The sequence below is a fragment of the Peribacillus tepidiphilus genome (assembly GCF_009466385.1).
Lineage (GTDB): Bacteria > Bacillota > Bacilli > Bacillales > DSM-1321 > Bacillus_BN > Bacillus_BN tepidiphilus.
The window spans coordinates 1-57671 of record NZ_WIAQ01000009.1 but is presented as its reverse complement, the minus strand read 5'-3'; the positions used below and the strand labels follow the sequence as shown (position 1 = coordinate 57671).

The following is a 57671-nucleotide window of genomic DNA, read 5'->3' as shown; positions in this document are numbered from 1 at the left end:
GCTAAAGGTGCATCTCTATTCATTGAGGTATATGACTTAAACGGAAATCTTCTTCTAGACTTAAATTTGACGCCTGATATGATTGGTTCAGAAATCATTACAGAAACTGGGAAAGACATTCAAAAAGCTGCGGAAAAAATCTCTCCTGTATCTCATACTGTAAAAGGTGCAAAAATGCCGGAAACAGCAGGAAATTACGCATTACAGCTATTATTTGGTGTCATGTTAATGAGCGCATCTTTCTTATTTATTAAAAAAGCTGGAGTACTGAAGTAACATGAAAAGATTCAAGCCGAACAAAAAAAGAGTAACATATTTGATTGTGGGTGCTTTTTTACTAGGCTTCGGTTTATATTTTACAAGCTCTAATGCTTTTAAATTGCTTTTAGGATACGGAATGTTTCAGTGGAATAAAGCTGTGAAGGTAGAAGCTGTTGAGGAAACTTCTAAACAAGAGAAAAACGTTCCGGTAAAACAAAACAACACCCCTTTATATCCTGTCAAACCGGAGAAAGGGGAGCTCATCGGTGAATTATACATTCCTAAACTCGATCAAACACTCCCTATTTATCACGGTACAGATGAAGACGATCTGGAAAAAGGAGTAGGTCACTTTGCCGGATCCGTCTTACCTGGTGAAAAAGATAACTCTGTTCTATCAGGTCATCGGGACACAGTGTTTCGCCAGCTTGGAAAGGTTGGTAAAGGAGATTTACTCGTTGCCAAAACCAGTGCGGGAGAATTCACCTATAAAGTGAAAAAGGTGCGAATCGTGGACAAGGATGACAGAACCGTAATCGTCCCTAAGCCAAAAGCTACATTGACACTTACGACTTGCTATCCTTTTGATTATATAGGTAGCGCACCTGAGCGTTATGTACTGGTAGCTGAGCTGGCTAGTACGAAATACGCTGCTGACAAGCCTTAAAATTGGAAGAGGGTCATCCAACAGTATGAACAGGGGCTCTCCAATAAGTCGAATTTTCGGCTTTTGGAAGCCCCTTTTTATGTTCAAGAATATTGATATATCAACATTCTTGATTTTCAATTTTTAATGAAGTTTCCCTTTTCGGACACCCCCGTTCAGTGATGGGCACCCTCTTATTTTATTTCTCGAAAGATCGTGTCAGTATTTGAGGATTGAACGATATTTCTGGCTGACGGTTGATATTTTACTCCTGACGACCGATATATCTGAACGATGACCGATATATTGCTTCTGACGACCGATATATCTGAACGACGACCGATATTTTGTTCCTGACGACCGATATATCTCAACGACGACCGATATTTTACTCCTGACGACCGATATATCTGAACGACGACCGATATTTTGTTCCTGACGACCGATATATCTCAACGACGACCGATATTTTACTCCTGACGACCGATATATCTGAACGATGACCGATATTTTATTTTTGACGACCGATATATCTGAACGACGACCGATATTTTGCTCCTGATGAGAGGACAGGACACTGTTTGCGCTTCGTAATTAATCATGATTTAAGCGAAAAGTTAATTGATTTAAGCGAAATTCCACCTGATTTAAGCGAAACCTCTTTTGATTTAAGCGAAAGTCCAAAAGCGACCGATTTTTTAGAAAAGCCGACCAATATATCGGCCAAACTGACCGATATATTGGATTAGCGATCTGGTCTCCAGCTCCTAATTACAATGAAATTTCGGATTATCGACCCGATCTCGAGCTCCTATTGACCGATACATTCGACTGACAAGTATTGGATGAGTACGATATATTCATCGACTTTGAGAATCAGCTTTTTCTTTTTTATACATATCCTGATAAATCGGATCGTCCTTCCAACGCTCCGCTAGTTGTTCTTCTGTGTAAATAATACGCATTGGATTTCCTCCAACAAATGCTCCAGGCGGTACATCCTTATGTACAAGTGTGCCCGCAGAAACAATGGCTCGATCCCCGATTTTCACTCCAGGCAAAATTGTCGTGTTAGCGCCTATCATCACCTCATCACCAATCTCAACATTCCCTAATCGATATTCACGGATGAGGTATTCATGAGCTAAAATCGTTGTGTTATAGCCAATAACTGAATTCCGTCCGACCGAAATCTTCTCTGGAAACATGATATCTAGCATGACCATCAAGGCAAAAGAGGTTTGATCTCCAACCTTCATTCCTAAAAGTCGGCGATACATCCAATTTTTCATTCCCAAAAAAGGGGTGTAGCGGGCCAATTGAATAACAATGAAATTTTTGACCACCTTCCAAAATGGTACTGTTTTATATACATGCCACAATGAGTTTGCCCCTTTAACAGGGTACCTGTTTGTCCTTCTCATGGTTCCCTCCGCTACTCTCATCCTCTTCAGACGACCTATACAATTTTATTGTGCTTTTACTTGCAAAATCTTAAGCAAATCCTTCATATTTTCCAACATATAATCCGGTTTATACTCTTCCAAATACTCTCTTCCCTTAATAGTCCATGCTACACCCGCTGTTTTCGTCCCGGCATTTTTTCCTGCCAGCACATCATGGTGGTTATCTCCAACCATAATCGTTTCTTCTGGGGAGGAATCTAGCTGCTCCAACGCCTTTAAAATAGGCTCCGGGTCGGGTTTTGCTTTTTTCACATCATCTAATGCTACAATTACATCAAAGAAACGCTCCAAACGTCCTACCTTTAAGCCTCTCAGTACGACATCTCTAATTTTTGTCGTAACAATCCCTAATTTATATCCCGCTTTATGTAAAGCTTCTACCGTTTCGTATACTCCCTCGTATTCCTTTACAAGGAGATCATGATGCTTCAAATTATGCTCACGGTAACGAACAATCATCTCGTCTACCCGTTCTTTGTCGATTGAATAAAAAGAGTCATATAAAGGAGGACCGATAAACTGTAAAATATCCTCCCTTTTATATCGTTCAGGATAATAATGATTAAGTGTCTCAGTGAACGACGCAATGATCAAATCGTTCGTATTGATAAGAGTCCCATCCAAATCAAAAAGAACAGTTGTAATGTTAGTGCTCATAAGTTGCATCATTTCCTTTCGTTAGCTCAACACGGTTCCAGAAAAATGCGACGGTCACTGTTAATAATATGGCCACAATCAATCGAATGAAAAATAAAGGCAGCACAGGAATGCCCAATGGTATAAAGATCAACGTATCTTCCACAACAGCGTGGCAGGCAACCAGAAAAATGAAGGCCAATGTAGCGTCCTTTTTGCTCACACCATCTTCTTTAACGGCTTGTATCATAACTCCAGCTCCATAAGCCAATCCTACTACCAATCCCGTCACCAAAGTAGGCGACGTATTTTCTTTCATGCCTAACAATTTTGTTACTGGAGCCATCTTTTTTGAAAAAAGCTCCATCCATTTTAAGTCCTTTAAAATTTGAATAATGATCATCAATGGAATCACAATAATGGCAAGCTGAAGCACCCCAAGTGCGGCTTTTTCCATCCCCTTCCATACAATTGGACCCAAACCATTTACAGTTTCATCCCCATTGCCAACCAGGCCATATTTTGCAATTTTGTCTCCTCCTTGCCAAACAAGGTTGATCACGATTGCCGATAACATCGCAAGACCAAACCTCACAACCAAAATCACCCAGAGCTTTACTCCAACCCTCAGGGCAACTCCTGTTTCGACCAAAATATTGTGTGAAAATGACAGCATAACAGCGATTATAAAAACTTCCTTTACAGTCATTTCAAGAGAAAGGATTCCCCCAATAGCAGCATATAAATTTAAAAAATTCCCTAAAACGAGTGGAATAGCCGCTTCACCAGGAAGACCGAATATACTCATCACAGGCGCAATCATTTTCACTACCCAATCCAAAATGGGGGTATATCTTAATATGGAAACAATAAATGTTACAGGAAAAATAACTTTTCCAAGTGTCCATGTTGTTTTAAGACCTGATTTCAACCCTTTTTTCCACGTATCTTTGTTCATCCTCTTCCCCCTACTCACGCACGCCAAAACTTTTTTTGAATCGTGCAATCCATCTGATGCCATGGGACATCCTCTTCTTACCCCTCTATTTAAGACTCTAAATATCGCTTATTGGCATAGCCCTTTGCTCTTCTAAATACTATGAGTCCAATTGCTAGAAGGATTAACACGATGGAAATCACTTGGGCAATTCGAAGCGTATCCGTTAACATTAAGCTGTCCGTACGGAGCCCTTCAACAAAAAAGCGTCCGATTGAATACCAAATGACATAGGATAAGAACAGCTCTCCTCTTCGCAGATTCACTTTACGCAGGAACAGAAGTACCATTACCCCTATAAAATTCCAAAGGGACTCATATAAAAAAGTAGGGTGATAGTATGTACCGTTGATATACATTTGATTGATCACCCAATCCGGTAAATACAGTCCCTCCAAGAAGGAACGGCTAACCTCGCCGCCATGTGCTTCTTGGTTCATAAAGTTTCCCCAACGACCGATTGCCTGACCTAGCAAAATACTAGGAGCTGCTATATCAGCAAGCTTCCAAAACGATATGCCTCGTTTTTTTGCAAACACAACGGCTGTTATGACAGAACCGATTAAAGCACCGTGAATAGCGATGCCTCCATTCCATATTTTGATGATATCTCCAGGGTATTGAGAATAATAATCCCATTGAAAAATAACATAATAGATTCTGGCAGACAGAATGGCAATCGGAACAGCATATAAAATTAAATCCAAAAACGTTTCCTTCTCCAGGCCTCTTCTCTCCGATTCACGCATGGCAAGCAACAATCCTAATAATATCCCTACTCCAATGATGATCCCGTACCAATGCACTTGCAATGGACCAAGATCAATCGCAATTGGATTAAGCGGTTTAATCTCACTCTCCATATTCTCTTATACCTCTCCCTTTTTACATAATAGGTAGTTGGCGGATGTATTTGCCTGTATTCATAAATGATGATCGTATTGCGGTGTTATGATAAACCACTAGAACATGATCATCACCATTATAGTTCGGTGATTCAGGATTACTTCGCTTTAAACCCGCCAAGACTTTTAACTATACATTCCCTTTCTTAAAGATCCTCGTGATCTCCTTCTTCAATGACCTCGGAAAGCTTATTTGAGAATTGCTGAGCTGCGTTCATTCCCATTCTCTTTAAGCGGAAGTTCATGGCTGCTACTTCGATAATGACGGCTAAGTTACGGCCTGGACGCACTGGTATCGTTAGCTTTGGAATCTCCGTATCAATGATTTTCTGCGTTTCGTCATCAAGCCCTAACCGATCGTAATGTTTATTCTTTTCCCAAAGCTCCAAATGAATGATTAATGAAATTTTCTTAAAGCTTAACACAGCTCCCGCTCCAAAAAGAGTCATAACATTAATAATGCCTAGACCACGGATTTCGAGAAGATGCTCGATTAATTCTGGAGCGCTTCCAATCAATGTATCCTGGTCTTCCTGCCTGATTTCTACACAATCATCCGCTACAAGACGGTGACCTCGTTTGACTAATTCCAAGGCTGTCTCACTTTTTCCTACACCGCTTTTTCCAGTAATAAGAACGCCAATCCCATAAATATCAACTAATACACCGTGAACGGCAGTCGTCGGTGCAAGCTTACTCTCCAAATAGTTTGTAAGATGACTGAACAAGCGTGTTGTTTTCATCTTAGAACGAAGCACCGGAACGGATTCCCTTTCTGACGCCTCAATCAATTCTTCGGGAACTTCCTGATTTCTTGTAATAATAATACCCGGAGTAATATCCGTGCAAAGCATTTCCATGCGGTTTTTTTGCTCTTGGTTACTTAATTTTTCGAAAAAGGTAAGCTCCGATTTTCCAAGAAGTTGGAGACGTTCTGCTGGATAATATTCAAAAAAACCGGCGATTTCTAATCCTGGTCGAGAAAGGTCACTCGTCACAATGGGACGGTTGATCCCTTCTTCACCGCTGATCAGCTCAAGATCAAATTTTTCCATCAAGTCTTTTGTTCTTACTTTTGGCAATGTAAGCTCCTCCTTTAGGAGATGTATGTATATCTCATCAGTTCTTTTCATTTTAGCATGTATTTTTTGGGAACCAAACCTCTTTTCCTCTTTAGTATAAACAAAAACGTGGCAATAGCAGAGCAAAAAATAATCTATAGTAGATGATAAATTCTATTATTACTCGTATAGGTAGTATGTTTAATTTTATAATTTAGTAGATTTTTCATTCATATGTACAACCCCCTGCTTGTACATCTTCATATAATGTGAGTAGACAAGCTGTAAATGGGGTGAATCATTTGAAAATTGTGTTGGATGCTGGACATGGGTATGACACTCCTGGAAAAAGAAGTCCGGATGGAATGAAAGAATATGAATTTAATCGGATGGTTGCCAACTATGCGAAAAAACTATTATCTCAATACATAAATGTAGAGGTCTATTTTACGCACTCAGACGTGAAAGATATACCTTTGCAAACTCGGACAAAACAAGCAAACGCTTTAAAGGCAAATCTACTAATTTCGATTCATGCTAACGCCTCTGGTAGCGGAGGTTGGAATAGTGCTGAAGGTATTGAAACCTTTATTCATACTAGGAAACCTGCAGAAGCTGTTAAACTTGCAAATAGCGTTCACAAAAACCTAATCCTTGCCACTGGGTTAAAAGACCGCGGAGTCAAAACGGCAAACTTTCATGTTTTAAGAGAAACCACTATGCCATCCATATTGATTGAATGCGGTTTTATGACAAACAAAGAAGAAATTAAGCTTCTTCGCTCAGATTCGTACAGACAAAAGTGTGCAGAGGCGATCGTAAAAGGAATTGCTGAAGCGTATGGACTTGAAAAGGTGAATGCTATTTTGTCTCCCCTCCCTCCACAAGAAAATGGCCTGTACAAAGTGCAAGTTGGAGCCTTCAACGATAAGAAAAACGCAGATTTTCTTGCTGAGCAGCTTAAAAAAGCTGGCTACAAGGCTATGGTTATATTTGAAAAAAAATAATTCTTTTCGATTCTTGCGAAACAACATACATTGTTCTGTTCTCGATTTTGAACTTCCGCTTAAATCAAAAGAGGTTTCGCTTAAATCACTAAATTTTCCGCTTAAATGAAGGTTTCCAGTCTACTTGATGTACTTTATCTTTAGACGGTACCCTTAAAAATGACCGTAAAGCTACTATTTTTCCTACATAAAGCAATAAAATAGACCATCGGAGCAAAAAATTCCAATGGTCTTACTTTTTGCACATAATTACCCGTCAATACAATATCAGCACAATTTGCCTACCTAGAAAAAGCCTGCCTATTAGAAAATAATGAAACGGCTAAACGAAAATCATAAGTAGTAACAAATCGCCAATCATGATTTACGACTCAGCATGACTTCTTTTCACAGTAATCGAACCTGTCTTCGAATCTGCAAAGATATTCAGATTCTGAAACGACGATTGAATCATTTTGAATTTCAGCTGTTTTTGAGCAAGCTCATTTTTTTCTTCTATAACTTGAATTCCCGTCAAATCCAAGTTAAAGCCACCAAGATTGGATTTCAGTTCACCCTCTGCTGGCAGATCCTCCGGAATGATCAACTCTACACTTCCCGTTACCGCTTTTGCATGCAAGCTTTCAGCAGAACGGTTCTTTAGCTCAAATTTCACACTTCCGTTAAAAGTTTGAAGGTCTCCTGAGATGATATGCCCTTCTCCCTGAATAGCGCCATTTATTGTCTCTGCTTCTAGCTTCTTAAAGCTTACACCATTAAGCGTAATGTTGCCATTTGCTGTTTCAAATTCTCCGTCCTCCGCAAGAACTCTTTGAAGATTTAATTTACCGTTAGCTGATCTTGCTTTTATACTTTCTGCTTTTACATTTTCTGCAAATAATGAACCATTAAAAAGACGAACGCGGATTTTATGATAATCATTTTGAGGAATAAATATTTTCGTATCCATTTTCATCCACTTTTGACGAACGATCAATTGCAAACGATCATTTTGAATTTCAAATCTCGTATCATTCAACAGCTGTTTTCGCGCTTCCCTTTCGTCCTTTGTTCGATAAACCTTTGCCTCGCATTCTATTCGGACATCATTATTCTCCCAAGGAATGATTTCCGTTTTTCCGTTTGCGATATCAATGTCGATATCTTTGAACGATACATCTGGCTGGTGAAAAATATGGGAAAGCTCAACAGATTGTGTCAAATCAAGCTCTTTCACCTTTTTAAGGACGCTATCCACAATATCAAATAATTTATCCTTAGCTGACTGGAATTTATTATAAACAGGCTCTTCTTTTTGATCTTGTTCCTCATAATTCACTACAGTTGAAAGCTCTGTTACAATTTCTTTTTCTTTTTCCTGCTTATTGATGTTTGCCTTTTCGAATTCCTCTAAAATGGTCAATGCTTCATCCGTCGATAGCTTTCCTTCTTTGACCCATTCCAAAATCCTTTTCTTTTCCTCGTTCATGACTACTCCTCCTCTTTCATTGTTTTACCAAAATCTTGATTCCTATCACTATATTCCAAATTCCAACAATTAATGAAATCAATCCTGTTAAAACAGCTGCACCCAAAAATAAGAATGGAATTTCAGTTTCTGAGCTTAAATCATAGAATAATGCCCCTAATACAAGCGGAACACCAATAAGAGGGATCAGATGGGATAAAAATGCTCTTTTAGCATGCTTCTTTACACCCGTGTCTACTGTAACAAAATAAATAATAATCGGTACCAAAAACGGTGCAAATAAAACACTCATATAACTTAAAGCTGACAATACTTTATTTGATTCCATTTCTATGCACTCCTTTTTCATCAACCCATCATTATTTACGCTTCATTTGAAATAAAGTTTCATAAGTCCCATTGATGAACTTCGACATTTTTTCTGACATGATTTTTATGGATTATTTTTTTATTTCCATGGAAATATTGAGCTTCGGCACTTTTTAATTAAACGTTTGATTAGATGCTACCTTGTTGAATGCTGTCAAAGAATGGGACAATAAATTTTAGACAATAAACAAAAAGAAGCTGACCCATAAGTGGCTGTCTCCCGTCTATAGTTACTGCAATATCGTAAACATTTTTCCTGTTTACAATATTCAATAACCCCTAAGGGAATTAGCTCGGTCAGCTTCTATTTATGTGTGAATTAAACACGCTCGTGTTCTTTTTCCTCTATAAGCTTTTCCATTCTTAGGCGATCACGTTGGAGAATCGGTTTTAAATAGCGGCCTGTATGGGAGGCTTCTACCTCAGCTACCTCTTCTGGCGTACCAGTTGCAATAATTGTACCGCCTTTTTCTCCGCCTTCCGGTCCTAAATCGATAATATAATCAGCCGCTTTAATGACATCGAGATTATGCTCAATCACGAGTACTGTGTCGCCATTCTCAACTAGGCGCTGCAGCACAACAAGAAGTCTAGATATATCATCCACGTGCAGTCCTGTTGTCGGCTCATCCAAAATATACAACGAACGACCTGTTGAGCGTCGATGCAGCTCTGATGCGAGCTTCACACGCTGGGCTTCCCCGCCGGATAGTGTTGTCGCAGGCTGTCCTAACGTGATATAACCCAAACCTACATCAGCAATCGTTTGGAGCTTTCTTTTGATTTTCGGGATATTTTCAAAAAACTCTAGTGCATCCTCTACTGTCATATCTAATATTTCAGAAATGTTCTTTCCTTTGTATTTCACTTCCAGTGTCTCTCGGTTATATCGTTTCCCATGACATACCTCGCAAGGGACATATACGTCAGGTAAGAAGTGCATTTCAATCTTGATGATTCCATCACCACGACAGGCTTCACAACGTCCGCCTTTTACGTTAAAGCTAAATCGGCCTTTTTTATACCCTCTAACCTTTGCTTCATTCGTGGCAGCAAAGACATCGCGAATATCGTCAAAAACTCCTGTGTAAGTAGCTGGATTCGAACGAGGAGTTCGGCCAATTGGTGACTGGTCGATATCAATGACCTTATCTAAATGCTCGATGCCTTTCATTTCTTTATGCTCTCCAGGCTTTGTTTTGGCATGGTGCAGCTTTTGTGCCAATGCTTTATGAAGAATCTCATTAATTAAGGTACTTTTACCTGAGCCTGAAACACCCGTAACCGCTATAAAGGTGCCAAGTGGGAACTTAACAGAGACATTTTTCAAGTTGTTCTCTGCAGCTCCTTTAATTTCAATGAATCGCCCATCACTTTTTCTTCTTTTGATCGGCAGCGGAATAAATTTTTTGCCAGATAAATACTGTCCTGTTAATGAATTAGGATCATTCATCACTTCTTCAGGAGTTCCAGCTGACACAATGGTTCCTCCATGAACGCCTGCTCCAGGTCCTACATCTATTAAATAATCGGCTGCAAGCATGGTATCTTCATCATGCTCAACTACAATTAGCGTATTTCCAATGTCACGCATGCTTTTGAGCGTTTCAATCAATCGGTCATTATCCCGTTGATGAAGACCGATGGATGGTTCATCAAGGATATAAAGTACACCTGTCAATCGGGAACCGATTTGAGTAGCCAGTCTGATTCGCTGGGCTTCTCCGCCCGATAAGGTTCCAGCAGCACGACTTAATGTTAAATACTCTAAGCCGACATTTGCCAGAAAGCCCAGACGTTCTTTAATTTCCCTTAATATAAGGTTGGCGATTTTCTGTTCTTTTTCGGTAAGCTCAAGCTGCTCAAAAAATGTATTCGCATCCTCTATGGAAAGTGAAGTCACCTGACCAATGTGCTGCTTTTGAATCAAAACAGAAAGACTTTCCGGCTTTAGACGATATCCTTTACAAGTTGGACAAGGATGCTGCGCCATGTATTTTTCCATTTGCTCACGTATATAATCGGAGCTTGTTTCTTTGTAGCGTCTCTCTATATTGTGAATAACACCCTCAAATTCAATATAATTTTCACGCACTTGCCCAAAGTCGTTTACGTATCGGAAATAGATTTTTTCTCCTTTTGATCCATATAGAATTTTATCAAGGAGAGCAGGCGGAAGGTCTTTAACCGGCGTATCCATATCTACTCCGTAATGGTTGGCGACAGCTTCCAACAATTGAGGGTAAAATTGAGAGCTTGTCGGTTCCCACGGGGCAATGGCATTCTGTCTTAAAGATAATTCTTTGTTTGGAATGACAAGGTCTACATCTACTTCCAGTTTAGATCCTAAGCCATCACATTCCGGACATGCCCCAAAAGGACTGTTAAACGAAAACATGCGCGGCTCTAGCTCAGGTACGGAAAATCCACAAATTGGACAGGCATGATGCTCACTAAAAAGCAGCTCCTCTTCTCCAATGATATCAATGATTACTTTCCCGTCACCGAGCTTAAGCGCACTTTCAATAGAGTCAGACAAACGCGCTTGAATGCCTTCTTTTATAACAATCCGGTCAATAATGACCTCAATCGAGTGTTTTTTATTTTTCTCAAGCTCAATCTCTTCGCTGAGATCATGTATTTCACCGTCAATCCGAACACGCACATAGCCTTGCTTTTTGATCTCCTCTAATGTCTTGGCGTGTGTTCCCTTTCTGCCAGACACAACTGGAGCAAGCACCTGCAGCTTTGTCCGTTCAGGATATTCCAAAATTCGATCAACCATTTGCTCAATCGTTTGAGAGGAAATCTCAATATTGTGGTTTGGACACGTTGGCCTTCCAATACGTGCAAACAATAAACGTAAATAATCATATATTTCCGTCACTGTTCCAACAGTTGAACGGGGATTTCTGCTTGTTGTCTTTTGATCGATCGAAATGGCCGGCGACAGACCTTCAATCGCATCTACGTCCGGCTTGTCCATTTGCCCCAAAAACTGACGGGCATAGGCAGATAGGGACTCAACATAGCGTCTCTGTCCCTCTGCATAAATGGTGTCAAAAGCAAGCGAAGATTTCCCAGAACCTGATAAACCCGTCAGCACAACAAGCTGATCTCTTGGAATCGTGACGTCAATATTTTTTAAATTATGGACTCTTGCTCCTTTTACAATGATTTTTTCCATTGCCATCGTTTAAAGTCATCCTTCCGATTTCAGCTCTAAAATTAAGTCACGAAGCTCGGCTGCTCTTTCGAAATTTAATGCCTTTGCAGCTTCCTTCATTTCCTTTTCCATTTGTTCAATCAACTTCTCGCGTTCCTTCTTCGTCATTTTATCAAGCTTGACAGAAGGCGTGTATGCTTCCTGCTCTTCTGCTGCATGCGTTGCCCTTATGACATCGCGAATATCCTTCTGTATGGTTTTTGGTACAATTCCGTGCTTTTTATTATATGCTTCCTGGATTTCTCGACGACGTTTCGTTTCATTAATCGCAATTTCCATCGATTTTGTTATATGGTCTGCATACATGATAACATGGCCATTCGCATTACGAGCCGCACGGCCTATGGTCTGGATTAGCGAACGTTCAGATCGTAAAAATCCTTCTTTGTCAGCATCCAGAATCGCCACAAGCGAAACCTCTGGGATATCTAATCCTTCTCTGAGAAGGTTAATCCCCACCAGCACATCGTATTTTCCTAGTCGCAGCTCACGGATGATTTCGATTCGTTCTAATGTCTTTATCTCGGAATGCAAGTATTGAACCTTGATTCCGACCTCTTTTAAATAATCCGTCAAGTCCTCGGCCATTTTTTTCGTAAGAGTTGTAACAAGCACTCTTTCATTTCTCTTAATACGCTCTTGAATCTCGCCGATCAAGTCATCGATTTGCCCTTCGATTGGACGAACATCGATGGTTGGATCTAACAAGCCAGTTGGACGAATGATTTGTTCAACCATTTCTGGTGAATGTTCAAGCTCGTATGGTCCCGGTGTTGCAGATACATAAATAGCGGTCTTAATTTTCTCCTCAAACTCTTCGAACCTCAAAGGACGGTTATCCAATGCAGAAGGCAATCGGAATCCATGATCCACTAACACTTGCTTTCTGGCCTGGTCACCATTGTACATTCCTCTAATTTGTGGGAGCGTTACATGGGACTCATCGACCACAAGCAGGAAGTCTTCCGGAAAATAATCCAAAAGTGTGTAAGGGGTAGAGCCTGGCGGACGCAATGTCAAATGTCTTGAATAATTCTCAATGCCTGAGCAAAAGCCCATTTCCCTCATCATTTCTAAATCGTATCGAGTTCTTTGCTCAAGGCGCTGCGCCTCTAGCAATTTATTTTCATTCCTTAATACCGCAAGCCGCTCTTCCAGTTCTTTTTCGATATTTTCAATGGCGATTTTCATTTTTTCCTCACGCGTTACGAAGTGGGAAGCCGGGAAAATTGCGACATGCTCCCGCTCCCCGAGAATTTCACCTGTCAGAGCATCTACTTCTCTAATTCGATCAATCTCATCTCCGAAAAACTCAATGCGAATACAATGTTCGTCACGGGAAGCTGGGAAAATCTCCACAACATCGCCGCGTACCCGAAACGTTCCACGCTTGAAGTCAATGTCATTCCTTTCGTATTGTACATCGACTAATTTATGTAAAAGCTGATTCCTCTCTATTTCCATACCCACTCTAAGAGAGACAACTAGCTCACGATATTCTTCAGGTGAACCTAAGCCATAAATGCATGAAACACTGGCAATGATAATGACATCTTTTCTTTCAAACAAAGCGGAAGTCGCAGAATGGCGAAGCTTATCTATTTCATCATTAATGCTGGCATCTTTTTCAATAAATGTGTCGGTTTGTGGAACATATGCCTCTGGCTGATAGTAATCATAGTAGCTGACAAAATACTCGACCGCGTTGTTTGGGAAAAATTCCTTGAATTCACTGTACAGCTGCCCGGCGAGTGTCTTGTTGTGAGCGATCACAAGAGTTGGTTTATTTACTTCTTTTATTACATTGGAAATCGTAAACGTTTTACCCGTTCCTGTAGCACCCAGCAACGTTTGATGCCGTTTACCGTTTCGGACACCCTCCACAAGCTTTCGAATCGCTTCGGGCTGATCGCCTTGTGGGGAGTATTTAGATACTAACTCGAATTGGTCCTTCACAAAAGAAGCCTCCTAACTGTTCCTTCATCATATCAATCCCATATAATCCGTACATATACGTTCATTTTTTCCATATATACACATTCTATCACAAACCATTACAAACAAACCAATAAAAAGCGAACGTTTATTCGATTTTGTTTTTGTTGGTGGAGATGGACTTTCTATCAAACTAAAAAATCGCTCCTCTCCTAGAATCTTGTCTTCTTACTTGAACCATTTGCCTCGTTTTTGGAGTTTCGCTTATATGGAGAGTGGTTTCGCTTAAATCAGATGGAGTTTTGCTTAAATCAGAGGAAGTTTAGCTTAAATGCTAAGGAATTTCGCTTAAATCAGAAAGTTTTCCGCTCAAATGAAGATGAACACTTCCTTTTATAATGCTAAAAAACGCCTAAGAGCTATGCGCTTCTAGGCGTTTTCCGTATCAATCGGATCGATAAAAATAAACCAAGTGTTAGAGAAAATGCATCGATAATGATTAGTAGCCAGCTATTTGTATAGCCTTTATAAACAGAAGCCGCAATAAGAGCGACTGTCAAAGCCAAGCCAACGAAATGATTATATGTGACTCTTGTAAAGAGTAGCACAAGCAGCGCAGGAAAAATCAGTGCAGACATAATTTGAATCATTTTTATCGCTCCTTTTCCGTTATTCGATTCAACCTATAGGGTGAACTTTCTCCATAATTATAAGCTTATTTCGTTTTTCATGTAAATTCTATAAATTTTTAGGTCGATATATGGATTTAGTCTATTAAGCTCATTAACGAATTTTTAGATAGATGTTGTAAAAGAGTGCACGTGTTATTACAGATCATAACCACTTTAGGCAGTCGATACCCATTTGGTACACTAGCATTTTTTCATTCAAGAGGTTTCCCATTTCAAAAAAAGCTGTCCCAACACAAAGAGGCTGACAATCCTATTAAAAGCAGAAGTTATAGGACAGCATCATTTAGATTGGAAATAGAATTTTAAAGGTTGTGCCCTTTCCAAGTGTGCTATCGACTTTGACTTTTCCGTTATGCTTTTCAATAATCCATTTCGCAATAGAAAGGCCGAGTCCAGCACCTTCAGACGATGTTCGGCTTTGCTCGCCCTGGAAAAAACGGTCAAAAATTTTAGGCAGATGTTCTTTGGAAATTCCTATACCATTGTCTTGGACAATCATTTCAATTTGACTACCTGTTTTTTTACAGATGAGTATGATTTCACCCTGATCATCCGTATACTTCATTGCATTATCAAGCAGGATGACGATCAGCTGATGGATTTTTTCCTTGTCGCCGATCATCATCATTCCAGGATCACAATGAACGTGAAGATTTTTTCCTTGAATCATTGCCAGTTCAGCATAATTTTCTTCGATTTCTCCAAGAAGTTCATTCAGTGAAAACAGCTTTTTTTCAATTACGATGCTGTTAGAATCGGACCGTGCCAACAATAATAAATGACTCACCAGTTTTGTCAAACGCCTGCATTCCTTAGCTATAACTGAGATATCAGAGGCTTTTTCCTGAATAGTTGCTTGGGGATTGCGCAGCAGGAGTTCCGACCGAGACTGAATGACTGCAAGAGGCGTTCTTAGCTCATGTGAGGCATCTGACACAAACTGCTGTTGCTTGCCCCAAGCCTCCTTAATTGGCACAAACGCCCTGCCTGCCAAATAAAATCCAGCCACAATAGCAACTAAACTTCCCATTACACTTCCAACCGTCATGACGATTTGAAGGCGACTAAGAAATTCCTGTTCTGAATTGACGTTTCTCAAGAGCTGAATCTTAATGGTTCCAATCTCGGTTTGGAAGGTGTCCGATATGGTCCGAAAATAATAGCCTTCAGCAGACTTCTCCTCAATACGGTTATTTTTTTTCGGAACAAAGCTTTCTTTATGAGCAGAAAATAGGGTGCCGCTTCCTGAAATATCCACAACATTGTTGTTTTCATCCCATATGAGCATGGTGATGCGCGGATCGCGAATATAGGAGGGTATCCCTAGATCTGGATCCAGCGGAATAAAACCGCTCTCAGCCATTTCATTAAACCGGATCATCAATCGCTGAAGATCTTCATCGGAATCCTGGTACAATTGTACTTTTATATAGGAAAAAATAACGGATGCCAAAGCTCCGATGATGAAAATAAAAATGATTGAATTTAGTAGCGTCAGCTTAATCCGTGTTTTTTGAAACATCCTGCTCTCCTCTTTTCTATTCTGCTAAACGATCATTTCGAACCCGGCATCCTTTTTCTTAATCACCAAGCATATAGCCAATGCCCCTAACCGTCTGAATGTCTTTATCATATCCGTACGGCTCCAGCTTTTTCCTGAGATGATGAGTAAAAACCTCTACAACTCCTACAGAAGTGTCAGAATCAATACCCCATATTCGGTCAAAAATTTGTTCCTTTGTTAAAATACTACCTTTATTCTGAATAAAAAATTCAAGCAAATCGTATTGTTTTAAGGTTAGTTTTACAGGCTGTCCATCGATGGTAATTTCTTTTTCCCGACCATGCAGTTCAATCCCCTTATAACAGAGGGTTTGTTTGGTCGTTAAGCTCCCGCTTCTTCTGAGCAGGGCGCGAAGACGAGCCTCTAGCTCAGGAGCCTGGAATGGCTTGACCAAGTAATCATCGGCCCCGTAATCCAAACCACGAACACGATCTTCCAAAGCATCTTTTGCTGTCAAAAATAAGACAGGTGTCTTAATATTTTCTTTTCGGAGCTCTTGAATGATCTGAAAGCCATCCATTCCGGGAAGCATGACATCTAGAATAATCGCATCATATATATTTTGGAGTGCAAGGAATAATCCCTCTTCCCCATCAGAAGCTACATCGACAGTAAAACTGCTTGACAATAGCTCCTTGATGGAATAAAGCAGCGTGATATTATCCTCCACAACTAGAATTCTCATGCTAGTATTTCAGCTCCCCCACAAAAATCTTTATTAATCCTATCATACTATAGAAAACATGCGCCTGGAGGAATTTTGCAGATTTTTGAATCGGGTATGATTCTTTTTAGATGCTCCTCGTTACTAAAAGAATGGATTTCGGGAGATTCAAGCTGATTATGCAAAACTTTATTTATGCTCTTGACTCTTTCTTTTTCCTAAACATTCATCTACTCAAATTTTAAAGCTTCAATCGGTCGAAGCATTGAGGCTTTGATTGCCGGGAGAATACCGAAAACAATCCCTACCAAAAGAGAAAACAAGAAGGCCATTCCGATGACGGGTACCGAATAGGCGATTGTCATTCCTGCCGTTACGGAAAGAAGCTTTGCCCCCGCTAGCCCTAGTGCAATCCCCATTAAACCACCGAGAGCGCTTAATGTTACCGCCTCAATCATGAATTGCCACACGATATCAGCTCGTTTTGCACCAATCGCTTTTCGAATGCCGATTTCCCTTGTTCTTTCTGAAACCGACACAAGCATAATATTCATAATGCCGATTCCACCCACAAGAAGAGAAATCCCTGCGATACCGGCAAGTAAAAGCGTAAACGTTTCTGTCACTGAACTCATCGTTTCCATCAAATCCTGCTGGTTGTTTACACTATAACTGTCTTCTCCGTTGGGTAAAATGGTGCTCATCTCGACCTGAGCTCTCATCATGACAGCATTTAGCAAGTTTTCCGACTCGGCTTGAAGCAATACCGTGTTGATGCTAGTATTTTTTGAAACCCGTTGCGACGTTGTCAGTGGTAATATTATGACATCATCCCCACTTTGACCCATAGAGGTCCCTTTTGAAGCGAGAACGCCGATCACTTTATAAGACACTCCTTCAATTCGAAGGGTTTCTCCTACAGGATTGCTTCCGGAAAAATAGTTGGCTGCCGTGTCGCTGCCGAGTACGACTACCTTTTGATACAGTTCAACATCCAGATCTGTGATGAATCTTCCTTGCGCAACGTCTAAATTTCTAATGTCCTTATAAGCCTCGTTTGTACCAATCATGGTCACCTGTCCTGATTGGTTGTCTTTTTTCACGTTTAACCTCCCACTAATGGTTGGGGAAGCAGACTCCACTCCATCTATTCCAGAGAGCTTTTCAAAATCAGCCATTGACAGGCTTTCCTCTCCACCATACACACTAATGGTAATCAAATTCGTGCCAAGCTGATTAATTTGTGATTCCACCTGCTTATTCGATCCCTGCCCAATGGAAATTAATACAATAACCGAAGCCACCCCAATAATGATGCCAAGCATAGTCAAGAAAGAGCGAAGCTTGTTACCGCGAATGCTCCGGAGTGAAATTTTGAAAAGTGGCAATAGCTTCATGAGATCCTCCCTCCTCCGATCACTATTTCAGTTTCTAATCCTTCAAAAAGCCGTTCGTCACTCGTAAGCTCTCCATCCTTAATATGCACAATCCGCTTCCCTTGGCGAGCCACACTGTGATCATGTGTGATGACCAAAATCGTGTGACCTTTTTTATTCAAATCTGTCAAAATCCCAAGGATTTCACTGCTCGTTTTACTATCAAGAGCCCCTGTAGGCTCATCTGCCAAAAGCAGCGGTGGTTTGCCGGCGAGTGCACGGGCAATCGCAACCCTTTGCTGCTGTCCTCCTGAGAGCTGGTTTGGATAATGAGAAGCTCTGTCTATTAGCCCTACCTTTTCCAAACTTTCTAGCGCCATTTTTTTTCTTAGCTTAGCGTCCACACCACGATATAGTAACGGAAGCTCCACATTTTCTAATGCTGTAAGCTTTGAGAGCAAATGAAAACTTTGAAAAATAAAACCAATCTTCTTATTTCGAATCACTGCTAATTCCCGGTCATTTAAGCTATTAACCTCTTTTCCACCAAGATAATAGGTTCCACAATCCCCCTTATCTAAGCAGCCAATTATATTCATAAATGTCGATTTACCTGAACCTGATGGACCGATAATCGAGACAAAATCTCCCTCTTCAACGGTAAGTGAAACATCCTTCAATGCGGTAATCGTTTCACCTCCGAGCTTATAAAACTTATACATGTTTTCCATTTGAATAAGAGCACTCATCAGCGGTTTGTCCCTCCTTGATCTCGTCTCATCATACCTCCGCCTTGCATACCTCCTCCTGGCATCATTCCTCCTGGCATAAACATGTTTTCATTACGTCCTTGCTGCTGTGAACTAGTGGTTATGGCCGGCAGCTGAACGATCTCTCCTTCTTCTAAACCTTCAGTAATTTCAATATAGCTCTCGTTTGCCAATCCAGTTTTCACTTCTTTGCGGACAGTGGTTACAGCATCCTCACCTTCTTGCGGAACGAACACGTATTTACGGTCACCTTGCTTCCGTACCGCTTCAATGGGGAGCAACAAAGTATTTTCTTTGCTTTCCACAAGGATACTAGCTTCCACCGACATCCCAACCTTTAGGCTTTTAGGCTGATCGATCGTAATGGTTACGGAAAAAGTCGATACACCATTTTCATAGGTCCCTTCCCGAGCAATGTCGGTCACTTTTCCAGAGAAATCCTCTTCAGGGTACGCATTAGCGATGATAGATGCGGTCTGTCCGACTTTTACTTTTGATACATCTAATTCATCTACAGAAATGACCGTTTGTAAACTTTTATAATCCGTAAGATGAGCAACGACCTTTTCCGGAGTAACATTGTCCCCCTCTTCCACATCGAGGGCTGTAATCGTGCCACTAAAAGGAGCAGTAATAGAATCACTTCCGTCAGTAAATGTGATCAACTCTTGACCTTCACTCACTTCATCATTTAGGGATACAAGCACTTCGTCTACTTCCTTCACTTCATCCACCATCAAATCTTCACTGTTCACTGGTTCGATTGATCCAGATCCACTCACTCTAACCTCTAATGTTCCTTTTTCAACAGCAGCTGTAGGCGTTTGAGCCATCGTCTCCTGCGGTTCCTTTTTCAAATAAAAAATTCCTCCTGCCAGACTTAAAGCAATAACAACAATCCCAATAACCAACCATTTTTTCATCCTTTACTCTCCTTTTCATTGGTATTTGGCCAGCGCATAAATCCATTATGAAGAAGCATGCTTTACAACGATCCATTCTCCGCTCTTATGAAAAACAGAGTGCAGGTAGTTCTGCACTCTCAAGCAATTACGCAGTCTGGCTGCGCTCCTGTTTCAGTTTTTCCAATTCCTTTTCAATGTCTTGCTGCAGAAGGGGATCTTGTTCGAGTTCCTGATGCTTCTCAAATAAGGTTTGGCTCGCTTTGGCCTTTGCTTCCATTTTCATAATCTGCTCTTCGATTCGAGAGAAGCCTTTTACTATATTTTCTGGATTGAAAGACACAACTGCATGCTGAATTTGTGCAGTCGTTTGTGCGACCGTTGCCCTTGATAAAAGGACGAGCTTTTTTTGCTTCAGCTCTTCATATTTCTCAATAAGGGATTTAATCGCTTCCGACAACGTTTTGGTTTGCTGATGTATGCTCTCCTTTTGCTCCTTGTACTCTTTCAATCTTTTTTCATATATCATTTTTTCACGAATAGCCAGCTTAGCTATATCATCTTCATTTCGCTCAACTGCTAGATTCATCTGCCTGGTGCGCTTGCGAATCGTCTCTTCTGTTTGCTGAATCATCCGTTCAAATCTTCTTTCCACATATAATTGTTGTGCCAAGGCTTCCTCCGCTTTTCTAATTTCTTCCTCCATTTCACGGAGGTATTGGTCCATCATTGATAGTGGATCTTCCATTTTATCCAACATTCGGTGAATATCTGATAAAGCGATGCTTTTCATTCTTTTAAAAATAGCCATTAGGTTTCCTCCTTACGAATCTTCTTTTCCCATTCATCGAGATAATCGATCGTATAACCCGCATTCACATGATCTTCATGGGCAAAAATCATTTCCTTTCTAGTTGTTGACTTCCATAGCACATAAGCCACAACAAGTAAAAATAGAATCCCGAGAGCTGTCGGTAGCAGGAAGTATACGCCTCCTACAAATAAAAGCCCTCCAAACCATTTCAAGAATCGATTTTCTTTTGCCATTTTCCACACGATCAAACCAGTAAGAATTACACCCAATTTCAAGATCAGCGCTAGCATCCAAAAGCTTCCCCAAATTGGATACATTCCTTTTGGATGGTGCATTAGAGGAGCTTGTCCGCCGAAATGCATAACACCGCCCCTGTGTCCGAAATGATGACCACGAGGACCCGGATTCATAACGTTTTGATGTGTGAAATGCCCCATCGAAACAAACAGCTTAATGCTGGCAAAAAGAACAATCAATCCTCCTGCTAGAAGAAAAAACCTACTCCATTTTCCTTTCATGCGTATCACCTCCTTTCAAGAGCTTCACTTCATGTTAATTCGGACGCTCTTTTTTTCCTTTTGCTTTCTGCTTTTAGTATTTTGATTGATAAGTAAATTCCTGTAGCCGTCAAAATAATCATGCTGATCGCCGCTACATCAATCATCCATCGGATATCTACTTCACCGAGTCTCCCCTCATGAAGCCCGCGAATGAATCCAAAGAAAGAATTTTGATCTTCTTTTTTAGGAAAAACCTGACCAGCATCTCTAGCATTTTCTCCATTCAAAACATTGCCCTCGCCAGTCATCTCGCCACTATTAGGTAAGGCTTGACCAGCTTCTCCGTTTAAAAAATTGCTTCCTCCAGACATCTCACCTCTTGCTTCAAACCTCTCTCCTTCCATCCGGTCTTTCGGTTGAGATTGTCCAATAAGCCATGGTTCTGCAAGCAGTAAGCCTGTTAACGCCTCAATGAGCAAAAACAAAGATGTAATCAATCCGATCCATAAATGTACTTTCCTTGTGAATTTCATTTTCTTTCCTCCAAATCAACTTAGTTCGCGAAAGACAGCTTCCCTCTGCACCTTTTAATACTTGTACTTTACAACCCAAATATGTCAGCAAGATGTCAAGAGGAAATTTTTTTATGACAATCGGATAAGACTACAATTTTCCCAAATTGGCAGCCTTACACATATTCATCCCGCGAGATTAAGAGAGAAGCCCGCGATCAGTCCGGCATTTCGGCCGACAGGGGGGCGGTTTGGAGGAAATATCGGTGGTAAGGAACTAAATATCGGTCGTCAGCTACAAGTTATCGGTCGTCAGTAGCAAGATATCGGTCGTCAGCAAGATATCGGTCGTCAGAAACAAGTTATCGGTCGTCAGCTACAAAATATCGGTCGTCAACAACAAGATATCGGTCGTCAGCAGCAAGATTTCGGTCGTCAGAAACAAGTTATCGGTCGTCGGCAACAAGTTATCGGTCGTTAGCTACAAGATTTCGGTCGTCAGCTACAAGATTTCGGTCGTCAGCAGCTAGATATCAGCCATCATTCCGATTTATCTGAACTGCTAGCTATAAGTGCTCAGTAAGCCCGTTAAACATCATCCACTATTCAGATTTCATAAAAAAAACTGCCCCGATTTTACGAGACAGTTCTATATACACTCATTTATTTATATGGAAAGATCAACTCAAAGGTTGTACCCTTTTCCGAGCTTTCCTTTAACAGCAGGTCTCCTCCCATCGCTTGAGCCATCATTTTGCTAAAAGAAAGCCCGAGTCCTAAACCACGTACTGTATATTTTTTGTTTTCTCCTCTAAAAAATCGTTCAAAAATATACGGTTGCTCATGAGGAGGAATTCCTTTTCCAAAATCTCGAATTTCGATGGAGATGTGATCGGAATCTTTTGGAAGCAGCTTTACCTGGATCGTTCCTTTCCCATCCATCGCCTGCATCGCATTGTTGAATAAATTGACGAGGATTTGCTGCAGCCGCATTGCATCAATCTCTACTACATACTCCTGATCCGGTAAATCCAACTGAAAGGCAATATCATTTTCATGCGGTAATCCCCATTGATAGCAAATTTCTTTTACTAAATCATTCAGCTTGCGTTCTTCTTTAAAAACCGGAACAGCGTTCGCTGCAAAAGCATTAAAATCCAATAGATCCTCGACCATTTTTTGCATGCGCTTTGTTTCCTTTAAAGAAATAGCGATAAATTCCTTCGCATCCTCTCCCGTTACCACTTCTTCCTTCACGGCCTGAAGCAATCCACTTATAGAGGTTATAGGCGTTTTGAGCTCGTGCGTAACACCGGCAAGCAGCTCAGTTCGGAGTGATTCAAGCTGCTTGAGTCTAACAGCCATATTTTTAAAGGAATGAACAAGCTCATCTACCTCAAGGATCTTTCTTTCTTCTTTTAACGTAATATTATAATCGCCATCTTGAATTTGATTGGCTGCCGCTGCAACCAGCTGGATCGGCTGCGACACTTTTTTAGTCAAAAAATAGATAACCAGCCATCCCAATAGCCCTAAACTTATGAGCATAACTGCCAAAAGCCGATATTCCTGGTTCACCTTTGTCAGCTCTTCCCCTGTTTGCAAAATCACGACCCAACCCCTCGTCATTTCGTTTTGAACAATAGGAGTTTTAACAGCATACACAACAGGGGCCCCTCTGCCCTCCAATTGGATTTTTTGAATCTCTTCATCGTTTTCTAAAATACTTGGAGGGAACGGTGTTTTTCGATAGTGTGGATTAGGTAGGTTAGAAGCAAGAATCCTGCCACTCTCATCTAAAATATAAATAGAAGGCTTGCTTTCTGGATTTAAAAAACGCTGCCGGTCTTCTAAAATGCCCGGGACCCCGCGTCGATGCATTTCTTTCCCTTCATTTCCATATGAATAACGATCGGCAATTTCCTGAGCTAAAAATTTTGTTACGTTTAACCTATTTTCAAGGGTCGTATATCGAATCCATAGAGCGGATATTATGGCAATCACAATCAACCCTATGAAAAGAGTAACCAAATACGAAGTCGTCCAATAGCGAAGCAAAGAAATTTTTTTATTTTTCATATACACAGAACTGATACCCCAATCCTCTAAGTGTTTTAATTTCTCCTTCTTCCGTTGACCAATTTTGCAACGATTTTCTCAGTCTCTTAATCGCTAAATCAACAGCTCGGTCACTTCCGTCATAATCCATCCCCCAAACATTCTCGATCAGCTGTTCCCTCGTAAATGTTTGATTCGGATGCTGAGATAAGAAGATGAGGAGAGATAGATCCCTTGGTGTCAAAGCAATTTCTACTCCATTCAAAGAAACCGTATGAGATTTCACATCTATTTTTAAGTGACCGTAGTGAAAGATTCCTTCCTCGATCACTTTGCCAGAACGTCGTAATACAGCGTTTACCCTTGCTACCACTTCATCTGCGACAAACGGCTTTGTAATATAATCATCTGCTCCATCATTTAAACCATTGAGCCTATTTTGAACATCACCAAGAGCCGTAAGCATAATAATGGGACAAGAGCTGCGCTTGCGAAATTCATGGAGAAGCAACCATCCATCTTTTCCCGGCAGCATCACATCTAACAGAACCAGTTCAGGATTTAGCTCATTAAAAACGTCAACTGCATCATTCCCGTTGAAAACCTGTGTTACATGAAAGCCTGCTTTTTGCAGGTATACCTTTAACACTTGGCTAATGGCCCTTTCATCTTCCACGACCAATATTTTACGCATTCCTGTCAGCTCCCTGTCCTTTTCATTATAGAACAATTCATTTCCTACTGTTGAACACTTTTTATAGAGAAAATCCCCGATTGCACCAATCGAGGAGACATTTTTAAAAATGGAAAGACACCTTTTATTGTACAAACGAATTGTGTCAGGATGAAGTCAAAAACATTTGTAATTCACAAATAAAAACTGCTAGCATATAATAAAATAAATCAAGAGACAACAGAAAAATTTTTCATTTTCCGCAAAGAAATTATTTGCATTTTGCAAATTATAAGTTATAGTTAGATCAGAGGTGAAAAAATGGAAGATGTGCGAGAGCTGTTTCAAATTTTGACGCGTCGCTTTGGTTTGCTAAACAAAAACTGCTGCTCTGTCGGAGGTGCTGATATTTCCACCGTCCAGAGCCACATTTTGTTTGAGATTGATCGACAGTCTTCCCCTTCCATGCAATCCGTGTCAAATGCACTAGGGATGGATATTACCACCTTTAGCAGACAAATTCAAAACCTGATTAAGATGGGGCTTGTGAAAAAAACACCGTTACCGGAAGACCGACGGGTATATATCCTTTCTTTGACTACGGAAGGAAAATATGTTGCCACATCTATTGATACACAAATGAAGCAATACCTTGAGGAAGTTTTCTCCAATATGAATGATTTTGAAAGAGACACTGTGCTGCGTTCGATCAAGCTATTGAACGATGCGATGGCCAAATCAAGCGTCTGCTGCAAACCGTTTATGTAGACTGAATTGGCATTTTTTCTAAAACTTAGGAGCTGAAACACCATTCAGTTCCTAATAAAATACTTAATACTTGCATTTTGCAAATAATTTTCCGAGGTGAAACATATGTGGGAAGACATAATCAAAAGCTTTATTGGAATTGCGTTAGAACTAACCGTCTTGTTTGTCGGGATTTCTTTTCTGATCAGCCTGCTGCAAGGAATTATACCCTATGAAAAAATGGAGCAAATGATGGCCAAAACACATCCACTTGTTAGTGCCTTGGCAGCATTAGCCTTTGCTTTTGTGACGCCATTCTGTTCCTGCTCCACCATCCCTGTCGTCGTAAACCTGCTCAATAAAAAAGTTCGCTTTGGCATCGTCATGATTTTCCTATTTGCATCGCCTGTTTTAGATCCGACCATTCTCACGTTAATGACCGCAATCCTAGGATGGAAAGTAACACTGATCTACACGCTCATTACATCCGTCCTTTCTGTCCTCATTGGATTCCTATTAGAAAAACTACATTTTGAAAAGCAAGTGAAAAAGGTCATCATGACCGGTTACAATCCACAGGAAAAAAAGCTTGATATCAAAGCTGCATTAAATGAAACTCTAACACTTATGAAATCTGTTTCTCCTTACTTAATCATCGGAGCTGGGATTGGAGCTGTCATCCACGGAGCCGTTCCAACAGAATGGATTACAACGTATTTAGGGGGTGATAATTGGTGGCTCGTTCCGGTCGCTGCAATTCTGGGCATTCCTTTGTACATTCGCCTGTCGACCATGATTCCGATTTCACAAATCATGATTGCAAAAGGAATGGCTCTTGGGCCTGTAATGGCTCTCATGATCAGCTCTGCCGGTGCCAGCCTTCCAGAAATAACATTATTAAACAGCATTTTTAAGAAAAAACTCGTCTCTGCGTTTATCGTTTCTGTGTTCTGCATGTCAACGATATCAGGCTTTTTATTCTATATTCTATAGGAGGTTTTACTATGTTAATCAAAATTTTTGGTAAAAAAGAAAAAGATTGCTGCAAAATTGAAATAAAAGAAGTGCAGGATTGCTGCGACATTGAAGTGAAAGAAATAAAGGATGATGATAATCAAGGAGATGCATGCTGCCAAATCCAAGTCAAAGAGTCATGCTGTGATGTGCAAACGACTGGCTGCTGTTAGATCGTAATAAATAAAGGCTGTTCCGAAAAAGAACTACGGATCCTTCGTTATGAAATGGAAACCTGCAAATGGGGATCTGGTGCTTTGGGAACAGCCGTTTTTTTATTTCAAATGCTTCCAAGTAAAATCTATGCTTAAAATTCCTATAGATTTTTCCATAGATTCTAGCCGATCTCTTGTAGCTAATTCTGGTTTGCGGAAACAAGGCATATTCTTATGATATCCAAACTTCCGGCAAATTTCAGGTCTTACAGCATATATTCCGCATCGATCATTTTCTAAATCATAAAACATACAGGTCCCGAAAAATCTAGTTTGTTTCTCTAACTGTAGCCGTTTTTTAGAAGGCATCGTTTTAATCTTCTTTTTTATTCTTTTCCATTCTCGTTCTGTAATAGGGACAGGTCCACAGCACAGACCTTTGCACCCTTGGCATGGCAAAGCTTCCACAGACAATCTCCCTTCCATTTTTATACTATTAGGCTGAATTTTCTGGATATATAGTATTAGACACATCACTGCATTTTCCCTTTTAAAGTTTGTTCCTTTTATAAACAACAATCTATGCGAAAAGAGTCTTTTGAATAGCTTTTTTTAGATGTCCTCACAAAAAATATTCCTTTCTAATCTTGGAAAATTAGGATTTATTTACAAAACATAAAAAAGAGCCCTTTTGATTATTCTAAAATCGAATAAGTAACCAAGGAGGAAATCACCATGACAGTAATCAGTCAAGTTAAACAAACATTAGCAGGATTAAAAAGTGCGCAAGCTAGCTTCGAAACTTTTGCGCTTGGTACGGACAATCAACAAGCAAAACAGCTTTACCAACAGGCTGCTCAACAAACACAAGCGATTATTGACAATCTCACTCCACGTATTCAACAAATTGAGGAAGAAGAGCCTCAATATAAACAACAATAGCTATGAAATGTCAAAAGGTTGGTTAACCTAACCAACCTTTTTTTCTTCCATTTACTGAAGCACGGTTTGTAACAAAGAAAAAGAACGTAATGAAGGAGGATCGGCATGTCAAATAATCAAAGATCTGTTCCACAGGGAAATAAAACCATTCAAAAATACCATGAAATAACAAGACTAGTTAGAAATCGAATCAAACAATTTGTGTTAGGTGTAGACGGTAATTATTTTATTCTATCTGGACCGGTCATATTATTAAGCTTCTTTTCCACATTTGTAATGGCCCCCCTTCAAACGATTTATAGACTGCGGGGTAATATACAATGCTAAAAGGTCATCGTACATGGATCTTCGATCAAAAGCCTGTCATTCTCTCAACCGGAACGGTGGGTGGACCGTTTGAAGCAAATGGATTACTTGCAGAGGATTTTGATCTCCTTCATTCCGATTTATGGTTAGGACAAGATTCCTATGAAAAAGCCCATAAGGTTCTTTTGGAAGAAGCTTGTCAAAAAGCAATCGAAAAAGCCGATCTTCAAAAGGAGCACATTCACTTTTTCCTAGGAGGAGACCTGATTAATCAGATTACACCCACAAGTTTCGCTTTACGAACGCTGAAAACACCTTATCTCGGTTTGTTTGGAGCCTGTTCTACCTCAATGGAAGGACTAGCTCTTGGGGCTTATATTGTGAATACCAAAGGGGCTAAATATGTGTTAACAGGGGCTTCTAGTCATAACGCAGCGGTTGAAAAACAGTTTCGTTATCCAACTGAATACGGCGGACAAAAACCCCCCACTGCTCAATGGACAGTGACAGGTGCTGGAGTCGCTTGTTTAAGTGATTCAGGAGAAGGACCTCGAGTGACATCTGCCACAATTGGCCGTGTGATTGATATGGGGTTGACTGATCCATTTAATATGGGTGGGGCGATGGCTCCGGCCGCTGTTGATACGATTGAGGCTCATCTAAACGAACGAAATCTCGATCCCTCCTATTATGATTTGATTGTAACAGGAGATCTTGGTCGTATTGGACACGAGGTTGCACTTGATTTATTAAAAAAACATGGGTTGTCAATCACTGAAGATCAGTATCAAGATTGCGGGCTAATGATTTACCGAGAAGGGCAGCCTGTTCAATCAGGAGCAAGTGGGGCAGGTTGTTCAGCAACGGTTGTTTATGGTCATTTGTTAAACCGTATGAAAAAAGGAGAATTCAAACGATTATTGGTTGTCGCGACAGGTGCATTATTGTCGCCGTTATCCTTTCAACAAAATGAATCCATTCCTTGTATTGCCCATGCGGTATCCATTGAATACGAAGATGAATGAAAGCCATGATTAGGTCGTGAGGCAATTTAATTTTTTAAAGAAAAAGGAGGATGAAGGATGACCGTCGCATCACAGGTTAAACAAACTCTTTCTGGCCTCAAGGGTATAGAGGCTAATTTATCCAGTTTAGCGTTACGGACAGAGGACAGTGATTCAAAACGGACTCTGCATGAAACGATGATGATTGTGCATGAAGTAATAACCGATTTAAAAAAACGTGTTGGAGAGCTGGAGCGAGAGGAATTTCAATACAATGGCTTTTAAAATGAACCATTCTATTACAGGAGGTGTTAAGCAATGCCTGATTGGTTAAATATAGTGGTGCGGAGCTTATTGTTTCTAGCTATCCTTTTCCTCATTACAAAATGGTTAGGTAAAAAGCAGATCTCTCAGCTTTCTTTCTTCGAATATGTCAATGGTATCACAATAGGTAGTATTGGAGCAGAAGTTGTTACTGGAATTGAACAAAAAATATCTTTAGGTGTACTAGCAATTGTGACTTTTGCAACTGTCCCTTTTTTGGCTGGATTCCTTTCTTTAAAGAGTAAACCCTTTCGCAATTTTGTAGAAGGAAAAGGCTCTGTTTTCATCAAGGACGGAAAAATAATGGAAGAAAATTTAAAAAAGGAACGATACACAACAGATGAGCTGCTGGAATTGCTGCGAAGGAAAGATGTCTTCCAGGTATCTGATGTAGAATTTGCGGTATTAGAGCCGACTGGGGATTTAAGCGTACTGCTCAAAAAAGAAAACCAACCTTTAACCGCGAAAGACCTAAATTTACATGTTGCTCCGATTAATGAACCTCAGACCGTCATAATGGATGGCAAAATATTAGATGAGCCGCTGTCTACAATCGGTCGAAACCGGAGCTGGGTAAAAACAGAACTTGAAAAACAAGGGGTTACGGTTGAAAATGTTTTTCTTGGACAAGTGGATTCCTATGGGCAATTAACCATTGACCTTTATGATGATCTTCTTCAAGTTCCATCTCCTACAGAAAAACCTTTAATTCTTGCCACAATGAAAAAATGTCAGGCAGACTTAGAGCTGTTTGCACTTGGCACAGAAAATAACGAAGCGAAAGAGATGTATAGCAAAAATAGTGAAAAACTACAAAAGGCCATTGATCAAGTGGAACATATTTTAAGGAATTAGGAATAGACTCAAAAGGTCCTTTTATCCAACCTTTTGAGTCATCTTCCTTATAAAATATCCATCCATATTTTTATTGCGGTTGCCGAAATTAATAAAGCAAGGACCATTTGCAGAATTTTTGTGTTCATTTTCTTACCTGCGTTGGCACCGAGCGGAGAGGCAATCAGGCTTGCAACTACCATAATCAATGCTGGCCAAAAGTCAACCTGCCCCGTTGTAATTTTCCCTACCGTCGAGCCAATGGACGAAATAAAGGTAATCGCTAAAGATGTTGCAATCGTCATTCTAGTCGGTATTTTTAACACAACAAGCATGATTGGAACTAATAAGAATGCCCCTGCAGCTCCAACGATCCCTGCACCAATTCCAACAATTAAAGAAGAAATAGCGGCAATCCATTTATTAAACTTCACTTGATCTAAAGGAATATCATCAAGATTTTTCTTAGGTATGAACATCATGACAGCCGCAATGAGTGCCAAAATACCATAGACTAAATTAATGCCACCCTCTGACATAAATCTTGATCCGTAGCTTCCGGCAAAGCTTCCAACCAAGATACTAATACCCATATACATAATCAATGTCTTATTTAAATATCCGCCTTTTCGGTAAGCCCATACTCCACCGATCGTGGCAAAGAACACTTGAACCGCACTTATTCCTGACACTTCGTGGGCACTAAAGGCGGCCAGTCCGAACAGTGGTGGAATATATAATAGCATGGGGTATTTAATAATGGATCCTCCAATTCCCACCATTCCAGAAATGAAGGAACCGATAAAACCAATGAGAAAAATCGTAATGATGAAGGCAAAATCCATCCTGTTCCCCTCCTTTTAAAGTAGAAAAGGGAGCGGAACCCCCTTTAAGTTGTAGACAAAGTATATTTCTCGCATATTCAGACTGATTGAAAACGCTTGTCAGTCGAGGAACGAACCCGTGCGAGGAGCGGAGTTACCCTAAATGGTAATGAGCACCGGAGTAGGGGCGTGACGAAGAATGCGAGCGTTTGTCAACAGTCTGAAGGGAGCGGAACCCCCTCTCCCCCTTGTCTTACGCTTTCTTTACCCAGAACTTCAATACTCCGTGATCCTCTTCATGACGGAGAAGCTCATGTCCTGTAGATTGAGTCCAAGCAGCAAGGTCTTTCACAGAGCCTTTATCAGTTGTATGAATTTCAAGTACTTGGCCTGATTCCATTTCTCCAATTGCTTTCTTTGTTTTTACGATTGGCATGGGACATGCAAGTCCTTTTGCGTCTAAAACTTTATCTGCTTTCATATTCTTCTTTTCCTCCTATTCATTTTTTGTAAAGTCTCTTTTCGCATAGATTGTTGTTTTAAGACTATAAAGTTTGCTCGTTGATTGCAGCGAGAGGCACTTGCTTTCTGCGGGGAGGGATGTCACTCCTCAGCGTTACCGCCTGTGGGGTCTCCCACTTCCCTCTTTTTCCCGCAGGACATTGAATAAGCTTCCTCGAATAAACACCGCACGAAGGAAATGCGAATGCATTTTTGAGGAGTCAAGTGCCCTCCGCTACAATCTGTAGCGTTACATTACATTAAAAAAGCAACAAACTTTATGAAAACAACCTTAGTAAAATACTATTAATGAGTGTGGTGCAATGCACAACGGTTTGGACCGATTTCAAGCTCTTGCTGTTTCTCCTTATCAGCTTCTACTACGCCTCTGTTAATCGCTACAATTTCTTCAAAGTTAGGCGGAGTTTCTGTATTCGCATTAGCCACAACCATGTCGACAAACTTCTCTTTATCTATATCCTGCAAAAGTTCGTTTCTTGAGCGGATATTTCCAAGCAAATCTCCGATCAATCCGTCTTGATTCATTTCATCATCCAAATTCGCATAATGTCCTGGAAGAACCAACACATCATCAGCAAAGGTGGCTACTTTTTCATAAACTGTTTCATACAAGTCTTGAGCCCATTCAGCTACCTTACCACCCAAATCTGGACGACCAAGGCCTCCAACAAAAATGGTATCACCAGAGAATAACAGCTTATTATTTACTAAGAATGAAACACTTCCAGGGGTATGGCCTGGTGTTTTTACAGCTAATACTTCCAGCTTTACATCTTCAAAGATGATTTCTTCATGATTTTCTAGGGCATTAAACTCAAATACAGCCCCTTCGCTTTTCATAATGTAGTATTTTGCTCCGGTGCGTTCCGCTAATTCTTTCCCGCCTGAAATATGGTCAGCATGCAAGTGAGAGTCCACAATATGTGTGATTTTAACTCCTTCATTTGCTGCATCTGCTTCATATACATCGATAAATCTTGAAGGATCGACAATGAGTGCCTCCCTTCCTGAAACAACCATGTAGGATAGACATCCTTTACCTACACGGATATATTGATATACTTTTATATGCTCATCCGCATATACTTCCGTTTTGTACAAATATTCACTCCAGGATTTCATTCCGCCTTCTAGGTAGGCAACCTTTGTTAAACCAGCTTCCTCTAATGCTTCTGCGACAAATTTAGATGAGCCTTCTTTGGCACATACGACAAGGATTGTGCGGTCTTTAGGCAATTTTTCAAGAATATGGTCTACCCCATCAATTAGATCAAAATAAGGAATATTGATGGATGTTACTGCCTCTCCTTCAATTTTCCAATCGTTATAATCACTTTCATTCCGTACGTCTAAAATAAACAATTCGTTTTTGTTTACTACTGCTTCTGCTACTTCTTTCGCAGTCATTGCTTTCATCCCAATTACCCCCTAAGGTATATTTTTATTAAAAAAAATTTATTAAATAGAACTGTCTACAGGACCGTCCCAATTGGACATTCCCGGTACAACATTTACGACATTTTGAAAGCCATGATCGGCTAAAACCTGACAAGCCATGTCACTGCGTGTTCCTGTTCGGCAAATAACATACATCGGAGTGCTTTGATCCAGCTCTGCAATGCGAGCTTCTAATTCTCCAAACGGAATGGACTTGGCGTTCGGTATGTGGCCGAATGCGAATTCTGCAGGCTCCCTGACATCAAGCACGGAAACGGATTCTCCCGATTCCAGTTTTTCTATCAATTCCTCATTCGAAATGACATGAGGGTATTTTTTCTCCTCCTTTTCTTCATTGGAGCTGGCTTTTCGAATATAATGCTTTAGGACACCACCCTCTTCAATTGTTCCTAAATATTGATGACCAGAACTTTTTGACCATGCTTGAATATCCGCTTTCGAGCCTTTGTCTGTAGCCAGTACCTCCAAGACCTCTCCAGGATTTAAATCATTGATGGCCTTTTTGGTTTTTACAATTGGCATCGGGCAAGCCATGCCCTTTGCATCGACTGTCAAATTTGTTCTTATTGCTTCCATTGAAAAATCCTCCTGCAACTGTTTTTATAATTATTCAACAGGTCCTTCCCAATTCATCATCCCTCCAGTCATATTAATGACCTGGAAGCCTTGACCTTCAAGGAATCTTGCTGCAATTCCACTGCGGTTTCCTGAACGGCATACTAGGATGTATTCCTTTGATTTGTCTAATTCATGCATACGAAATTCCAAGAGCCCTAAAGGAATGTTAATGGCTGATGGGATCTTCCCCTCTTTTACCTCATTCACTTCACGAACATCAATGATGTTCAAGGCTTCTCCAGCCAATAGTTTTTCTTCTACTTCCTTTGCAGACATCACATTCATTCGTTTTCGCCTCCTTTACTTTTATATCAACGACGTTTGTTACTTTGAAAAATAACATCGGTAGTCAGATGGACAGGCACCTTTTAAATAAACAGGTTCACATTCCCCTCAGAAGCATCGGCTAAATAAGCTGCAACTCCAGCAAACTCTACGCCATCCATAATTTCTTCAGGCTTCAAGCCTAGAAGATCAACAGTCATTTGGCATGCTACAAGCTTAACCCCCTGTTCTTTAGCCATCTCGATCAAATCTGGAAGGGGCAACGCATTATGCTTCTTTATAATATCCTTGATCATTTTAGGACCAAATCCGGCAAAGTTCATTTTGGATAGCCCCATTTTATTTGCCCCCCGGGGCATCATTTTTCCAAACAATTTTTCCATAAAGTTTTTTTTCACCTTAATCGGTTCATCTTTTCTGAGAGCGTTCAAGCCCCAGAATGTATGGAAAATGGTTACTTCATGATCATAAGCTGCGGCCCCGTTTGCAATGATATAAGCTGCCATCGCTTTATCATAATCACCGCTGAAAAGAACAATGGTCGTTTTCTTTTTGTTTTCCATGTATTTTTCTCCCTTCAATTACCCCTATAGGTATATTTTTTCTTAAAAAAATTTTTGCTCATTTACAATATGAAAATGATAAAAATACCTGTCAGGGTATATATTACGGTAAAAAAAATAAAATGTCAATCCCATTATCTGCTTTTTACTAATAGCTTTACAGCCTCATCTATATAGTTAGAAGTCTCTTCACCTGTTTCAACCGCGTCACGGATACATTGCTCGAGATTGGAGCTAACAATAACAGCTATAGCTCGATCAATAGCGGAGCGGACAGCTGATAATTGGGTAACAACCTCCTTACATTCCTTCTCTTCATCCATCATTTTTAAAATCCCCCTTAGCTGTCCCTCTACTCTCTTGATGCGATTTTTGGTGTTTGAGTCGTAGACCAATTTTTATTTTCCCTCCTTTTTATGGACAATTGCAGTCTGAAAAAGTAAATCCGACAACATGAAATCCCTTTTTACGCAAAAGACGGATCCCCAGATTTTTTTCCAAATGGTTAGAAACAACCAGATAGATTCTATTGCTTGGTATATCCTTACTATTTCTGTTTATATAAGCAAGCGGCAATTTAATTGCCTCACGAACTTCATTTTTATCGGAAACATTATAATCCCTAATATCCAAAACCACCGTGTTCTCACGATCCAAGGATTCTAAACTGACACAAGGAATATTTCGTACAGGTATATATCTTTTATAAAAAGGGATCAATACAGCTAAAAATAAAAGGATTGCAATCATCAACCTGATCCTCTCCTTATAAGGTAAAATTCTATTTGTAGAATACATTATATACCCCTTATGGTATATAATCAAGACTTTTGCAAGGGGAGAGACTGAATATGGACTGAAACACTCTAGATGTCAAATGCTCGAACTCGGAATTCAACCCGTTTTTTTAATAATTCAACCCGTTCTTGAGATAATTCAACCCGTTCTTAAAATTATTCAACCCATTCTTGAAATGATTCAACCCATTCTCGAAACAATTCAACCCGTTCTTAAAATAATTCAACCCGTTCACTCTTAATACCTAATGGCGTATTGCATTTTTCTGACGGAGACTAATCTAAACGCGCTTTTCTAAAATCAAAAACTTCTAAAATAATCGAGTAGGAGGGGGTGACTAACCCCCGACCTCTCACACCACCGTACGTACCGTTCCAATAGGAGTTGTCGAGGGTTTTATATTGAATGGGACTGCAGGCAATCCGCCAGTCATTTCAGATAGTTTCAAATTTATTCCTGTAGCTATATAAATTTGAGTAAAAGTTAAGATATATGTACCTGAATCCTTATAAATAATATATTCCCTCCAAATTTAGGAGATTATGAAAATAGTATATTTTTTACATAAATGGTATTATTAGGTTAGTAAAGGCCTTTACTGCAGTATAGAAAACTTAAACCAGGAGGAATATCATATTTAGAAAAAGATCAAATTTAGTTGCAGTAATAGCTCTAACTTTTTTTATATTCGGAAGTAGTACATCAGGTACACTTTAACTCTTAATACATATGTCGGGGGAGAATGGGATATTTACTTAGAATCGAAAATTAAGGATAAAAAGTTGACCACTAGAGTAAACTAATTTAATTGAGGTGATTTTATTTGATAACTTTTTTAACATCTGCTGGTGGATACCTGTTTATAGGTCTAATTATCGCGGTCGTTTTTTTAGCTTTCAAATACACAAAAAAAAAATCTAACTAAGAATGTGCATTGAAAATACTGGTAATTTCTGTATTTTAATAAATAGTCCAACATCTACAATGAAAGCCAGGATACTTTGTTAAATTAAAGATCTTGGCATTTTTTTATGGGATCCCTAAATTACCTTTAAATGCTCCTACAAGTAATTCCCTTCCTCTGTCCAAAGTAAAGTGGAAAAGATTTTACAATTATCTAAAGAGAAATTGCTCGATAATAATCCTGGTTATTTACGGATGGATCAAATACACTCAATTTCTGTAATACAAGCTATGGAGAAAAAAGAAATTGTTTCGCCACAAATCCTCAAGGATTATTTTGGCAGCTATGGTCTCCAGAAGGTGGTTTTAGACCTGTTCCACCTCATAACTCGAATGTACCCGACATGCCTAGATAGAATCAACATATCAGGCTTTAGAGGACATACAAATGATTTTTGATAAAAATACATTAAGCAGAGCAAAAACAAAAGATTGCAAACTATGTCATAAAATCAAAGTCTGATTACGGAATTGATTATGTTTTTACTGATAAACCGTAGGGACGAGAAATCATTTAGGAAAAATTGACGAAGAGTTTCAGGAAATCTAAAAGATAGTTTATTTTCAATGGCCATTAATTCTTCAAGCCGTAATCCTATTACAAAGGACTACGGCTTTTAAAGTCATATGGTATTTAATCCTTTTAGTAAAAAAGCACATTCCATTAGATTTTGGAAGCATTCCGATAGATTTTGAATTCCATTCCGATAAATTAGGACGGCGTTCCGGAAGTTATTGAAAAATTACAATTATACCGCTTCCTGTTTTCCGCGCTTCTGCTGCTGAACAAATAGGATGCCGAGCTCGTGATGCTCTCCTTCAAATAGAGCACGTTGCACAAAACGAATTTGGTCATTCGAATCTAAGACCTCTAGCTTACAGTGCGCGCGGTTTTTCATCAATGCTTCATAAAATTGCTTTTTGTTGTTGACAGGAACACCATTTACTTTGGTCACGATTTCTCCGATTTCGAGCCCCATTTTTTCAGCCGGAGAGTTCGGAATAATTCCAAGAATCATCACTCCGCGGTCTCTATAAGAGAAGTAGAATGGCAGTCTTTCTTCAAATAACCGCTGATAGAAGGTTATGCTCTCTCTTCCAAGCAATCCTAAAGCAACTGCTGCGATAGATAAGAGCGGGTACCAATAGCCTCCCATTGCAACCAGCGTCACAATGACTCCCAATGCGATCACTCGGTTTCCATTCATTTTGATCGATTCTTTCGGCAGCAGGCCTTGAACCTGCTGAGAAAAGCCGATTAAAAACGGAATGACAACGGGTGTAAATTGTGAACTGCCAGGTCCTTGGAGCACCGGCCACCATTCAAATGGAGATGATAACTCTCCAGCAGGCAGAAAAACGAAAAAGGGTACCATCCATAACCTTCTTGAAACATGCACTCCCGCCGGAAGTCCCCGCTTGGAGGTAATCATTTTGGGAGAAGTCCCTTTATAAGCATTTCGAGAAATTAAAAGGCCTTCTACTACTAGTAATAGTCCCATTAAAAACGGAATAGATGGGTAGATTGGCTCCAGGTTTTTGAAGGCTGATGAAAAAATTGGCACTTCAATATGTTGGTCATATGTAAAAAATACGATAAAAAACGTCAATCCGAGTGTATAAACTGGGGATAACAATCTAAATTTTAGAGTCAGTAGGATAAGAAATGTTAGCGCTTCTGCTAGGATGATCGCTGCAAACGGAACGGTGATCCCGAGAGCAACTGTTAGAATGGAAAGGATCCCACCCATCACCAGACCTGCCGGCAGCAAATTTCTCAATTCAAAATACCCGTTCTGGGCCCGGATATTAAAGTCTTTTCGTTCACGCTTTACACGTAAATACCCCATAAAAATACATGCAAAAAAGGCGAAATAAAAGATCGGGTGGGAAAACATTTTTCCTAAACCTATCAAAAACTCCATCATCCACTGCTGTGCCACCCTTATCAACCGTCCTTTTCCAAACAATCTATTATTTCCTATTCTATCAAAAATAAAAACTTATTGTAAAAAAGATTAACGACAAGCTTTTATTTTTATACTGATTTTCTTCCAATGATCGCTCTATCATTTGGTGGCCCCTGTTTATTCTGAACGGTCTACCTCCCCTTCACCGTATGCAGAGTTCATTTTTTCCACTCAAACATGTTACACAAAAACCCTTCCAACGAATAGACCCTCGCCTTGGTGGTACCTTCATAAGGAAGATGGAGAGTGGAAAGCAGCTTATGGGCTCCCGAACTCGAATAAAGATGTAGAAACTCTTTGACCTGCCTATTCTGAATGGACGGCTGAAACAGTAGTGCAAAATCACGTAACGCATCCAAATGAGCATTGTGGCTTGTTTGATTGCATGTAGGACATGTCCATTTTCCCTTATTTCTTATCATAGGAATGCTAGAACAAAATGGACATACTACTCCTGTCAAAATGTCAGATGGATTGATTTTAAAATGGGCAAGAATATCTGGATTATATGGAGTATCGTTTTTTAGAAGGATGTTTTCCAATTTCTGTAACTCGCATTTTTGTAAGACATTCTGTTTATATTGTGTATATAAGCTCTGCACTTTCTCTACAAACTGGCTGCTGCGTATTACGGCATCGGACTTTGAAACCTTTTTAATTTGAGCGGATAAATTGGAAACGACAACGAGGAATTCAATGGGAAGAGAAGGCAAATTATGTTTTTGTAGCCATTGGGATAATTGGAATTTCTGATGCTTCACCTGCTGAATAGGATCAGAAAAAACAACATCCTCACCATCGATCGTTTTTATCAGTTGATTAAAATGGTGATCAAAACTCAATGTCCCGGAAATGTTTTTTATCTCTAAGAGAAGCATAAAAGCTGGTGAAACCATCAATGTGTCAATTTGAAAATGATAGGTACCTGAGGAAAGTCTGAGGTCATGAAAAATGTAGAGGTTTTGATTAGCCAGGAAGCTTATATAATAATCTAAAGAACATTCACCATGATATCCGGCGGAAGCTTTTCCTAACTCTAATTGGACTTCTTTTTTCTTTGGATGTTCGAGAGAAAGCCGCCGATCCAAAGCTTCTAACTTCAACAATTTTAATGATTTTTTCCTTTCTTTTACAATCAAATGACTACACTCCTTTCATTTCATTATTATTATTTCTTGCTTATTCTGAAAAAATCCTGCCATGTTCTCCTGAATTTATTCAATCCGTTCTTTAAATAATTCAACCCGTTCTTCGTATTATTCAACCCATTCTTTAAATAATTCAACCCGTTCTCTTAATTATTCAACCCGTTCTCCGTATTATTCAACCCATTCGAAATAATCCAACCCGTTCTTTAAATAATCCAACCCGTTCTCCAAATAATTCAACCCGTTCTCTTAATTATTCAACCCATTCGAAATAATCCAACCCGTTCTCTTAATTATTCAACCCATTCGAAATAATCCAACCCGTTCTCCGTATTATTCAACCCATTCGAAATAATCCAACCCGTTCCCCAAATAATTCAACCCGTTCCCAAAATCATTTAATCCGGCTATATTGAACCAGGCACACGCATCTCAAAATACAAAAAACCGGACTATCTATATTAGCCCGGCAAAAATTTTTGCTATTTCACTAAATATTTAAGTGCGACTCTTAATTGTAAATCATTGTCTTCATCACGGATTTTTTCAGTCACTTCTTCCTCTAGCTTGGCAGCGGTTTTTTCATCCAGAACACCGGTGGGATTCAGGCCAGCCTGTTTTTGGAATGCCTTCACAGCGATTTCTGTCTGAAGGTCAAAATATCCGTCTTCTCTTCCCGGTTGGAGACCTAACGCCTTCAGCATTGCTTGCGCATTCTGAATTTGATCATCCGCCATATCCCGTTTTAGCGACTTGTTGATTGTTAATGGATGGACGCTGAAAAACTTAGGCTGATGAACTTCTATGGTTGGCTTAATGCCTTTTTGATGAATCCAATTGCCATTTGGTGTCAGCCATTTAAATAGAGTGAGCTTAATGTTGCTGCCATCCTCCATCGGTACTGCCTGTTGGACAGTTCCTTTGCCAAATGTTTTCTCTCCAATTAATGGATAGCCTCCTGCTTCTTGAAGAGCACTTGCAAGAATTTCCGATGCAGAGGCACTGCCTTTATCAATTAGAACCGCAATAGGGTAAGGTTTCTTCTCCTTCAACGTTGTAAAGTACTCTTTTCGATTTCCGTTTCTTTCTTCGATTTGAAGGTATGGCTTATTTGCTGGGACAAGTAATCCAATCATTTCTTCGACGCTTAACAGCAGTCCACCCGGATTTCCACGCACATCAATAATCAAACCATCAATCTTTTCATCCTCAAGAGCCTTCAATGCCTTTTTGAAGTCTTTAGATGTATTTTTTGAAAAAGACGTAACCTCAAGATAACCAATTTTCTTTCCGCTTTCTTCTTTTACCAAGGCGTGTACGGTTTCAATCGGAATTTCATCACGAACAATTTTTATTGTGATCGGATTTGCAACTCCTGCCCTTTTAATTTCAAGCGTGACCGGCGTTCCTTTTTTCCCTCTGATTTTCATACTTGTTTCATATAAATCAAGCCCCTCGACGGATTCCCCATTCACCTTCAACAATTGATCCTTTGGCTTTAGCCCTGCTTTTTCTGCTGGCGAGTTCTTATAAGGAGAAACGATGATAATTTTTCCGTCCTCTATTCCAATTTCTGTACCAATCCCCTCAAACGAGCTGTCTAAGGATTCAGTAAACTGCTCGGAGGTTTTCTTGTCCATATAGACGGAATAAGGGTCCTTCAACGTCGCAATCATCCCTTGAATCGCGCCATCTACAAGCACATTTTCTTCCACTTCTTCAACATAGTGCTTCGATATTAATTCGTAAGCTTGCTGGACTTTCTCAAGATCTGGCTGTGCATCATCCTGTCCTGAACTTTGTAATAAAGGTGCTTCTTTTTCAGGAGAAGATGAAAAATAAACGCCTCCCGCTGCACCTGCAGCTAGCGATAGCGTTACAGCAGCCGGCAGTACCCAAACTTTCTTCATATTTATCCCCTTCCTTAAGGAGACCTTGTATTAAACGATTCTGAGACTCGTATACATATTGTGCTGGGAATGGTCTGCTTACTAATTTTGTAGTATATGGTTAGGACGTTTCCTCTTAATCTAGGTCTGTGCCCCTACAAAAACCGTTATTTAGTAAAGAAAACTCGTCGATTGGCGAGCCTTACAAAGGCGAAGACAGAGGCGTAGTTGCACTTATGAAAAAAGACATCACACACAATGTGGATGTCTTCTTTGCTTTATATTTATTCATAGCTTGTACGAAATAGACCTTACGAAATAGTTTTTTTATATGTTTTTTTCATAACGAAGCTCACGATTATGCAGATCAATGACATGAAAACTCGTAATAGCCCAATTCCTTCGCCAAAAAAGCTCCAAACCGGAATTTCACCTTTTGCCAATGCACCGCCGTATCCCCAGCCATTTTTGAGGCTTCCTTGTGAAGAGCACATTTAAAAAAATCTTTACCAAAACACTCCAGAATATCCTAAGGTACCTGTTTATAATAGTCTTCCCTTACTACTTTCCATGAATCTTCCAACACGATAAGCCGCTCTTTTACAAACTCTCCGTTGCTTCGTAAAAAGGAAAGAGGTTGAGATGAATCCTTCCATATGGTTGTTATAAGGTACTTCGGATTTGGACCAACAATTTCGCAGAACGCTCCCGAAAGCATTCCGCCTGCTTCCTTCATCCTTTGCAAATTGGCAAAATATTGTTCAGAATCCTTGTAAACAATCCCTTCAGCAACTCTTACGATCTTCCCTTCTTGGAGCGAAGTAAGAAGCTCGTTAGTGGATCCTGGAGTTTTAAAAAGAGTTTCGCATAATGCAACAGATATAGATTCATAGAATTGACCCTGATTACTAGAAGTAAAAATATCATCATGTATGTGATTCATAAAATAATGATAGGACTTCCAATTTTCCCAGAGTCCCAGAATGCAAGCATCCGACTTGGTATGGATGTCCCAGCCCCCAATCTGACCGAAAAACCCTTCAACATGACGTAACGCTTTCCAATCCTCTTGGGCTTTGGAAAAATCAGCCCTCCATTCATCCGGCACGTGGCAAACGATCCATTTTACAATCATCTCCCGTAACCTCCCATATTTAATATGGCGAATCTGCTCCCAGGCATTCAAATGTAAGGACTCAAAACTAACAGGGAACTGTAAATGATCCTTTCTTATTCACAATGCCTTCTTACCCTAATTATACACTATAAAAAAACAGCTTGGTAAAAAATGTTACCAAGCTGTTTCACGTATCCCTATTCGACTACTTTTTAGTTCACGCAAATATTTTTGAGCACCATCGATTAAATCGGCACATATCTTAAAGGATCGACTGCATTGCTTTTAGACGCTGTCCAAGGTCCTTTGTGCAGCTCAAAATGTAGATGCTGTCCGTATGAACGTCCAGTGTTACCCATATAGCCGATCATTTGACCTTTAGAAACGGTTTGACCCGTTCCAACACTTATCGAATCTAAGTGAGCATAAACTGTTGTGAAGATCTGGCCATCAATAGAATGAGAAATGAATACGCAGTTACCGTATGTGGAAGAGTAGTAAGCGCGTACCACCACTCCGTCTGCAGCTGATACGACTGGAACATCTCCACGTGCCGCTATGTCAATTCCGTAATGGAACTTACCCCATCTTGGACCAAATGTGGAAGATAATCGGCCTGAAGCAGGTCTAGTAAATGAACCAGAAGAAACTGGAGGCAAGTATGTTTCGGAAGAACCGCCAGAAGAACTATTTCCCTTAGCTTGTCCGGCTGCACGCTTTCTTGCTGCTTCCAATTCTGCTCGACGTTTCTTTTCAAGCTGGATCGCTTTTTCAATAGCTGCTTGTTGAGCCGCTAAAATTTCAGCTTCTTCTTGTAAGCTTAACTTTTCCTCTTCAACATGCTTTTCTTTTTCTTGTAGCTGCGCCATAATTTGATCTTTTTTCTTACGCTGCTGCTCAAGCTCAGCTTTCATCCCTTCAAGCTCTTGCTTCATCGTTTCTAAGCTTGCTAGTTTCTCTTCTACTTGCTTTTGTTTAAGCTCAAGGTTCTTCTTATCTTCTTCATGCTGGCGAAGAATATCCTGGTCTGCTTCTATAATAGTAGAAATCGCACTAACACGGTCTATGAAGTCACTAAAGCTTGTTGCCCCTAACAATACCTCAAGATAGCTGACATTACCGCCTGTCTGCTGGAAGGAGCGTGCGCGCTCTTTTAAGACCTCATTTCGCTTTATGATTCGCTCCTTTAAAACTTCGATTTCTGCTTTTAATTTTTCAATTTCCGCTTTCGTTTGAGCTATTTGCTCATTTTTTTCACGGATTTTTTGGTTTGTATCACTGATGGAAATGTCTAACTTTTTAATTTCAGCATTTAATTTTTCTTGCTCATTTTGTAAGCGATTAATTTCCTTTTCAGCATTATGTATATCAGATTGAACATCTGAACGTTGCTCTTGAATTTTTTGTTTTTTACTTTCCATGTCGCTGATGGATGCTGCATTTACACCTGGTACAGATAACAAACTGCCTACACCAAGCATAAGTACTGTATTCAGAATAAGTGCCTTCTTCTTCAATTCTATTCTCCCCTTTCCATCTCTTCCCGCTAGACCCTACAGTCTTTGTGCTTAAGAGTTGTTTTTAAAATGGAGTGAAGACGGGTCATGCTCTCTCAAACATGCACCGTCTCCCAATCTATTAAACCTTCAAAAACTTTCTGACAGACATTAAGCTTCCCCAAACACCAATCAGTCCACCTAGCAAAATTAATATGCCAGATATTTGATAAACAAATGGACTGAATTTCAACAATTCCACAAACTTTATTGAGATTTTTGGCGTTACATATTCGTAAAGATTATAGTAAGCTGTCGAAATCAAAATTATAGGGATAATGGCTCCAAGTACTCCAAGCCAAAGCCCTTCAAGGAAGAAAGGCCAACGAATGAAGGAATTTGTCGCTCCAACCAATCTCATAATCTCGATTTCTTTTCTTCTAGCAACAATTGTAATCTTGATTGTGTTAGAAATAAGGAACATAGCTGTAAATAGCAAGCCTACTATTAAAGCAATTCCGATATTACGAGTGATATCAACGAAATGGAAAAGTTTTTCTACATAACCTTGTCCATATTTCACAGATTGAACATACTCGTATGCTTCAATTTGCTTGGCTACTTTTATTACATCCTGAGGTGTTTTTGTTTTGACTACATATACATCCATTAATGGATTATCTTGTTCAAACGGCTTATATACTTCTCCGTCTTCACCTAAGTTTTTAATTAAATTGGTAAGCTCTTCTTCCTTAGGGGAGAATCTGACCTTGTCCACCTCTGGAATTTTTTCAATTTTTTTCCCAATCGCTTCTTGGTCTTGCTTAGTTGCTGCTTGATCTATATGAACTCGTATTTCAACATCTTTTTCAATGTTAGAGGTAATGTTGTTAATGTTCATCATGATCACAAAGAAAACGCCAACGAGCAGAAGCGTTACTGTAACGGCACTAACCGATGCAAACGTCATCCAGCCATTGCGGCCCAAGCTCTTAATGCTTTCTCTAAAATGGCGACCAAGGGTTCTAATATGCATATCCATAGTCACCTCTTTGCTCATCGCGAATAATCTTGCCATTTTCAATTGCAATAACACGATGCTTTAAATTGTCGACGATCTCTTTGTTATGAGTAGCCATCACAATCGTTGTTCCACGATTATTGATTTCTTCAAAAATATTCATAATCTCCCAAGAAGTATCCGGGTCAAGGTTTCCAGTCGGCTCATCTGCAATCACGACTTTTGGTGAATTTACGATCGAGCGTGCAATCGAAACACGCTGCTGTTCTCCCCCTGAAAGCTCAGTTGGAAGCATTCTTGCTTTATGCTTTAACCCTACTAAATCGAGCACTTCCATTACACGTTTTTTGATTTCGGAAGGATGCTCTTCTATGACTTCCATTGCAAATGCAATATTTTCATAGGCAGTAAGAGTCGGAAGAAGCTTGAAATCCTGGAATACCACCCCGATATTTCTTCTAAATAACGGAACCTTCGAGTTGCGAATCTTAGACAGGTTCACGCCATTGACAATAACATCTCCACGAGTTGGTTTTTCTTCACGGTATATCATTTTAATAAAGGTTGACTTTCCTGCACCGCTCGGACCAACCACATACACAAACTCGCCTTGTTTAATCTTAACGTTAATTCCGTTAACGGCACTAACACCGTTTGGATACGTTTTGAATACATCCTTCATTTCTATCATAAAAAAACCACCTGTTCGCTTTTATACCTCCGTGTAAAAAAGCAATAATTTATGCACAGCCTGGATTCGACAAGCTTTTAGTCTATCGACAAACAAAGTCACACTCTTGTTTTCCGATCAACACCTTAATTCGAATACGATCGTTTGTCTACAAATCTAAAAGCCTGCTTTTCGCAAGCTTTATCTTCTAAGATGTTCAAAAAAAAATACATTTTTTTACCGTTTTCGCCACAAAGCCATTATAACATCAAATTTTGTCATTTCATGAAAAAAAATATTACATTTATATTTCAACCGGATGAGAATTTTCAGATAGTTTAAAGAAAGTGGATCATTGAAGTTTAAGAGGATTCTATTGAATTGGGCTTTAATAAACCATAAAGCTTGTGGGGAATTGTGAATTGTGAATAAGGAAACGCGAATTGCAAGTAAGATGCGTGAATTGCGAGGAAGGAAACGCGAATTTCGAGCGAGGAAACATGAATGGGGAGGAAGATGAATAAAGAACGTCCCGCAATAAACAGCAGAACGTTCTTCCATTATATGTAGCTCTAGTTGATTATTTCTTCTCAGCTAACCAAGAAGCAACTTTAGAAGCTTCTTCACCTTGAAGTAATCCAGCAGGCATTGCACCTTTTCCTTCAGTAATGATTTTTTCAATACCAGCTTGATCAAGTTTTCCTCCGACTTTTTCAAGGGAAGGACCTACGCCGCCTTCAAGGTTTTGTCCGTGACAGCTTGAGCATTTGTTTTCATAAAGCTTTGCAGCATCACCAGCATCAGCAGTCGTTGTTGTACCGCCTTCTGCCGGCTTATCTTTCGCCTCATCGCCACCGCCACATGCTGCTAGAACAAGAGAAGTACCCATTAATAAAGCTAGTAGCTTCTTTTTCATTAAAAATCCCCCTTAAAAAATTTACAAATACACCAATATTATACCATTTTCAAACCCTTTTAAAACCCTCGCCTAAAACCTCTGAAGCATCCATTACAACCACAAATGCAGTAGCATCAACGGATTTTACGACTTGTTTCAATTTTGTGAATTCTGTTTGATCCACAACACATAACAAGACAGGGCGATCGTCCTCGGTATACCCACCCTTTGCATTCAGTCTGGTTACACCTCGGTCAATCTTTTCAAAAATAGCTTGTCGAACTTCAAACTCCTTGTTCGTAATGATTAATGCCATTTTAGAGCGGCCAATACCCACTTGAACTAAGTCAATTGTTTTACTTGTTACATATAAACCGATTAACGCATAAAGTCCTCTTTCAATATCAAACACAATGGCTGCACTGAGAACGATTAAACCGTCAATAAAAGCCACGCATGTCCCTAACGAAAGATTTGTATATTTATGTATAATTTGTGCGGCTAAATCCGTTCCACCTGTAGAAGCCTTTCCACGAAAAACAATTCCTAATCCAAGCCCGACTCCGATTCCTCCGCAAATCGCCCCCAGCAAAGGATCATGTGTCCACGGCTCCCAATCCTTTGTCAAAAACACAACGAAAGGCAAAAAGATCGTCCCAATTAACGTTTTCACTCCAAATTGAGCTCCTAAAAAAATAAGCCCCGCAATAAAAAGCGGAATATTTAAAGCCCACTGCACAAACGCTGGCTCAATTCCAAACAAAGCTTCTGTTATCGTACTAATCCCGCTCACGCCGCCCGATGCAATCCTATTCGGCAACAAAAACACATTAAAAGCAATGGCAACAATCGCTGATCCAACAAGAACATAGCCATATTCTATGACCTTTTCTAATAGCGGATGACGCTCCACATCCCGATTTCGTCTCTTTTTCATTCTGAATCCTCCGAGCTGTTACGAAGTATATGTATCTAATCTTAGTGTAAACCGAAAAGAGTATAGCATTCCCCAGCTTCCCCTGTAAATAACAGCCCGATAACGTGGTAAAGGGGTAAAATTTTTATGGGAGGTGTAATGGGAGATATTAAAAGGCATGGTATCTTCATTTTGGCTGATGGTATTTAAGAGGAAAAAAGTTTAAGTAAGTAACATAATTTAGAATGTGGACAAATTAATATTTAGAGCGGGACAGATTAATGTTTAGAGCGGGACAGATCATACTTGTGCGGAAAAATTAATGTTTGGAGCGGGACAGATCATGTTTGGATCAGACACTCTTAAACGAGACTTCCCTTCATATAAATTCGGCTTGAGGACGGATATATTGCTCCTAACGACCGATATATTGCTCCTGACGACCGATATATTCTGCCTGACGACCGATATATTCTGCTTGACGACCGATATTTCCTTTCTGACGACCAATATATTCTGCCTGACGACCGATATATTGCTCCTGACGACCGATATATTCTGCTTGACGACCGATATATTCTGCCTGACGACCGATATATTCTGCCTGACGACCGATATATTCTGCCTGACGACCGATATATTCTGCCTGACGACCGATATATTGCTCCTGACGACCGATATATTCTGCTTGACGACCGATATATTCTGCCTGACGACCGATATATTCTGCCTGACGACCGATATATTCTGCCTAACGACCGATATATTGCTCCTGATGACCGATATATTGCTCCTGACGACCGATATATTCAACTTAACCACCGATTTTTCCGCTTGACGACCGATAGCGAAACCCAAAAACGAGAATCATTCAACAAAAAAGAAAAGTTGTACACCAAAAGTTTGTATGCTCCAATATCTCCGCGTACTGGATCAGCAACATAACATAAGAAAAGCCGTACCCCCAAAAAGGTACAGCTCTTCAAATTAACTTAATCTCGAACGCAAATAAGCATTAATGAATACATCGATATCGCCGTCCATAACAGCTTGAACGTTACCTACTTCTGTGTTTGTGCGGTGATCCTTCACTAAGGAATACGGGTGGAATACGTAAGAACGGATTTGGCTACCCCATCCGATTTCCTTTTGCTCACCACGAAGTTCTTCAAGCTCGGATTGCTGTTCTTCAATTTTCTTTTGGTATAGCTTCGCTTTTAACATGTTCATCGCACGCTCACGGTTTTTGATCTGCGAACGCTCCGTTTGACACGTTACGACAATCCCCGTAGGAATATGTGTAATGCGGACAGCTGAATCAGTTGTGTTGATGTGCTGACCGCCGGCACCGCTTGAACGGTACGTGTCAACCTTTAAGTCTTCAGGACGAACTTCGATTTCAATTTCGTTGTTAAACTCAGGCATAACCTCACAGCTTACAAAAGAAGTGTGGCGACGGCCTGAAGCGTCAAACGGAGAAATACGAACGAGACGATGAACTCCTTTTTCCGCTTTTAAATAACCGTAGGCATTGTGTCCCTTAATTAATAGGGTGACACTTTTGATTCCCGCTTCATCCCCAGCTAGGTAATCAAGCGTTTCAACCTTGAAGCCTTTTTTCTCTGCCCAGCGTGTATACATACGCAAAAGCATAGAACCCCAGTCCTGTGATTCCGTACCACCAGCACCTGGATGAAGCTCCAAGATGGCGTTATTTTTATCGTATGGCTCGCTTAGTAATAACTGAAGCTCAAACTCATTCATATTCGTTGTGAGCTCCTTCATTTCTTCCACAAGCTCTGCTTGCAGCTCGTCATCATTTTCTTCCTTCACAAGCTCATACGTCAGTTCTAAATTCTCATACGTTTCATTTAGATTGTTAAATTTTCCAACTATATCCTTCAAAGCATTTGCTTCATTAATAATCGCTTGCGCAGCTTGCTGGTCATTCCAGAAATTCGGATCTGTCATGATCTCATCAAGCTCTGCGATACGCGCCTCTTTTTCTTCTAAGTCAAAGAGACCCCCTAAAGTCCGCTAATTTCTTAGCTGTTTTTTCAAGTTCATTACGAATTTCTGCTAATTCCATACCCTTCACCTCTATCAATATTCGTCAAAATATGCATTTTTAAAGTGAAACTTCCATCAGTTGGGGGTCTTATCCCCCACTGATGGTTAGTTGAGGCCCACAGGATGTGGGTCACACAGACGTTGCCACACGATGTGGCGTTTTTAGTCTGTGATCCTTATGTTCGGGCTTTTACGGGCAGTTATCCCCCTCTTAGACTTCATCGATTCTTCTAAGTCTTGAAAAGGGGGTTACTGCCCGTTAATGCGGGATAAAATCATGTTTCTTCCCAAAATGATAGCTTTATCAGACATTTTAATCAAACGTTTGATTAAGGCTCTTTTTGCATAGATTGTTGTTTTTAGACATAAAGTTTGTCCGTTGATTTCCGCTACAGGCACTTGCTTTCCGCGGGGAGGGATGTCACTCCTCGGCGTTACCGCCTGTGGGGTCTCCACTTCCCTCTTTTTCCCGCAGGACATTGAATAAGCTTCCTCGAATAAACACCGCACGAAGGAAATGCGAATGCATTTTCGAGGAGTCAAGTGCCCTCCGCTACAATCAACTCAGATTGTTAAAGTTAAATTACACTATAAAAGCAACAAACTTTACGAAAACAGCCTTGATTAAACACGAAACAGGTCGAAAACACGTGAAAAGAGGCGGCGTTTCACACAGCCTCTTTTCTAATTGTATCCTTCGATGAAAACGGTCGACGTGAATGACAGACTACGCCGTACAACGCCTCGCCTCACACACGTCCGCAGCAGTTTTTATATTTTTTACCGCTGCCGCAAATGCATGGGTCATTTCGTCCAACATCTACTTTCTTGCGAACCGGCTTCTTCTTTACATTCTCTCCGTCCTCTTTCGGATTCACGGCTTGACCCTTCGCTACTTCCTGACGCTGCAGATTATTGCGGATTTCAGCCTTCATGATGTACTTCGTAACTTCGTCTTCAATCGCTAAAATCATGTCTTCGAACATCGCGAAGCCTTCCTGCTGATACTCACGAAGCGGATCAATTTGACCGTAGGCACGTAAATGGATACCTTGGCGGAGCTGATCCATTGCATCAATGTGATCCATCCACTTGCTATCAACAGAACGAAGCACAATCACCTTCTCGAATTCGCGCATTTGCTCAGGTGAAAGCTGCTGTTCTTTTTCATCGTAGCGTTCTTTTACTTTTTCTAAAATGAGCGCTGTAATTTCTTCTGGATCCTTGCCTTTTAAATCTGCGAGCGTTATATCGCCCTCGTGTAAAACATTTGCATTTACATAATCAAGTAAGTGTTCAAGATTCCAGTTTTCTGGTTCTTCATGCTCTGGACAAAACGCATTAACATGACGCTGCACAGAAGATTCGATCATTTTTTCTACAATTTCACGCAGATTTTCACTATCCAATACTTCATAACGCTGCTTATAAATGATTTCGCGCTGTTGACGAAGTACGTCATCATATTGGAGCAATTGTTTACGGGCATCAAAGTTATTTCCTTCCACCCGTTTCTGCGCAGATTCTACAGCCTTTGTGACCATTTTACTTTGGATTGGCTGAGAATCATCCATACCCAAGCGCTGCATCATGGCTTTCATGTTGTCGGAACCGAAGCGGCGCATCAACTCATCTTCCATGGACAGATAAAATTGAGACACACCCGGATCACCTTGACGACCGGAACGACCACGAAGCTGATTATCAATACGGCGAGACTCATGACGCTCTGTACCAATGACAGCCAAACCGCCAAGCTCTTTTACACCCTCGCCAAGCTTGATGTCCGTACCACGTCCGGCCATGTTCGTTGCAATCGTGACGGCTCCAATTTTACCAGCTTCTGCAATGATTTCTGCTTCACGCTCATGGTTTTTGGCATTCAATACATTATGCTTAATGCCTTTTTTCGTTAAAAGCTTAGAAATCAGCTCAGACGTTTCAATGGCAACCGTACCAACAAGAACCGGTTGTCCTTTTTTATGACGCTCGGCAATGTCCTCAACGACCGCACGGAATTTCCCTTCCATTGTTGCATAAATTAAATCCGGACGATCATCGCGGGCAATCGGACGGTTTGTTGGTATGACGACAACATTCATATTATAAATGTTGCGGAACTCTTCTTCTTCCGTCTTCGCCGTACCTGTCATACCCGCAAGCTTTTCATACATTCTGAAATAGTTCTGGAATGTAATCGTCGCAAGCGTCATGCTTTCGTTTTGGATTTCCAAGCCTTCTTTTGCTTCAATTGCTTGATGCAAGCCGTCACTATAACGGCGGCCCTTCATCAAACGTCCAGTAAACTGGTCAACGATCACAATTTCGCCATCCTGAACCACATAATCCACATCGGCCTGCATGACCACATGAGCCTTCAATGCTTGATTGATATGATGGTTTAACGCTACATGAGAAATGTCAAATAAGTTGTCAATTTTGAAAGCGCGCTCCGCTTTATTGATTCCTTCTTCCGTCAGCTGAACACCTTTTGTTTTTTCATCATACGTATAGTCCACATCTTTTGTCAGCGTACGGACAAAAGCATTCGCCTGGATGTAAAGCTGAGTCGACTTCTGAGCGCTTCCGGAAATGATTAGCGGTGTACGCGCCTCATCAATTAAAATCGAGTCAACCTCGTCAATGACCGCATAGTGAAGCGGACGCTGTACCATCTGCTCCTTATAAAGCACCATGTTGTCACGCAGATAATCAAAGCCGAACTCATTGTTCGTACCATACGTAATATCCGCATTATAGGCTTCCTGCTTTTCTTCTTTAGAAAGACCGTTTAAGTTCAAACCAACCGTCAATCCAAGAAATTCAAACAGCTTGCCCATTTCGTTCGCGTCACGACTTGCCAAATATTCGTTGACTGTAACAACGTGAACACCTTTACCTGTGATGGCATTCAAATACACCGGCATCGTGGAGGTTAATGTTTTACCCTCACCGGTTTTCATCTCGGCAATGTTCCCTTCATGAAGAGCAATCCCCCCCATGAGCTGGACATAGAATGGATACATGCCAAGAACGCGTCTTGCAGCTTCCCTTACAACAGCAAACGCCTCTACAAGCATATCGTCCAATGATTCACCATTTTGATAACGGCTTTTAAATTCTTCCGTTTTCGCACGAAGCTGATCATCCGTCAGCTTCTCCATATCAGGGCCTAAGCTCTCTATTTGATCCGCAAGCTTCTGCAGACGCTTCAACTCACGTTTATTTGGGTCCAACACTTTATTTAAAATTTTAAACATTCACAAACGCTCCTCTGTTTTGTGATGGATATCGCTTTAAGATCACAATCATTTATAAAAAAAATAATATACAAATTAACCCTTCATATCTATCTATCTTACCATTTTACTTGAATTGGTACAATAATGTAGGTAGTCAGCAGGAATTGGGAAGGGGGTTTGAAAAGATAAATGATTGTTTTAAGAGAACTGTAGGTACCGGGTTTCAGCATGTTGACAAGCGTTTACATTCTTTATTAAAGGTGTTCTACTACGATGCTTATCCCTGTCTGGGATAGCTCATCAGACTTAGCAAAAAAACCCGGAGTTACCCGGGTTTTTTGAAGAAATGATGAATATTTTTAGTTTGGCTCAATTAGGCCGTAACGACCATCCTTACGCTTGTAAACAACGTTTGTTTTATTCGTTTCTGCGTTTGTGTAAACGAAGAAATTGTGGCCTAGCAAATTCATTTGAAGGATCGCTTCTTCGCTGTCCATCGGTTTTAGATCAAATCGTTTGTTACGAACAATCTCAAGCTCATGATCTTCCTCTTCCACAACAGGCTCAGCTTGCTCCTCTACTGCAACTGGAGCAAACAGTTCAGCTGTGCTGCCGTTTGTGCGGAATTTGCGATTGACTTTCGTTTTATGTTTACGAATTTGGCGCTCTAATTTATCCGTAATGGTATCGATTGCTGCATACATGTCATCTTTTCTTTCCTCTGCACGAAGCACTAAATTCGGCATTGGGATCGTTACTTCAACCTTAGACGTTTTATCATGATAAACCTTTAGGTTCACATGTACGTTCGCATCAGGAGTATGGTTAAAATACTTTTCCAATTTCCCGATTTTCTTCTCTACGTATTCGCGCAGAGCTGGAGTTACCTCAATGTTTTCACCACGAATGTTGTAATTCATAAGTGAGTCCTCCTTTAATTAAGACTATGTAATACATATTCTACAATACCCTTTACAATTCCTTCATAAACCTGTTAAAAATTGTGTCGAATTCTCGAACTTGGTCGACATGTTTTTGTGGGAAAATGTCGAGAAATGGTAACAACTTGTATTGTAGGGTATACCTTTATTATATGGATTTATTGGGAAGAAAAAAACCATCCGATTTGAAAATCGGATGGTAGCTTTTGAACTAGTATTTAATTTTGAACATATGGAGTTAAAACTTGTTGAATTTCCATTTTCCAGTTCTTGAATGCAGGATAAATGGATGTTTCAATAATTTCTTGTTTTTGCTCCGGATTATTTAGGTTCCCCTCAAGTTGAAGCACTTTATTAATAACTACATTGATATCTCCGAATAGACCATCAAAATGTTGTCCATGAAATATTTTGGAAAATAGAAACTGACTTTCACCCAATGTATTAAGGGCAACTAAGATATCTGATAACACCTGATTGCCCTCTGTTCTTTCTAAATTTTGAAAGCTTTCTATGACATACTGGAAGCCCTCTTCAATAGTGTTTATTAAATCTAAATAGTTTTTCGACATAGTTATTTGATTTTCATTTAATTGATTCATATATGACCTCTATTTTTTTTGATCTAAAAACCTACCGTCAAGATTAGATATGGATTGATATGGATTTAAATATTTCTTTGCATGTACTGATTTTTGTTTTTCTTTTTGTATATCGGTTTTTATATCCCTTAAGATGATATTAAGCTTGTGATTGATTTCCTTATTCATTTGAACAATCTCTCTACCAAGAACCTGTTCCGTTGCAGTAACCGTAGATGGAATTCTTTCAATCCATATCTGCCTTTGATCTAATAATTCTAATAGCTTGTTTATATGTTCTTCTCGTTGTTCTCTTGTAATATATTCAAGTAATTTTTTTATTTCTCTAGTTAAAGAATGAGCAATAGAGACAGCGCTCACAATACAACTCCACCTTGGCCATATTGTTGAATGCGGTTTTGTTTAATAACTTCTTTCCAAGTATCTCTTAATTCCGTTACAAAGGCTTCCACTTCATCTAAGATCACAATATCATTTTTCACGTTACCCTCAATCAATCGACGGTTCATGTAGTCATATAATGACATTAAGTTTTTGGAAACTTCATATTTCATATCTAACGTTACCATTAGTTCTTGAATGATTTTTTGAGCCTTTTGAAGATTCGTATTTTTTTCAGGTATATTATTCTCTTCTATTGCTTTTCTTGCTAACTTAATAAATTTAATACAGCCGTTGTATAACATAAGTGTTAACTCCCCTGGCGAGGCAGTTTGAACGGCGTTTGTCTGGTAAGATTGGTAAGGGTTATGCACAGCCATTTTTCCACTCCTTAATTAATAATTAACCTCCAAATTGCTGAGCAAAAAAGGCCGATTGCTGATTGGCTCTTTGTATGGCTTGCTCCATAGCTGTAAATTGACGCCAATATCTATCTTCGATTTGAGTTAAGCGGTCTTCAAATCGTTCAATACGGCGATCCATGTCACTGATAGACTTTCCAAGAAGACTATTATCCACTTTAGATAAGCTTAAAGGACTACCTGCTTTATCACCTAATTTTTTAAGGGCTTTATCCACACTGTTATATAAACGGTTTGCAATACCCTGTGAAGCAAATTCACTATCCTTATTAGTAAAAATCTTCATGACTTTATCTGGGTTATCCGCAAGTGCCTGCTTTAACTTATCCTCATCGATTATAATACGACCTCTAGTTTCATAGCTTCCGGTGGACAATCCAATGTCAAACATACTATTGAATTCTTCAGAAAGCCCGCTTATTGTTGAAGAAAAGTCGTTTCTCATACTAGAAAGAACATTTGTTAAAATCGGCTCGCCCTTCAAGAGTCCGCTTCTTGCCTTTTCTTCCCATTTTTCAATCTGGGTTTCTGATAACTCAGCTTTTTGTTCTTCTGTCAGCGGCTGATATTTGCTGTAACGTGGCTCTGCAAGCTTTTCATTCATTTTTAGAACCAGTTCATTGTATTTATCAACAAAATTTTTAATATTCTCAAAGACTTTGTCCGTGTTGTTGTTCACCGTAATTGAAACTGGGGTATCAGTTGCCTTAATATCTTCTTTTATCGTAATGGTTACCCCATTAAATTCAAAGGTGTTAGAATGCCTTTGGGTTTCTAATCCATTGATTGTAAAAATGGCGTCATCTCCGCCTAGTTCGTTATTTTCATCAAAGTTAAGAACTTTCGTCATAAAAGAATCCCCATCGAAGAGAATTTCTTTTCCAGCTGTGTTAAAATTACCAGTTTCTTTTCTATTAATAATCACTTTATCTGTGTATTCATCATAAAAAGCACTGACGCCTAATTCTGAGCCATTCAATCCTAAGAAAAATTCATCCAATGACTGTGTTCCTTTTACTTCAAAGGTCTGTGTATTCTTATTTCCTGCCTTATCGTATGTAGACATAGAAGTAGTAAAATAATGATATTTATAGTTCACATCAAAGCTTTGTCCATCACTTAGCTCTGTTCCAAATGTAAGCTTTCCGGTTTCAGTATTTACATAAACCTTGTCGGAAGCCACAGTTGGTTCTGCCTCAGTACCTGATTCCACAGTGAACGTTTTAACTATGTTCCCATCGGCATCTTTCACTTCAATAGTAGCTGGAAGCGAACCGGATCTTACATATCCATTATTCAAAAAGAAAATGGACTCTTCCCCTGTAACATTTTTTGTTTCCTTCTGTGTAAAATCATATGAAATATCAAATGTGCTTCCTGCTGTTACAGTGCTGCCGAAAGTCATTTGACCAGTTTCAGTATTTATATAAACATCTGTTGCTAATACTGACGGATTAGCATCTGTACCTTGAACAACATTAAAAGTTGTTGTTGCACCCGTTTTATCTTTAACTGTAATGGTGGGACCACTAATCGAATCTAATTGAGTTTTATCCAGTTGAACAGTAGTAGTATCACTCTTAACCTGTACAACTTCTTTATAAGTATCCCAATTGATATCGTTTTTCCCGGCAAAATGATCTTTAATTTCATACAGTCTTTTCTTTGAATCTATTTTCGTTCCGCCAGATATTTTACCAACATTCGGATCAGAACCACCACTTATATTATAAGCACTGGTTGCTTTTTGAGCAGATGTTATGGTAAACGTTCCACTAGCAATTGTACTAGCCGTTGCACTGATTTTGCTTTCATTAGTGGAGCTCGCACTTTTCACCTGGAAAGTAGATTGGAGTCTCATATTAAAAATTTCATTTCGAAACCCAAGAAAAAGTTTATTGATCTCACGAAGATCTTCTCTTTGCCATTCCAGTATTTGTTTTTTTTGGTTTAGTTTATCAAGCGGCATACGTTCTGCCTTCATTAAATCCTTTACGATTGTATCAATATCCATACCGCTGGCCAAGCCGCCGATTCGCATGTTATTCATTGCGTTTCAACTCCATTAAATTTTTTTATCAACCAATAAACCAAGAAATTCCGTCATGGCTGCGTATACGTCCAAAAGCTTCTTCGAAGGAATCTCTTTTACCACTTCCTGAGTGGTGTCATCAATTACTGTCACATAATACTCGTTTAACTTCTCATGAAGAACAAATTTAAGAGAAGTATGGGAAGGCTGCAGAAATTTATTCATGCCATTTATTACTTCAGTAATCTGTTCTTTTGTCTGTGGCTCCTGGTTATTGGGTTTTTGTACTTTCATTTCCTGATGAATCTCATCAGGTTTTTGATTTACAACCGAATTTCCACCTGTGCTGACCGTTCTAGATGTAAGGGAAACATTTTGTGACGACAATCGATCTATCATTTATATCCCCTGCCTTATACATCTAAATATACTTATCTCTTATATCGGCAAATTCCTAAATTTCTTAACCTGCCCCTTTTAAAAATCTAAGAATAAGAATAAAATAAGAACATATATTCTTATATACATTGAGGTGCTTACTATGAGTTTTAGAAGCCTCAGCCAGATTCAACAAAATATTTTGTTTGCCAGTATTATTGGAGATGGAGAAATAACGAAGTGTTATCCCAATAGCAGAAGAAAAAACAATAGTTATCGAGAACATTATGGGCAACAACTATAGGGTATGGAAAGCTTCATTCTTTGACGGCCAGCTCTACATACGTTCAAAAAGTCAATCATTGGTATCTAAATCAGATCCCTACTTTACCAAACTGTATTCACATTTTTATGATGACAACGGAAAGAAAACAATCCCAGTCGAATTACTTCCCATATGCACCCTCCCTCATTTTTTAACGTATTGTCAAAACTTTTATAGTAAATAGGTTAGTAAATCCTATATTAGAGGGCTTTTTGAGCAAAAAAATTGCCACCCCCTGAAATTTAGGTAATAGTGAGGTTACCACACCGACACTAAATCCCTAAATAAAGGAAG

Annotated in this window: 61 protein-coding genes (1 of these 61 running past the window's edge); 12 read left to right on the top strand and 49 right to left on the bottom strand. The window is 39.8% G+C overall.

Annotated elements, in window-relative coordinates; genetic code table 11:
* A protein-coding gene (locus GD441_RS07470) for a processed acidic surface protein (protein WP_191992122.1) crosses the window boundary here: on the top strand, positions 1-276 show its 3' portion. 714 nt of this gene lie to the left of the window's left edge; only the last 276 of its 990 coding nucleotides appear in the window; its start codon lies beyond the left edge, outside the window; it ends in the stop codon at positions 274-276.
* Between the two features lies 1 nt (position 277).
* Positions 278-928, top strand: coding sequence for a class D sortase (locus tag GD441_RS07465; protein ID WP_153125313.1), 651 nt, complete (start codon positions 278-280; stop codon positions 926-928).
* A 198-nt stretch (positions 929-1126) separates the two neighbouring features.
* Here the strand turns inward: GD441_RS07465 and GD441_RS07460 are convergent, their stop codons facing one another.
* Entirely contained in the window at positions 1127-1363 is a 237-nt protein-coding gene (locus GD441_RS07460) for a hypothetical protein (RefSeq protein WP_153125310.1), read from the bottom strand.
* A 125-nt stretch (positions 1364-1488) separates the two neighbouring features.
* Here GD441_RS07460 and GD441_RS07455 point away from each other — a divergent pair, with 125 nt between their 5' ends.
* A complete protein-coding gene (locus GD441_RS07455; RefSeq protein WP_153125308.1) occupies positions 1489-1656 on the top strand; it encodes a hypothetical protein in 168 nt (55 codons plus the stop codon).
* Between the two features lie 111 nt (positions 1657-1767).
* On the opposite strand, the gene GD441_RS07450 is transcribed toward GD441_RS07455, so the two are convergent.
* The 5 genes from GD441_RS07450 to hprK all read right to left on the bottom strand — a co-directional run bounded on the left by GD441_RS07450 (position 1768) and on the right by hprK (position 5993).
* The gene (locus tag GD441_RS07450) at positions 1768-2331 is read right to left on the bottom strand and encodes an acyltransferase (protein ID WP_153125306.1); all 564 of its coding nucleotides are present in this window, start codon (positions 2329-2331) and stop codon (positions 1768-1770) included.
* A 45-nt stretch (positions 2332-2376) separates the two neighbouring features.
* On the bottom strand, positions 2377-3030 hold the full coding sequence (gene ppaX / locus GD441_RS07445) for a pyrophosphatase PpaX (protein WP_153125304.1): 654 nt from the start codon (positions 3028-3030) through the stop codon (positions 2377-2379).
* Positions 3020-3967 carry a nucleoside recognition domain-containing protein gene (locus GD441_RS07440; protein WP_153125302.1) on the bottom strand — a complete coding sequence of 316 codons (948 nt, stop codon included), beginning with the start codon at positions 3965-3967 and terminating at the stop codon, positions 3020-3022. Before GD441_RS07440 ends, ppaX begins: the two co-directional genes overlap by 11 nt.
* An 89-nt stretch (positions 3968-4056) precedes the next feature.
* Positions 4057-4869: a prolipoprotein diacylglyceryl transferase gene (lgt, locus tag GD441_RS07435; protein WP_153125300.1), complete on the bottom strand. Its 813-nt coding sequence runs from the start codon at positions 4867-4869 to the stop codon at positions 4057-4059.
* A gap of 188 nt (positions 4870-5057) precedes the next feature.
* Positions 5058-5993, bottom strand: a complete 936-nt coding sequence (gene hprK / locus GD441_RS07430) for an HPr(Ser) kinase/phosphatase (protein ID WP_153125298.1) — start codon at positions 5991-5993, stop codon at positions 5058-5060.
* 272 nt (positions 5994-6265) lie between these two features.
* Here hprK and GD441_RS07425 point away from each other — a divergent pair, with 272 nt between their 5' ends.
* The gene (locus tag GD441_RS07425; RefSeq protein ID WP_338091704.1) at positions 6266-6979 is read left to right on the top strand and encodes an N-acetylmuramoyl-L-alanine amidase; all 714 of its coding nucleotides are present in this window, start codon (positions 6266-6268) and stop codon (positions 6977-6979) included.
* A gap of 364 nt (positions 6980-7343) precedes the next feature.
* Here GD441_RS07425 and GD441_RS07420 read toward each other — a convergent pair whose 3' ends face one another.
* The 15 genes from GD441_RS07420 to GD441_RS07350 all read right to left on the bottom strand — a co-directional run bounded on the left by GD441_RS07420 (position 7344) and on the right by GD441_RS07350 (position 24523).
* Positions 7344-8447 (bottom strand): DUF4097 family beta strand repeat-containing protein, encoded by a 1104-nt coding sequence (locus GD441_RS07420; RefSeq protein ID WP_153125294.1) that lies wholly within the window; start codon positions 8445-8447, stop codon positions 7344-7346.
* A 16-nt stretch (positions 8448-8463) separates the two neighbouring features.
* Positions 8464-8775 carry a magnetosome magnetite crystal formation protein family gene (locus tag GD441_RS07415; RefSeq protein ID WP_153125292.1) on the bottom strand — a complete coding sequence of 104 codons (312 nt, stop codon included), beginning with the start codon at positions 8773-8775 and terminating at the stop codon, positions 8464-8466.
* A 360-nt stretch (positions 8776-9135) separates the two neighbouring features.
* The gene (gene uvrA, locus GD441_RS07410) at positions 9136-12009 is read right to left on the bottom strand and encodes an excinuclease ABC subunit UvrA (protein ID WP_153125290.1); all 2874 of its coding nucleotides are present in this window, start codon (positions 12007-12009) and stop codon (positions 9136-9138) included.
* A 9-nt stretch (positions 12010-12018) separates the two neighbouring features.
* Positions 12019-13998: an excinuclease ABC subunit UvrB gene (gene uvrB, locus GD441_RS07405; RefSeq protein WP_153125288.1), complete on the bottom strand. Its 1980-nt coding sequence runs from the start codon at positions 13996-13998 to the stop codon at positions 12019-12021.
* Between the two features lie 398 nt (positions 13999-14396).
* Positions 14397-14627 carry a CsbA family protein gene (locus GD441_RS07400; protein WP_153125286.1) on the bottom strand — a complete coding sequence of 77 codons (231 nt, stop codon included), beginning with the start codon at positions 14625-14627 and terminating at the stop codon, positions 14397-14399.
* Between the two features lie 325 nt (positions 14628-14952).
* On the bottom strand, positions 14953-16191 hold the full coding sequence (locus tag GD441_RS07395; protein WP_153125284.1) for a sensor histidine kinase: 1239 nt from the start codon (positions 16189-16191) through the stop codon (positions 14953-14955).
* A 58-nt stretch (positions 16192-16249) separates the two neighbouring features.
* Positions 16250-16918: a response regulator transcription factor gene (locus GD441_RS07390; protein WP_153125282.1), complete on the bottom strand. Its 669-nt coding sequence runs from the start codon at positions 16916-16918 to the stop codon at positions 16250-16252.
* A 209-nt stretch (positions 16919-17127) separates the two neighbouring features.
* Positions 17128-18294: an ABC transporter permease gene (locus GD441_RS07385; RefSeq protein ID WP_153125280.1), complete on the bottom strand. Its 1167-nt coding sequence runs from the start codon at positions 18292-18294 to the stop codon at positions 17128-17130.
* Positions 18291-19022, bottom strand: coding sequence for an ABC transporter ATP-binding protein (locus tag GD441_RS07380; RefSeq protein WP_153125278.1), 732 nt, complete (start codon positions 19020-19022; stop codon positions 18291-18293). The genes GD441_RS07385 and GD441_RS07380 overlap by 4 nt, the downstream gene beginning before the upstream one ends.
* Positions 19022-19966 carry an efflux RND transporter periplasmic adaptor subunit gene (locus tag GD441_RS07375; protein WP_153125276.1) on the bottom strand — a complete coding sequence of 315 codons (945 nt, stop codon included), beginning with the start codon at positions 19964-19966 and terminating at the stop codon, positions 19022-19024. Before GD441_RS07375 ends, GD441_RS07380 begins: the two co-directional genes overlap by 1 nt.
* Positions 19967-20093: 127 nt before the next feature.
* Positions 20094-20756, bottom strand: a complete 663-nt coding sequence (locus GD441_RS07370; RefSeq protein ID WP_153125274.1) for a PspA/IM30 family protein — start codon at positions 20754-20756, stop codon at positions 20094-20096.
* Positions 20756-21277, bottom strand: a complete 522-nt coding sequence (locus tag GD441_RS07365) for an MFS transporter (RefSeq protein ID WP_153125273.1) — start codon at positions 21275-21277, stop codon at positions 20756-20758. The genes GD441_RS07370 and GD441_RS07365 overlap by 1 nt, the downstream gene beginning before the upstream one ends.
* Before the next feature lie 29 nt (positions 21278-21306).
* Positions 21307-21792, bottom strand: a complete 486-nt coding sequence (locus GD441_RS07360; protein WP_153125271.1) for a PepSY-associated TM helix domain-containing protein — start codon at positions 21790-21792, stop codon at positions 21307-21309.
* Positions 21793-22434: 642 nt separating this feature from the next.
* Entirely contained in the window at positions 22435-23850 is a 1416-nt protein-coding gene (locus GD441_RS07355; RefSeq protein ID WP_225434165.1) for a HAMP domain-containing sensor histidine kinase, read from the bottom strand.
* Entirely contained in the window at positions 23840-24523 is a 684-nt protein-coding gene (locus tag GD441_RS07350; protein WP_153125267.1) for a response regulator transcription factor, read from the bottom strand. Before GD441_RS07350 ends, GD441_RS07355 begins: the two co-directional genes overlap by 11 nt.
* A gap of 300 nt (positions 24524-24823) precedes the next feature.
* Here GD441_RS07350 and GD441_RS07345 point away from each other — a divergent pair, with 300 nt between their 5' ends.
* The 3 genes from GD441_RS07345 to GD441_RS07335 all read left to right on the top strand — a co-directional run bounded on the left by GD441_RS07345 (position 24824) and on the right by GD441_RS07335 (position 26436).
* Positions 24824-25270, top strand: a complete 447-nt coding sequence (locus GD441_RS07345; RefSeq protein ID WP_153125265.1) for a MarR family winged helix-turn-helix transcriptional regulator — start codon at positions 24824-24826, stop codon at positions 25268-25270.
* A 105-nt stretch (positions 25271-25375) separates the two neighbouring features.
* Positions 25376-26242 carry a permease gene (locus GD441_RS07340; RefSeq protein WP_153125263.1) on the top strand — a complete coding sequence of 289 codons (867 nt, stop codon included), beginning with the start codon at positions 25376-25378 and terminating at the stop codon, positions 26240-26242.
* An 11-nt stretch (positions 26243-26253) separates the two neighbouring features.
* A complete protein-coding gene (locus tag GD441_RS07335) occupies positions 26254-26436 on the top strand; it encodes a hypothetical protein (protein WP_153125261.1) in 183 nt (60 codons plus the stop codon).
* Between the two features lie 102 nt (positions 26437-26538).
* On the opposite strand, the gene GD441_RS07330 is transcribed toward GD441_RS07335, so the two are convergent.
* Positions 26539-26886 (bottom strand): YkgJ family cysteine cluster protein, encoded by a 348-nt coding sequence (locus GD441_RS07330; protein WP_153125260.1) that lies wholly within the window; start codon positions 26884-26886, stop codon positions 26539-26541.
* Between the two features lie 267 nt (positions 26887-27153).
* On the opposite strand from GD441_RS07330, the gene GD441_RS07325 reads away from it, so the two are divergent.
* The 5 genes from GD441_RS07325 to GD441_RS07305 all read left to right on the top strand — a co-directional run bounded on the left by GD441_RS07325 (position 27154) and on the right by GD441_RS07305 (position 29849).
* Positions 27154-27360, top strand: coding sequence for a DUF1657 domain-containing protein (locus GD441_RS07325; protein WP_153125258.1), 207 nt, complete (start codon positions 27154-27156; stop codon positions 27358-27360).
* A 105-nt stretch (positions 27361-27465) separates the two neighbouring features.
* Positions 27466-27687, top strand: a complete 222-nt coding sequence (locus tag GD441_RS07320; RefSeq protein WP_153125256.1) for a hypothetical protein — start codon at positions 27466-27468, stop codon at positions 27685-27687.
* Positions 27681-28691 (top strand): stage V sporulation protein AD, encoded by a 1011-nt coding sequence (gene spoVAD, locus GD441_RS07315; protein WP_153125253.1) that lies wholly within the window; start codon positions 27681-27683, stop codon positions 28689-28691. Before GD441_RS07320 ends, spoVAD begins: the two co-directional genes overlap by 7 nt.
* Positions 28692-28748: 57 nt before the next feature.
* Positions 28749-28955: a DUF1657 domain-containing protein gene (locus tag GD441_RS07310; RefSeq protein ID WP_153125251.1), complete on the top strand. Its 207-nt coding sequence runs from the start codon at positions 28749-28751 to the stop codon at positions 28953-28955.
* Positions 28956-28988: 33 nt separating this feature from the next.
* Positions 28989-29849 (top strand): DUF421 domain-containing protein, encoded by an 861-nt coding sequence (locus GD441_RS07305; protein ID WP_153125249.1) that lies wholly within the window; start codon positions 28989-28991, stop codon positions 29847-29849.
* 47 nt (positions 29850-29896) lie between these two features.
* On the opposite strand, the gene GD441_RS07300 is transcribed toward GD441_RS07305, so the two are convergent.
* From GD441_RS07300 to flaG, 27 genes are all read right to left on the bottom strand, one after another.
* Positions 29897-30673, bottom strand: a complete 777-nt coding sequence (locus tag GD441_RS07300; protein ID WP_153125247.1) for a sulfite exporter TauE/SafE family protein — start codon at positions 30671-30673, stop codon at positions 29897-29899.
* Between the two features lie 232 nt (positions 30674-30905).
* Positions 30906-31133 carry a sulfurtransferase TusA family protein gene (locus GD441_RS07295; protein ID WP_153125245.1) on the bottom strand — a complete coding sequence of 76 codons (228 nt, stop codon included), beginning with the start codon at positions 31131-31133 and terminating at the stop codon, positions 30906-30908.
* Between the two features lie 326 nt (positions 31134-31459).
* Positions 31460-32590, bottom strand: a complete 1131-nt coding sequence (locus GD441_RS07290; RefSeq protein ID WP_191992121.1) for an MBL fold metallo-hydrolase — start codon at positions 32588-32590, stop codon at positions 31460-31462.
* A 42-nt stretch (positions 32591-32632) separates the two neighbouring features.
* Positions 32633-33208, bottom strand: coding sequence for a sulfurtransferase TusA family protein (locus GD441_RS07285; protein ID WP_153125241.1), 576 nt, complete (start codon positions 33206-33208; stop codon positions 32633-32635).
* A 30-nt stretch (positions 33209-33238) separates the two neighbouring features.
* Positions 33239-33535, bottom strand: a complete 297-nt coding sequence (locus GD441_RS07280; protein ID WP_153125239.1) for a rhodanese-like domain-containing protein — start codon at positions 33533-33535, stop codon at positions 33239-33241.
* 83 nt (positions 33536-33618) lie between these two features.
* Positions 33619-34098, bottom strand: a complete 480-nt coding sequence (locus GD441_RS07275) for a DsrE/DsrF/DrsH-like family protein (protein WP_153125237.1) — start codon at positions 34096-34098, stop codon at positions 33619-33621.
* Between the two features lie 134 nt (positions 34099-34232).
* Complete coding sequence (locus tag GD441_RS07270) at positions 34233-34493, bottom strand: metal-sensitive transcriptional regulator (protein ID WP_153125235.1); 261 nt, start codon at positions 34491-34493, stop codon at positions 34233-34235.
* Between the two features lie 19 nt (positions 34494-34512).
* The gene (locus GD441_RS07265) at positions 34513-34851 is read right to left on the bottom strand and encodes a sulfurtransferase (RefSeq protein WP_153125233.1); all 339 of its coding nucleotides are present in this window, start codon (positions 34849-34851) and stop codon (positions 34513-34515) included.
* Between the two features lie 1757 nt (positions 34852-36608).
* Positions 36609-37802 (bottom strand): PDZ domain-containing protein, encoded by a 1194-nt coding sequence (locus GD441_RS07260; RefSeq protein ID WP_153125231.1) that lies wholly within the window; start codon positions 37800-37802, stop codon positions 36609-36611.
* Between the two features lie 185 nt (positions 37803-37987).
* A complete protein-coding gene (locus GD441_RS07255; RefSeq protein WP_153125229.1) occupies positions 37988-38968 on the bottom strand; it encodes a nuclease-related domain-containing protein in 981 nt (326 codons plus the stop codon).
* A 491-nt stretch (positions 38969-39459) separates the two neighbouring features.
* Positions 39460-40893 carry a S41 family peptidase gene (locus GD441_RS07250; protein WP_476742315.1) on the bottom strand — a complete coding sequence of 478 codons (1434 nt, stop codon included), beginning with the start codon at positions 40891-40893 and terminating at the stop codon, positions 39460-39462.
* Between the two features lie 502 nt (positions 40894-41395).
* Positions 41396-42001: a YdbC family protein gene (locus tag GD441_RS07245; protein WP_153125225.1), complete on the bottom strand. Its 606-nt coding sequence runs from the start codon at positions 41999-42001 to the stop codon at positions 41396-41398.
* Between the two features lie 227 nt (positions 42002-42228).
* Entirely contained in the window at positions 42229-43500 is a 1272-nt protein-coding gene (locus GD441_RS07240; RefSeq protein ID WP_225434164.1) for a murein hydrolase activator EnvC family protein, read from the bottom strand.
* A 121-nt stretch (positions 43501-43621) separates the two neighbouring features.
* On the bottom strand, positions 43622-44515 hold the full coding sequence (gene ftsX, locus GD441_RS07235; protein ID WP_153125438.1) for a permease-like cell division protein FtsX: 894 nt from the start codon (positions 44513-44515) through the stop codon (positions 43622-43624).
* The gene (gene ftsE, locus GD441_RS07230; protein ID WP_153125223.1) at positions 44505-45191 is read right to left on the bottom strand and encodes a cell division ATP-binding protein FtsE; all 687 of its coding nucleotides are present in this window, start codon (positions 45189-45191) and stop codon (positions 44505-44507) included. The genes ftsX and ftsE overlap by 11 nt, the downstream gene beginning before the upstream one ends.
* Before the next feature lie 559 nt (positions 45192-45750).
* Positions 45751-46086, bottom strand: coding sequence for a cytochrome c551 (gene cccB / locus GD441_RS07225; RefSeq protein WP_153125221.1), 336 nt, complete (start codon positions 46084-46086; stop codon positions 45751-45753).
* A 49-nt stretch (positions 46087-46135) separates the two neighbouring features.
* Positions 46136-47005 carry a YitT family protein gene (locus tag GD441_RS07220; RefSeq protein WP_153125219.1) on the bottom strand — a complete coding sequence of 290 codons (870 nt, stop codon included), beginning with the start codon at positions 47003-47005 and terminating at the stop codon, positions 46136-46138.
* A gap of 279 nt (positions 47006-47284) precedes the next feature.
* Positions 47285-47842, bottom strand: coding sequence for a hypothetical protein (locus GD441_RS07215; protein ID WP_153125217.1), 558 nt, complete (start codon positions 47840-47842; stop codon positions 47285-47287).
* A gap of 129 nt (positions 47843-47971) precedes the next feature.
* A protein-coding gene (gene prfB, locus GD441_RS07210) for a peptide chain release factor 2 (RefSeq protein WP_153125215.1) occupies positions 47972-49073 on the bottom strand; the annotation gives its coding sequence in 2 pieces (ribosomal slippage) (positions 47972-49000 and positions 49002-49073; 1101 coding nt in all).
* A gap of 230 nt (positions 49074-49303) precedes the next feature.
* Positions 49304-49534, bottom strand: coding sequence for a hypothetical protein (locus tag GD441_RS07205; protein WP_153125213.1), 231 nt, complete (start codon positions 49532-49534; stop codon positions 49304-49306).
* A gap of 269 nt (positions 49535-49803) precedes the next feature.
* Positions 49804-52314, bottom strand: a complete 2511-nt coding sequence (gene secA, locus GD441_RS07200) for a preprotein translocase subunit SecA (protein ID WP_153125211.1) — start codon at positions 52312-52314, stop codon at positions 49804-49806.
* Positions 52315-52655: 341 nt separating this feature from the next.
* Complete coding sequence (gene hpf, locus GD441_RS07195) at positions 52656-53216, bottom strand: ribosome hibernation-promoting factor, HPF/YfiA family (protein ID WP_153125209.1); 561 nt, start codon at positions 53214-53216, stop codon at positions 52656-52658.
* Positions 53217-53455: 239 nt separating this feature from the next.
* Positions 53456-53839, bottom strand: coding sequence for a DUF8042 domain-containing protein (locus tag GD441_RS07190; protein WP_153125206.1), 384 nt, complete (start codon positions 53837-53839; stop codon positions 53456-53458).
* 9 nt (positions 53840-53848) lie between these two features.
* On the bottom strand, positions 53849-54199 hold the full coding sequence (fliT, locus tag GD441_RS07185) for a flagellar protein FliT (protein WP_153125204.1): 351 nt from the start codon (positions 54197-54199) through the stop codon (positions 53849-53851).
* On the bottom strand, positions 54196-54600 hold the full coding sequence (gene fliS / locus GD441_RS07180) for a flagellar export chaperone FliS (RefSeq protein WP_153125202.1): 405 nt from the start codon (positions 54598-54600) through the stop codon (positions 54196-54198). Before fliS ends, fliT begins: the two co-directional genes overlap by 4 nt.
* A 22-nt stretch (positions 54601-54622) precedes the next feature.
* Entirely contained in the window at positions 54623-56692 is a 2070-nt protein-coding gene (gene fliD, locus GD441_RS07175; protein WP_153125190.1) for a flagellar filament capping protein FliD, read from the bottom strand.
* A gap of 15 nt (positions 56693-56707) precedes the next feature.
* On the bottom strand, positions 56708-57073 hold the full coding sequence (gene flaG / locus GD441_RS07170) for a flagellar protein FlaG (RefSeq protein ID WP_153125188.1): 366 nt from the start codon (positions 57071-57073) through the stop codon (positions 56708-56710).
* Positions 57074-57671: the final 598 nt, after the last annotated feature.

Excerpts from the sequence above, each read along its gene's own strand:
- GD441_RS07300 (WP_153125247.1), bottom strand. The coding sequence starts at position 30,673 with ATGGATTTTGCCTTCATCATTACGATTTTTCTCATTGGTTTTATCGGT.
- GD441_RS07360 (WP_153125271.1), bottom strand. The coding sequence starts at position 21,792 with ATGAAATTCACAAGGAAAGTACATTTATGGATCGGATTGATTACATCT.
- GD441_RS07450 (WP_153125306.1), bottom strand. The coding sequence starts at position 2,331 with ATGAGAAGGACAAACAGGTACCCTGTTAAAGGGGCAAACTCATTGTGG.
- GD441_RS07400 (WP_153125286.1), bottom strand. The coding sequence starts at position 14,627 with ATGATTCAAATTATGTCTGCACTGATTTTTCCTGCGCTGCTTGTGCTA.
- GD441_RS07275 (WP_153125237.1), bottom strand. The coding sequence starts at position 34,098 with ATGGAAAACAAAAAGAAAACGACCATTGTTCTTTTCAGCGGTGATTAT.
- GD441_RS07395 (WP_153125284.1), bottom strand. The coding sequence starts at position 16,191 with ATGTTTCAAAAAACACGGATTAAGCTGACGCTACTAAATTCAATCATT.
- GD441_RS07290 (WP_191992121.1), bottom strand. The coding sequence starts at position 32,590 with ATGAAAGCAATGACTGCGAAAGAAGTAGCAGAAGCAGTAGTAAACAAA.
- cccB (WP_153125221.1), bottom strand. The coding sequence starts at position 46,086 with ATGAAAAAGAAGCTACTAGCTTTATTAATGGGTACTTCTCTTGTTCTA.
- GD441_RS07280 (WP_153125239.1), bottom strand. The coding sequence starts at position 33,535 with ATGAATGTGATGTCTGCAAAGGAAGTAGAAGAAAAACTATTGGCTGGA.
- GD441_RS07375 (WP_153125276.1), bottom strand. The coding sequence starts at position 19,966 with ATGAAAAAATGGTTGGTTATTGGGATTGTTGTTATTGCTTTAAGTCTG.
- flaG (WP_153125188.1), bottom strand. The coding sequence starts at position 57,073 with ATGATAGATCGATTGTCGTCACAAAATGTTTCCCTTACATCTAGAACG.
- GD441_RS07305 (WP_153125249.1), top strand. The coding sequence starts at position 28,989 with ATGCCTGATTGGTTAAATATAGTGGTGCGGAGCTTATTGTTTCTAGCT.
- GD441_RS07320 (WP_153125256.1), top strand. The coding sequence starts at position 27,466 with ATGTCAAATAATCAAAGATCTGTTCCACAGGGAAATAAAACCATTCAA.
- fliS (WP_153125202.1), bottom strand. The coding sequence starts at position 54,600 with ATGGCTGTGCATAACCCTTACCAATCTTACCAGACAAACGCCGTTCAA.
- ppaX (WP_153125304.1), bottom strand. The coding sequence starts at position 3,030 with ATGAGCACTAACATTACAACTGTTCTTTTTGATTTGGATGGGACTCTT.
- GD441_RS07345 (WP_153125265.1), top strand. The coding sequence starts at position 24,824 with ATGGAAGATGTGCGAGAGCTGTTTCAAATTTTGACGCGTCGCTTTGGT.
- GD441_RS07340 (WP_153125263.1), top strand. The coding sequence starts at position 25,376 with ATGTGGGAAGACATAATCAAAAGCTTTATTGGAATTGCGTTAGAACTA.
- GD441_RS07350 (WP_153125267.1), bottom strand. The coding sequence starts at position 24,523 with ATGCGTAAAATATTGGTCGTGGAAGATGAAAGGGCCATTAGCCAAGTG.
- GD441_RS07335 (WP_153125261.1), top strand. The coding sequence starts at position 26,254 with ATGTTAATCAAAATTTTTGGTAAAAAAGAAAAAGATTGCTGCAAAATT.
- GD441_RS07325 (WP_153125258.1), top strand. The coding sequence starts at position 27,154 with ATGACAGTAATCAGTCAAGTTAAACAAACATTAGCAGGATTAAAAAGT.
- spoVAD (WP_153125253.1), top strand. The coding sequence starts at position 27,681 with ATGCTAAAAGGTCATCGTACATGGATCTTCGATCAAAAGCCTGTCATT.
- GD441_RS07310 (WP_153125251.1), top strand. The coding sequence starts at position 28,749 with ATGACCGTCGCATCACAGGTTAAACAAACTCTTTCTGGCCTCAAGGGT.
- GD441_RS07220 (WP_153125219.1), bottom strand. The coding sequence starts at position 47,005 with ATGAAAAAGAGACGAAATCGGGATGTGGAGCGTCATCCGCTATTAGAA.
- hpf (WP_153125209.1), bottom strand. The coding sequence starts at position 53,216 with ATGAATTACAACATTCGTGGTGAAAACATTGAGGTAACTCCAGCTCTG.
- GD441_RS07380 (WP_153125278.1), bottom strand. The coding sequence starts at position 19,022 with ATGAGTGCTCTTATTCAAATGGAAAACATGTATAAGTTTTATAAGCTC.
- GD441_RS07355 (WP_225434165.1), bottom strand. The coding sequence starts at position 23,850 with ATGAAAAATAAAAAAATTTCTTTGCTTCGCTATTGGACGACTTCGTAT.
- GD441_RS07190 (WP_153125206.1), bottom strand. The coding sequence starts at position 53,839 with ATGAATCAATTAAATGAAAATCAAATAACTATGTCGAAAAACTATTTA.
- GD441_RS07205 (WP_153125213.1), bottom strand. The coding sequence starts at position 49,534 with ATGTCCTGCGGGAAAAAGAGGGAAGTGGAGACCCCACAGGCGGTAACG.
- GD441_RS07365 (WP_153125273.1), bottom strand. The coding sequence starts at position 21,277 with ATGAAAGGAAAATGGAGTAGGTTTTTTCTTCTAGCAGGAGGATTGATT.
- GD441_RS07440 (WP_153125302.1), bottom strand. The coding sequence starts at position 3,967 with ATGAACAAAGATACGTGGAAAAAAGGGTTGAAATCAGGTCTTAAAACA.
- ftsX (WP_153125438.1), bottom strand. The coding sequence starts at position 44,515 with ATGCATATTAGAACCCTTGGTCGCCATTTTAGAGAAAGCATTAAGAGC.
- GD441_RS07370 (WP_153125274.1), bottom strand. The coding sequence starts at position 20,756 with ATGGCTATTTTTAAAAGAATGAAAAGCATCGCTTTATCAGATATTCAC.
- GD441_RS07285 (WP_153125241.1), bottom strand. The coding sequence starts at position 33,208 with ATGGAAGCAATAAGAACAAATTTGACAGTCGATGCAAAGGGCATGGCT.
- fliD (WP_153125190.1), bottom strand. The coding sequence starts at position 56,692 with ATGAATAACATGCGAATCGGCGGCTTGGCCAGCGGTATGGATATTGAT.
- GD441_RS07420 (WP_153125294.1), bottom strand. The coding sequence starts at position 8,447 with ATGAACGAGGAAAAGAAAAGGATTTTGGAATGGGTCAAAGAAGGAAAG.
- uvrA (WP_153125290.1), bottom strand. The coding sequence starts at position 12,009 with ATGGCAATGGAAAAAATCATTGTAAAAGGAGCAAGAGTCCATAATTTA.
- GD441_RS07385 (WP_153125280.1), bottom strand. The coding sequence starts at position 18,294 with ATGAAGCTATTGCCACTTTTCAAAATTTCACTCCGGAGCATTCGCGGT.
- GD441_RS07390 (WP_153125282.1), bottom strand. The coding sequence starts at position 16,918 with ATGAGAATTCTAGTTGTGGAGGATAATATCACGCTGCTTTATTCCATC.
- lgt (WP_153125300.1), bottom strand. The coding sequence starts at position 4,869 with ATGGAGAGTGAGATTAAACCGCTTAATCCAATTGCGATTGATCTTGGT.
- GD441_RS07245 (WP_153125225.1), bottom strand. The coding sequence starts at position 42,001 with ATGATTGTAAAATGGATCGTTTGCCACGTGCCGGATGAATGGAGGGCT.
- GD441_RS07415 (WP_153125292.1), bottom strand. The coding sequence starts at position 8,775 with ATGGAATCAAATAAAGTATTGTCAGCTTTAAGTTATATGAGTGTTTTA.
- secA (WP_153125211.1), bottom strand. The coding sequence starts at position 52,314 with ATGTTTAAAATTTTAAATAAAGTGTTGGACCCAAATAAACGTGAGTTG.
- ftsE (WP_153125223.1), bottom strand. The coding sequence starts at position 45,191 with ATGATAGAAATGAAGGATGTATTCAAAACGTATCCAAACGGTGTTAGT.
- GD441_RS07295 (WP_153125245.1), bottom strand. The coding sequence starts at position 31,133 with ATGAAAGCAGATAAAGTTTTAGACGCAAAAGGACTTGCATGTCCCATG.
- GD441_RS07465 (WP_153125313.1), top strand. The coding sequence starts at position 278 with ATGAAAAGATTCAAGCCGAACAAAAAAAGAGTAACATATTTGATTGTG.